The following is a 56170-nucleotide window of genomic DNA, read 5'->3' on the forward strand; positions in this document are numbered from 1 at the left end:
CGTCGAGGAACTGATCGGCGACGCGCTCCTGCACGAGGAAGCGGGTCGGCGACACGCAGACCTGGCCGGCATTGCGGTACTTGCTGGCGGACATGATGGCGACGGCGCGTTCGACATCGGCATCATCGGTGACGATGACAGGCGCATGCCCGCCCAGTTCCATCGTCGCGCGCTTCATGTGCTGGCCGGCGAGGGCCGCCAGCATCTTGCCGACCGGGGTCGAGCCGGTAAACGACATCTTGCGGATCACCGGATGGGCGATCAGGTATTCCGAGATGACCGAGGGCACGCCGTAGACAAGGTTGACGACGCCGGCCGGAAGCCCGGCATCGACGAAGCAGCGGATGAGTTCGGCCGGCGACGCCGGTGTTTCCTCGGGCGCCTTGACGATGATCGAGCATCCGGTGGTCAGCGCCGCCGACAGCTTGCGCACCACCTGGTTGATCGGGAAGTTCCAGGGCGTGAAGGCGGCAACCGGACCGACCGGCAGCTTGACGGTCATCTGGGTGACATCGGGTGCGCGCGGCGGAATGATCTGGCCGTAGGCCCGCTTTCCCTCTTCGGCGAACCACTCGATGATGTCGGCGGCGCCAAGGATCTCGCCCTTCGACTGGGCAAGCGGCTTGCCTTGCTCGCGCGTCATCAGAAAGGCGATGTCGCCGGCCCGTTCGCGCAGCAGGGCGGCTGCCGACCGCATCACCTGGGCGCGGTCGAAGGCGGAGGTTGCCCGCCACGTCTTGAAGCCCTTCTCGGCGGCCGCAAGCGCCTCATTGAGGTCTTCCACTTCGGCCCACGCCACCTGGCCGATCGTTTCCTCGTTGGCCGGGTCGATGACGGGAATGGTCTTGCCGGAACGCGCCGGCCGCCAGGCGCCGTCGATATGAAGCAGGATGTCTGGGTAGTGAGCCATGGGAAACCCTTTACTGAATGAAGTTCGCCGCTTTGAGCGCGATGCCGTAGGATCAGGTCAATGGGGAACAGGTCGCCTGGCCAGGCGACCTTGACTGGAAAGCGATGCGGCCACCGGGTCCCAAGCCGAAGGCGCCAGGCGCGACGACTTAAGTTTTTGTGGCGCGAGCAGCTCCCGTCAAGCGGCGCGCCAGACGAGATCGATGCCTCCGCCGGCCGCCGGGGTCAGCATCGGTACGGCAGACAGGAGCTTGCGCGTATAGGCCGAGGATGGGCGGTCGAAGATCTCGTCGCGGCTGCCCTGTTCTTCGATAACGCCCTTGTGCATGACCACAACTCTATCGGCGATCTGCTCTACGACGCCCAGGTCATGGGAGATGAAGAGGCATGCAAAACCTTGTTCTCGCTGCAGTTTGCTCAAAAGGGTGAGGATCTGGGCCTTTACGGTCAGGTCGAGCGCTGAGACCGCCTCGTCGGCGATGACAAGGTCGGGCCAGCGAGCAAGCGCGCGGGCGATGGCGGCACGTTGCCTTTGCCCACCGGAGAGTTGATGCGGAAATCGCTCGGCGAATTGCGGAGCGAGACCCACTTCGGCGAGCACCTCATCGACCCGCGCACGGCGGTCTGCGGCGCGCATCGATTTTTCGTGCCGGAGCGGCGCTGCCACGATGTCGCGGATCCGCATGCGCGGATCGAGCGAAGAGTAGGGATCCTGAAACACCATCTGGCAATTGGCGCGGTAGTCGGCGAAGCCGCTGCTTTTGCGATTGACCACCTGTCCGCGGAAGGTAAGCGTGCCCTCATCCGGTTGCAGCAGCCCGGCGATGATGCGGCCAAGCGTCGTCTTCCCGGAGCCGGACCCCCCGACCAGCGCGACGATCTCTCCAGGATGGATATCGAGATCGATGCCATGCAAGACAGGCTTTGCGCCCGTGCCGCTGCCGTAGGCAAGCTTCATATTTCTGACGCTGGCGAGCGGAGCATTCGGTGCGACTGCACGCGCCGGCGCGCGGCGCGGCAGGGCCGAAAGAAGTTTCCGGGTGTAGTCGTGCCGCGGCATGCGGAGGAGTTCGGCCGTTGTCCCTTCCTCGACGCAGACACCCTTCTGCATGACCAGCACGCGATCGGTATATTGCGCCACCATCGCCATGTCGTGGCTGATCAGCACCATCGCGGTGCCTTTCTCTTCGACCAGCGCATGCAGCAGTTCCAGCACGTCACGTTGCACGACGGCGTCGAGTGCGGTCGTCGGCTCGTCCGCGATCAAGAGCGCCGGTTCGAGCAGCATGACGGAGGCAATCATGATGCGCTGCCGCATGCCACCGGAAAACTCATGCGGGAAGGCACGGACGGCTGCGTCCGGATCGGCAATGCCGACACGTTTCAGCATCGCCAGGATTGCGCTTTGACGCGCTGACGCGTCCATTGTCGTGTGCAGCGCCAGACCTTCCTCCATCTGGCGGCCGATGGTGAGCGCCGGATTGAGCGAGGTCATCGGCTCCTGGAAGATGAGCCCGATGCTCTTGCCGCGCAGCTTACGCAGGTCGTCCGGCGCAAGCCCGCTCATATCGCGGCCGGCAAACCGGACGCAGCCCCCGCGCCTGACGATCCCGGGCGGCAGAAGGCCGATGACAGCGCGCATCAACATCGACTTGCCCGAACCGGATTCGCCGACGATGCCAATGCGTTCGCCAGCGCGAAGACTGAGGCTGACGCAATCGACGACGGGTGGTGCCATCGCAGCCGAGGTGCCGAGCACGAGTTGCTCGACGGTCAGGAGTGCTAGCTGGGTCATTGCGTGCCTCTCATTTTCGGATCGAGCCTATCCCGCAGCGCATCGCCAAGCAGATTGATCCCGAGCAACGCAACGGAGATGCAAAGGCCCGGAAAGATTGCAAGCCAGGTCGCCTGGGCGAGGTAGGGGCGGGCAGCGGCCAGCATGTTGCCCCAGGTCGGGGCCGGTGGCGGCACGCCGAGGCCGAGGAAGGAAAGCGCGCTTTCAGATAAAAGTGTCCACCCGAACATCGACGTTGTCAGGACCGTCAGCGGCGCGATGCAATTCGGCAGGATATGGCGCAGCAGCGTGTAGATCTCGGAATCGCCTGCAATCCGGGAGGCGTCAATGAATTCCTTCTCCCGCAACGAAAGCACTGTGCCCCGAACGATCCTTGCTACGGACGGCGTGTAGGCAATGCCAAGCGCCAGCACGATGCCGAATTTGTTGGCGCCGAAGATCGCAAGCAGCCCAAGCGCAAGCAGGATGCCGGGAAAGGCGAGCAGGGCATTGGTGACGGCGACGAGCACCCGATCGGTCCAACCGCCGACATAGCCTGAGATGGCGCCAAGCGCGGTGCCGAGCACAGTTGCGATCGCGACCGTGGCAAGGCTGACGATGCCGCTTGCCGACGCGCCGAGCATCAAGCGGGAAAGCACGTCGCGTCCGAATTCGTCGGCGCCGAGCAGATGCCGGGCCGAGGGGCCGGCGAGGCGTGCCTTCATGTCGAGCGCCATCGGATCATAGGGCGTCCAGACGGAGCCCAGGCAGGCGACGATCACGAAGGCGCCGACGAACAGGCCGCCAACCAGCGCATTGGCAGAAAGGGTCTTCATGTGATTTTCACTCGCGGATCAAAGAGCGGGTAGCACAGGTCGACGATCAGGTTGACCAGCACGTAGATGACCGCGATGAAGAGCAGGCATCCCTGAATGACCGGATAGTCGCGGCCGAAGATCGCATCGACGAGGAGCCGCCCGAGACCCGGGATCGTGAACACGGTTTCGACGACGGCGATACCGCCGAGCATGTTGCCAAGCACCAGGCCGATCAGCGTCAGCGTCGGCGCAAAGGCGTTGGGGAACACATGGCGCCACAGCACCGTTCGCTCGGGCAGGCCCTTGGCGCGCGCATGAGTGATGTAGTCGAGCCTGAGAACTTCGAGCGCCGAGGCGCGGGCCATGCGCAGAAGCACGCCGATCTCGTGTAGGAAGAGCGTGAGGATCGGCATCAGCAAATAGAGCAGCCCGCGGCTCGGGTCTTCGGCGACGGAGACGTAGCCGACCACCGGCAACCATCCGAGCTTGAGGCCGAAGATGAGCAGAATGACGAGACCGAGCCAGAAGGTCGGGATCGACAGAAGCAACGCGGCGATCGACACAAGGGTGAAATCAAGTCTGGAGTTCTGGCGGAGGGCGGCGATGAAGCCGGCCGGAACGGCGACCAGCGAGGCAAGGGCGACGGCAACGAGGACGATGGCGGCGCTGACCTTGAAACGCTCGATGATGAGATGGGTCACCGGCTCCTTCGTAGTGATCGACGTCCCGAAATCGCCCTGCAGGACGCTGGTCAGCCAGATCGCAAACTGCGTCAGGATGTTCTTGTCGAGTCCAAGGTCCGAGCGCAAGGCAGCGACACTTTCCGGCGACGCAATGTCGCCGAGCAGCAATGCTGCCGGGTCGCCCGGAACAAGGCGTATCAGGAAGAAGACGACGACGGCGACGAGGAAAACCGTCGGAACGGCCATTCCTATCCGCGAAAGGATGAAGCGCAGCATCTCGAGCGAACTCTCTTACTCGGCGATCGTGACTTCCCACGCCCTCGGCATGGAGAAGATCGAGGCCGCGTAGTTCTGGACGTGTTTCTGGTAGGCCGAAGCCTCGAGCCCGTTATAGAGCATGATGAAGGGCACGGTTTCCAGGAAGCGCGCATGTAGCTTGTCGAAAAGCTCCTGGCGCTTGGCCGGGTCGGAATAACGCACGGCGTCGGCGAGCATGGCCTGCGCGTCCGGATCGTCCCAGACCTTGCGCGGCTCCTTGTCCTTGTTGCCCATGACGGAGTCCATGGTCAGTGCGGGGTCGTAGCGTCCCGAATAGGGAAACACCATCGCCGTATAGTTGCCGCTCTGATATCGGTCGAGTTGTGCCGCCCACTCCAGCACTTCGAGTTCCGCGGATATTCCGACCTGCTGCAGCATTGCCTGTGCCACGATTGCCGCATCGTAGGTGTTGGAGTAGCGCCTATTGGCGATGAGTTTGATCGGCTGGCCGTTGTAACCGGCTTCCTGCAGCAGCGCCTTTGCCGCCGCGGGATCGTAGCTGTAGCCCTGGGTCTGGGCTGGGGAGTGGTATTTTGAGGTCGGCGGTATCAGCGAGTTGTTGGCCTTGCCGAGACCGAGCGTAATTCCCTCGACCATGGTCTTGGTGTCAAGAGCCATGGCGATGGCCTTGCGGATGCGCATGTCCTTGAGCAGCGGATCGCGCGTCTGCAACAGGAGCGCGACGATGCCGGGATTGGTCGCCAGCGAAACGGCGGTATCGGCGTTCTGCTTGAACTCCTCGACATCGGCATAGGGAACGTCCGGTACGATATCGATGTCGCCATTGAGCAACGCAGCCTTGGCGGAGGAGCGGTCGGGAATGACGGCGAAGCGGACGGCCTCGACAAGCGGACGCTTGGCGCCGGTGTAGCCGTCCCGCTTTTCTTCGCTGCGTACCGCGTAGTCGGCAAAGGCTTCGAGGTCGATGAATTCGCCCTTACGCCATTCTTTGTACCGGAAGGGACCGGTGCCGACAGGCACGTTGAACGAGCCGTCGGCGTTAAACGATGATTTGTCGAGTATGCCGGTCATGCCGCAGTCGGTTCTGGCAAGCGTTGCCTGAAAGAGGGCGTTCGGCTTTTCGAGCTTGAAGACGACGGTTTTGTCGTCGGGTGCCGTGACCGATACGACATGGGCGGCGCCGCCCGCGGCAAAGTCGTTGCGGCATCGCCATTTTGTAGCTTCGTCCATGTAGCGGTTCCAGTTCCAGACGACGTCGGCCGAAGTCAGCACGTTGCCATTATGGAACTTGACGCCATCCCTGAGCTTAAACGTGTAGGTCAGGTCGTCGTCCGAGACAGCGACCTCCTTGGCAAGCAGCGGCTTTACCGAGGCGTCCTCGCTATATGCAACGAGACCCTCGACTATGTGCAACACGACGGCGTCGCTGTTGGCGTCTCGGTTGACGCCCGGATCAAGGCTGCGGATGTCGGCATTGAGTGCGATTTTCAGCGTTTCTGCTGCGGCCGGGCCGCAGGCCAAGGTCAGCGCTAGTGCTGCGGCCGACGCGGCCAGTCTCTGTCTACGGTTCACCTCAGTTCTCCTCTTTGTGGTCTGCCCGGTTTTCCGGTTGAGCGAACTGTGCCTTTTGTTTGATCATAATGCAATACGAAAAATCGCAAACCTTCTCGGCCTCCCCAAAAGGGGGGTAAATGCGCTCTCGGCAGGCGTTATCTTTCGCTGCGGATCCGGTCCTCGACTTTCTGCAGCGTCGATTCAAGGTGGCGCCGCAGCGCAAGCTGGGCGAATTCGATCTCGCCGGAGCCAATATACCGGAGGATCTGGATGTGCTCCTTCAGCGACCTCTCCATGCGCTCGGGCCGGAGCCGATCGAATACCGAGGACTCGCGCAGCAGTCTGAGGTCGTTCTGCATGCGCACGGATTGCAGGATGAAGCGGTTGCCGGACCAGGTGGCGAGTGTCTCGTGGAAGGAGGCGTTCAGTTTTAACCAGCTGTCGCGGCTGATGCTGCCGGCGGCATTGATCTGGTCGAACATGCTTTCATGTTCGGCAATGAGGGCCTTGAGCGCATCCGGATCGGCGCGGTAGTTCGGCTCGGCAAGGCCTGCAAGCTCGATCGCGATGCGAAAACGATAGCTTTCGGCCAGGCTTTCTGCGCTGTCGAGCGAATCGACAAACGCCCATCCGTGGCCGCGCTGGCGGTGAATGAGGCCCTGGGAGGATAATTGCGTCAACGCCTTGCGGATCGTCCCGCGCGCAATGCCGTAGCGTTCCGTCAGCTCATTTTCCGACACTTCCTGCGGAATGGTGCCGACAGAGCGGTCGCGCAGGATCTGCTGCTTGAGGCGCTCCGTTTCGCTCTCACTGAATGTCTCGATGTAGGTGCCGTTGCCGAGATCGGTGGCGGCGACAAAGCCTTTGTTGGGGATGAGGCGCACGAGATCCTTGGTCGCAAGGATTTCGAGAGCGGCCCGCATCGGTGTGCGCGATACGCCAAACATTGTTGCCAGGGTCTTCTCGACAATCGGATGACCTGCCCGCCAGCCTTCTTTTTGTGCCTGAAGCAGGATCTGCCGGGCAATGTCGATCTGCAAAGCGCTCGGGCTGCTTACCGTGCTCATCAACTGGCTCCAGGGTCTGGTCGGTCTTTGGGGTGCGCTTCTGACATAGCTGTTCGATTTCCTCTGGACAATTCCTTGTGATAGTGCATTTTAACCACACAAAACGCAACATAGAGTGAAAGAGAAGACAGATGACCGCCGCACCGTTTCCGTTCGTTTCGATCTCAGGAACTCCGCTCGAGCGCGGGCGTCAGTATGGGCAGCAGGCGAAGGACCGTGTGCGTCGCAGCGTCGAACTGTATGCTGGTCGGCTTGCGACGCTCGGGGTCTTGCCCGACGACCTGAAGTCGATCGTTGCCGGCTATGTACCGCTCATCGAGGCATTCGACCCAAACTTCGTGGTGGAGATGAAGGGTATCTCCGAAGGTGCGGACTTGCCGTTCGAGCACGTCGTCCTCATCAATGCCCGTACTGAGATCCTTGCGAGGGCACGAAGGACCCAGGCTGCGAGGGCTGAGCATTCCGGCGACGGCTGCACCGGTGTCGTTGTCCTGCCTGAGCGCAGCGCCACGGGAGAGCTCGTGCACGCGCAGAACTGGGACTGGATGGCAGAATGCGCGGAGACGGCGATCGTCTTGCGCGTCAAGCCGGATGAAGGTCCGTCCTATCAGACGTTCACGGAGGCCGGTGGCCTTGCACGCAGCGGCATGAACGACAAGGGCATCGCCGTCACGGCAAATTATCTCGAGAGCGACCGCGACTTTGCCGGCGACGGCGTGCCGCTAGCACTCATCCGGCGCATGGTCCTGCAACAGGAACATCTGGCGATGGCCATGCGTGCCGTTGCCGGAACGAGGAAGTCGGCGTCGAACAACATCATCGTGAGCCACAAGGATGGCTTTGCCGTCAGCTTCGAATGCGCACCGGACGAAGCGTTCAACATCTATCCGGAAAACGATCTCATCGTGCATGCCAACCATTGGCAGAGCCAAACGGCGCTTCTGAAATTGCGTGAGCAGGCTCATTCAAGCTGGTCGGACAGTTTTTACCGCGACTGGCGCGTTCGCCGCATTCTCGAAAAGTCCGACAAGATCGGCGTCGCCGAGGTCAAAGCCGCGCTTTCTGACAAGTTTGGTTATCCCTACGCCGTCTGCCGTCCGCCGCATCGTTCGTCCCGCGGCCATGTCTCGGCGACAGTCGCGACCATCGTGATGCGGCCGGCGGCAGGTGAAATGGAACTCGCGGTGCTGCCGGCCGACAATCCGAGCTTCAAGAGCTACCCGACCTATCGCGACGAAATTGCCGCTTGAACCTTGGTCGCCGTCGCCTCGCGCGCGCCCTGCCCATTCACAGAAGGTCCACATGCCATGGATACGCTCACCACGCCCGGCCCGAACAACCTTGATGCCTACTGGATGCCATTTACGGCCAACCGGGACTTCAAGGTGAATGCTGAATTCATCTCCCGTGCCGAAGGGCTCTACTACTTCACCAGCGGCGGCCACCGCCTGCTGGACGCTATCGCCGGGCTTTGGTGCGTCAACGTTGGCCATGGCCATCCGCGCATCGTGGAGGCGATCCAGAAACAGGCGGCGCGGCTGGACTTCGCATCCTCGTTCGGCCTCGGGCATCCGCTGGTCTTCGAATATGCCAACCGGCTAACGTCGATTGCGCCAGAAGGCATGAACCGCGTGTTCTTCACCAATTCCGGCTCGGAAGCGGCCGATACCGCGCTCAAGATCGCGCTTGCCTACCATCATGCGAGGGGTGAAGGGCAGCGCCAGCGCATCGTCGGGCGTCAGCGCGGTTATCACGGCGTCGGTTTCGGCGGCCTGTCGGCTGCGGGCATGGGCCCGCACAAGAAGCAGTTCGGCATGCTCTTGCCCGGCACGGTGCATTTGCCGCACACGCATGATCCGGCGAAGAACGCCTTCAGCCGCGGTCAGCCGCCGCACGGGGCAGAGCTGGCCGATGCGCTTGAGCAGATGATCGCGACCTACGATGCATCGACGATTGCTGCCGTCATCGTTGAGCCGGTCGCGGGATCGACCGGTGTTCTCGTTCCGCCGGTCGGCTATCTCGAGCGGCTGCGCGAACTCTGCACGCGCCACGGCATCCTGTTGATCTTCGACGAGGTCGTCACCGGTTTCGGTCGGCTCGGCCATGCTTTCGCGGCCGACCGCTTTTCGGTAAAGCCCGATCTACTGATGGTGGCAAAGGGCATGACCAATGGCGCGGTTCCGATGGGCGGCGTCATTGCTAGCGATCGCATCTACGATGCGATTACCTCAAAGGCGGCACCAGGTACGGTCGAACTCTCCCACGGTTATACCTATTCCGGCCATCCGCTGGCGGCCGCCGCCGGATTGGCGGCGTTGGACGTTTATGTTTCCGAGGGGATTTTCGAGCGGGCAGCGAGGCTCGAACCGCACTGGGAGCAATGTGCGCACAGCCTGAAGGGGCTGCCCGGTGTCGTCGACATCCGCAACCTCGGTCTGCTTGCGGGCATCGAGCTTGGCGAAAACGCCGCCGTCGGCAAGACACTCGCCAAGAAGGTCTATGAATTCTGCTTCGAACGCGGCGTGCTCATTCGTCCGGTCGCAAACACGATCGTCTTGTCGCCGCCTCTGACGATCGGCAAGGACGAGGTCGAAACGATATATGCGACCATCGCCGCAGCCCTTCGAGCAAACTGATATCGCAAAGCTGACACACCAACGGGCTCGAGGAGTGTCCTGCGGCTCGATCGCCGCGTGCTACCTTCGATGGCCTTCTGCGCCCGGCCTCCCGCCGATGCCGCACGACCAGACGGTGGGCCGGTACGCGTCGTGATCGATGCAAACGGCGACGGGAAATCCGGGTAGGTGCGCCCCGTGATCGGCCAAACGCTTGTGTTTGTCATGGTTCGGGAGAACCGCAGGGCCTGCGGTTCGTGTGCGCTCCATGAGGCCAGTTCAGCGATCCTGGTGGCGGTGCCGCCGGCGCCAGGCAAGGACATCTTCGGGTGTCGCCTTGCCTGCGCGCGGGCCATGGATGGTGACGGCGCGCGAAGCGGCCGCGACTGCGAAGTCGAGCGCCTCCTCGAAGCTCTGGTCCTGCGACAGGCACCAGGTGAGCGTTCCACCAAAGGTGTCGCCGGCACCAGTCACGTCGACGACTTTCAAAGTAAAGCCGGGCACGCGCAAGACCGTTTCATGGTTGCGAGCCTCCGCGCCGTCGGCGGCCAGCGTCCGCACCACTCGGTCGATTTGGTGCTCTCGCATCCAGTCGCCGATGAGGTTGATGTCGTCGTGGCCGAAAGCGGTGTGGAAACCGATCTGGTTGAAGATGACGACAGCCGCGCCGGTCAGATAGGGCATGTCTTCGGGCGTGCAGCCGCCGACGTCGAGATCGAAGATCGCCCGGCGCCCGTTGGAATGCAGGTCCCTGAGGAGATCGGCTTGCTTCAGAACGCCGTTTTGCGCCTTGGCGTGCAGACGGCGGACGCGATAGAGCGTGGTGTAGAGGTAACCCGGCTGGCGCAACGCTTTCAGACTGGCGCCTGAAAGCCACATCGGCTGCTCGCCCATCTCGACGGTGAGCACGATGTGCTCGCCCTCGACGAGGAAGATGAAGTTGCGCGATTCCGGAATGGCCGGATCGATCAGCATGTGATCGACGCCGACGCCATTTTGCCTGAGATCGGCGATCAGGCGCTCGGACAATGGGCTGTCGTTGAGCAGCGATATGAACTGCGTATCGCCGCCAAGACCGGCGTGCACGACGGCGGCGTTGGCGATGGAGCCGCCGGCTTCGGCCGGAAGCTCCTTGACCATGCCCTTGTCGGCGCGGCCGGGCCAGCGGTCGGCGGTGTAGTATTCGTCGAGGGCGACATCGCCAATGAAGAATGCAGTCATAAGGTTAGTCCCGTGCCCGCTGCCGCCGACACCTTTATCGGACCGCCCGAAACTGCTACCCATGGGCTTTCGCCGAGGCCGCAGACGGCCATCCAGTAATAGGGTGCGGGGCCGGAAACGCCGCGGCAGGCATCGTGCCAGACATTGCGATCCATGACGACAGCCTGCCCGGGCGCGATGACGAAGGCTTCGATCTCGTCGCGATCAGGTGCTTCGCCATCCGACGCCGGCGCAACCGCAAGGACAACCGGTTCAGCGAGACAGAAGATCGCCTCTTCGGTCAGCGGGTGCCGCTCCATCGCGCGGCAGTCCCAGGGCGCTTGTCCGCCACGGGTGATGCCGAGATGACCGCGGCCGTCGATCAACGGCGTTTTCGTAAAGCCGTCGTTCCAGCCGTCGCCGACAGTCCAGACGACCTTGCCGTCCGTGTCACCGGTCAGGTCGTACACCCGGCCGTAGCGGGAAAAATTGTCCGGGGTCACCGGCCGGGCGTGGACGACGTTCATGCCGCACTCCTGATCGCGCGCACGACACGCATCAAGCCTGCGACATGGGCGGCTTCGACCCGGCCGGTGTCCTTGTGATCGTGCTTGAACCAGCTGCCGACGACGGCGCCGTCGGCCTGAGCCAATTGCTCGGTGGCGTTGGCTTCGGTGAGGCCGGCGCCGATCAGGAGCGGCGTCTCGCCACCGGTCGCAGCGCGGAATCGCGCCACCTTCTCCAAGTCGGTCGGCTGGCCGGTCGCGTCCGAGGTGACGACCAGCCCGTCGCAGCGCGACGCACCGATGCGCACGTCTTCCTCCTCCAGCCGGCCTGATAGGACCGGCTGGTACTTGAACCGGACACCACCGAGGAGCAGGGCCGTCACACCGTCGCGGCGGGTCTGAAGTTCGGTCGCAAAGGGGACGTCTGCTTCGGGCGGCAGGTGGCCAGCGACGGAATCCACCTGGATGAACGAGACCGGATAGGTCCGCGCGAGCGCGAAGGCGCGGGAGTCGTCGCGCAAGACGTTGACACCGATGCGCGTTCCGAGGTCGAGGTGGAAGATCCGCTCTAGCACCCGTTCGACATCCTCGGCATCGCCGAAATAGTTCTCGACCACCAGCCCATCGACGCCTTCGCCGGCCATGATGCGGGCTTCCTCTTCGGCCTGGGCAAGCTTGGCCTGAGCGCCGTCACCGGCAAGGTGCAGCATGCCGAGGATCGGTTTTTGGATGGTAAAGGTGTCGCCGAAGCGGCTCATGTCATGTCTCCTGCACGCCGTGCGGCGCGGTCTCGCGGCCCCAGCGCGTTGCAAATTTCATCTGGACTGCCGGCGAGTAGACGATCGACGTGCGCTCGACCAACCGGTCGTCCGCGTCGAGCACATCCCCGCTGGCGCAAAGGTAGCCCGGCACGTCCTGCGCCGGGGCAAAGACCTCCCGCAGGCGATCGGAAGCCGGCACGACGGTCAACAGCAGTTCCGAACGCAGGGGGTGACGGTCATAGTCGCGGCGCAACACCTCGTAGAGGGATTGCGACGCGAAGTCGTATCGATCAAGCCCGGGATAAAGGGCGAGATCGAGCTCGGACGTGTCGACGTTCAGCCATGTCACGCTGTCGCCGTTGGCAAGCCCGCGGGCGCGCACCAGCACGAGTTGGCCGTTGTCTGCCCGGTGCTCCAGCACCTGCGTCACCGGGCGCTGGCCCTGTTTTCGGGCAAGCTCCGTGAAGCTGCCGAAGTTCCAGATGTTGTGGCTGATCGGTCGGTGCGAGACGATTGTGCCGCGGCCGCGAACCTGCTGGACGAGGCCCTCCGAAACCAGAAGCGCCATCGCATTGCGCACAGTCGTGCGGGCAATGCCGAACTGGTCGCGCAACTGGTTCTCCGAGGGAATGGCTTCACCTTCGGAAAAGTCGCCGCTCAGGATCGCGGCGCGCAGCGCCCGATAGAGCTGCCGGTAAAGCTGCTCGCTCGAATAGAGATCGAGGCGCAGCCGCGACAGTCGATCGTCAGGGCGTTCGCCCGTTGCGGTTGAGGCGTCTGGCATAGGGGGATGGGTCAAGGCAGGCTCCGGCGCGGTTCTGTTACTTCGTGGCTCCGTTTATCTTGAACTCCTCGACACCCGCCTGTTTCAAGCCGTAGCGGTCGAGGATCTGTGCATAAGTGCCGTCGGCTTTCATGGCGTCGAGCGCGCCCTTGATTGCATCGCGCAGTTGCGTGTTGGCCTTTGCAAGGGCAATGCCGTAGTGGTTGATCTCGCCAACCTCACCGATCTGGTAGAATTTGTCCGGCTCCTGCTTCATCAGGTCGAGCAGTCCTTCAAGGCCGATGACGGAAGCCTGGGCACGCCCCTGGCGGATCTGCATGATGTGCTCGGCCTGGGTCGGGATCTGAATGACGGTGATCAGCTTGTCGGCCGGGCAGATGGATTTGCCAAGGTTTTCCGCCCAGGTGACCCAGCTGGTTCCGGTCGCGACCGCAACCGTCTTGCCGCAGAGGTCGGCCTCGGCCTTGATCTCACCCTGGTGGTCGGCGGTCGAATAGAAGACGTTGCCGGTCTTGAAGTAGTCGATGAAGTCCAGTTGTGTCTGGCGTTCCACCTTGTCGGAGAAGGCGGTCATAATCAGGTCGGAGCGGCCGGTGACCACTTGCGGGATCAATTGCGGGAACTCGACGTTCTGGAATTCCGCCGTCAGGCCGAGGCGCTCGGCGATCGCCTTGGCAAGATCGATGTCGAAGCCTTTCAGTTCGGTCGAGCCGGCGTCGCTGTATTCCATCGGCGGATAGGCAAGGCTGATCGTGACGTTCAGCTTGCCGGTGTCGCGCACGGCATCCGGCAGGGCGGCGGCCAGCTTCTCGTCGGCGGCATGGGCAGCAGCCCCTGCGGCAAGGCTGATGAAGGTGGCGGAGGCAAGCGCCAGAGCCATCGGCAGCAATCGTTTCATTTCCTGTTCTCCCTTTTTTGAACTCTTGTCGTCAGGCAAGCACGCGGCTCAGAAAACTGCGCACACGCGCATCACCGGGGTTGCTAAGGACCTGTTGAGGTGCGCCGTTCTCGCGGATTTCGCCGTCGATCATCACCACGACGCGGTCGGCGACTTCTCTTGCGAAGCCGATTTCGTGGGTGACGACGATCATCGTCGTGCCGCCGCGCGCCAGATTGCGCATCACCTCCAGCACCTCACCGACGAGCTCCGGATCGAGCGCGCTGGTCGGCTCGTCGAAGAGCATGACGCGCGGTTCCATGGCGAGCGCCCGCGCGATTGCCACGCGCTGTTTCTGGCCACCGGAAAGCTGCGACGGGTAGCTCGATGCCTTGGCCGCCATGCCGACCTGCTCGAGCAGCGCCATGGCGCGGGCTTCGGCCTCGGCGCGGCTGAGACCGCGCACCACCATCGGTCCCTCGGTGACGTTGCCGAGCACGGTGCGGTGCGCAAACAGATTGAAGTGCTGGAACACCATGCCGAGCTGGCTCTGCTGGGCGCGCAGTCGCTTGACCGGCAATTCCTGCAGCGCGCCGCGGTTGAGCTCGTAGCCCATGATCGCGCCGTCCACCCACACGTAGCCGCCATTCGGTGTTTCCAGGTGGTTGATGCAGCGCAGGAACGTGCTCTTGCCGCTGCCCGAGGGTCCGAGGATGCAGAGAACCTCGCCATAGGCGACGTCCAGGTCGAGACCCTTCAGCACCTCGTGATTGCCAAAACTCTTGCGGATACCGACCGCTTTAACTGCAAGTGTCATGCTTCACCCGTGACGGCCGGACGACGCGCCCAGGCTTTGAACCAGCGGCGTTCGGTGGTTGTCGTTGCGGCATCGCGGCCGAAGTGGCGTTCGAGATAATACTGGCCGATGGACAGAACCGTGGTTCCGGCCAGATACCAGACGGCGCAGACAAACAGCAGTTCGATGACGGCGCCGTTGATGAAGTAGATGCGCTGGGCCGCGTTCAGCATCTCGCCCATGGCGATGGTGGCGGCGAGCGAAGAGAACTTCAGCATGCCGATCGCGCTGTTGCCGAGCACGGGCAGGATCAGCCGAAGGGTCTGCGGCAGGATGATGCGCCGCATCGTCTGCCCGGGCGTCATGCCGAGAGTGTGGGCCGCCTCCTTCTGACCCTTGTCGACCGAACCGATACCGCCGCGCACGACTTCCGTGAGGTACGATCCTTCGTTGACGCCGAGACCGAGAACCGCGGCGACGAAGGGTGTCACCACATCGACCATGCGGGCGTCAATAAGACCTGGGATGTAGAGCTTCGGAAAGATCAGCGCGATGTTGAACCAGATGAGAAGCTGGAGCAGCACCGGTGTACCGCGGAAGATCCAGACATAGAGCCAGGCGGCAAAACGCAGGATCGGGTTTTCCGAGAGCCGCATGATGCCGAAGGCAAAGCCGAGCAGCACGCCGAGCACCAGCGCGCAGGCCGAAATGAGCAGCGTCCAGCCGAAACCGGTGATGATGACACCGGCCGTTAGAAACTCGCCGACCACCGTCCACTGGATCTGCCCGACGGCGAAGGCGCGTCCGATCACCGCCAGAAGCAGGATGACGAGACCGCCGCTGATCCAGCGTCCGGGGTGTTTCAGCCGGCGAATGACGACATCGGGAGCGGGAAGATCCGACAACGACAGTGCGGGACTTGGTTTTGACTGAGACTGGTGCATGGCATCCAATTGTAGGGTTAGGCCTACAACTTGATACTGGCGCGGCCTGAGGGAGTCAAGCGGCCCCCTCGGGTATATTTGAGGGTTTGCATGTTTAGCTGCTTGGGGAATTGCGCAGGCGGTTCGGTTTTCCCGACGGCACTTCAAGAAACGTCGGCTGCTGGTAGCGGCGCTTTTGCGGCGACTGTTCAAAAGTCAGATTGAGCAACGGCGTTGTCAGCTGCCGGCAATCGAAATTGCTCCAGTGGTCGGTCTTGCGGAACAACGGTCGGGGTTTGGTTTCCGATCAACCGGGCTTGAAGCCGATCACCATCGAGTCCGGCCCCAGCAACGGCTCGACGCGCGTGGACACAAAACCGGCGTCGCGCATCCAGGCTTGGCAGTCGGCGCCGGTATAATTGAAACCGCCGCGGGTCTCGATCAGCATGTTCAGGCTCATCAACAGGCCGAAGGCGTTCAAGCGGCGCTCGTCGTCAATGACGGCGTCGTAGACGATCACGGCTCCGCCTTTCGGCAGCGCAGCGAACGCTTTTTCCAAGAGCTTCCTTTTTTCGGCAAGATCCCAGTCGTGCAGGATGTGCCCCATCACGATCACGTCCGCATTGGGCATTGGGCCGTCGAAGAAGTTGCCGCTTTGGAAGGTGATGCGGTCGGTAAGGCCCTGCCGGGCGACGAAGTCGTCGAATATCGGCTGCACGGCGGGCAGATCGAAGCCGATGGCCTTGAGATGCGGATGCGCTCGCGCGATCACCACCGGCACCATCCCCTGCGCCGCGCCCACATCGGCGAAGGTCGTGTATTTCGACCAGTCGAACCTGGCGGCGATCGCCTGCGCCGCGCCGGCGCTGATCCCGCTCATCGCCTCGAGGAACCCGCGCAGCCGTGCCGGTTCCGCATAGATCGCGGCGAAGAAATCTTCGCTGTGCTTGGCTTCGTTCTGTGGTTCTCCGGTGTGCAGGGCTTCGGTCAGCGAACCCCAGAAACCGTAGAGCCGGGCATTGGCCATTTCGAGGATGCCGCCGATATAGGATGGCTTCGCCTTATCGAGGAAGAGGTCCGTGTCAGGGGCATTACGATAGCGGCCGTCCTCGCGTTCGAGCAGCTTCAGCGCGACCAGGGTGTCGAGAAAGTCGCGGGCCGAGCGGGGGTGCAGTTTCAGCCTGGCCCGCAGATCCGGCAGTTCGGCCGGGCCAGTCGCAAGCTCGGTGAAGACGCCGAGTTCAACCGCACTGAGCAGGGCCTTGGACGCCCAGAACCCCATGCCGACCTGCATGATGTTGTTCGGTGTCGTTGTGCCCATCGCTCGTCTCCTCGTGGATCGTGTCGTCGAACGGCATCTGGGATTGGTGCGGAACCCGAAACTGTTCGGCAGCGCTGGCCGTGGACGTCCCGTCTCATCGACGCAATAAAATATTGCGTTCTGCGATGGGGTGCAATTAATCAAGAATCACTAGCAAGGACCGCAATCAAAGATCCCGTTGCGTGACTTCAGGTGGAATTGTTCGCGTCGTGTGATGAGCCTGGGTCTTGCTGGTACGAAGTCAACTTCAGCAGCTACCTTGATCGTCGCACGAGCTATGAGGTTGCGAGACTCGCGCTTTATTTGCCGAAACCTCGGATCGATGTTTCGGTTACGGTCACGGCAGCGAGGACCGCCTCGATATCGCGCCCGCGAATGACGGACGCGGGCGACCTCGAGCGGTTGAACTCCGGGGTGGCGTATTCGCATTAGCTGCTGTCAGGTGGGGCAAAGAAACAGTTCACGTCGTCTTCCGTCGGATGAAGGCAAATATGATACTGCCCATCGCCCGAGGGGATCTCATCGCCATAGGGGATAAAGAACACGTGCGGTCGTCTTGCCATGTGGTGGTCGCCAGCATGCAAGAAAACTGAAAAACCACGAGCCCCTCGCAAAATGTCGGGCGCGGGGATGGCAGCACAATCGCCACCTGCCTCATGGGCCTTGCAGCACGCCAGAGGATAGGTCCAGCCGGTCTTTGCCTGGTGAGCGTCCGTTCGGACGACTCCGACTGAGATTGTCGCAAGAATAATCAGATAAATGGATGATGGCGCGGCTCTCATTGTGCACCTCCTTGGAGGCAGCCCTTCGAAAACGCCGAGAGGTTGCTTGCTGATTGGCAAGTACGAATTGTTTGTTGTCAGCATACTCCCGGGTGCTTGGCGTGAAACCTGAAATATGCTCCTCGGACCAACGGCCAAGGAAACACCAAGGGACAAGGTGGGTACTGTCGCGAGGGCGGTTTCCTTGGAAATGCACAACGGGCCATGCGCTCCATCGTAAAAGTGCACAGCCGACCTGTCGCGCGGGGCTTCGCTTAGTCGTTATTGACGCTGGCCTTTCCGCGTCGATTGTTGTGCCGCAGCACCCGCTCGCTGATAGACGAAGCAGCGTTTCTGTAGAGGGCAATCGCGGGTGGTTCGGTGGATGATACGAGCCGTCGTGCATCAATCGGCCGTATGAGCGTAGCGGCTGCGAAAGACTGCTGACGCCTGACGATGCATCCTGCGTCGGCCAGCCGGTTTAGGATATTGAGGCTTCAAGCCTCATGGGTAAAATTCACCCAACCTTGCTCGGCTCACTTGCGACCCCTTTGATGATGATCGCCGCCAGAACGGCCGTGGCGACCCGCTCAGATATCGCGCCGGTTTGCGTTTCGGAAGCAAGCGCCTCCGCTGCACCTAACAGACCGACGCACACAGGATGGATATGGCCAACTTCCAGCTCTGAGAATGGCCGAAGGGCATTACACATCAAATCTATGTATGCGCGAATCATGAGCCGTTGCTGCGCGGCCATCTCTTCTGTCCCTTTGAGCGCCGCGGATATTGCGAGACCTTCTGGGCCAAAATCGGCAAGGCAATTGAAGTATGCTTTGCTGATAATGTCAGCTACGGCGGTGAGCTCCTTTGGCGCTTCGCAAAGCGCGGAGCGGAGTCGGTGGACATAGTTTTCCTCCAGCCGCTTGAACAGTGCCAGCAAAAGTCCGGACCGGGTAGAAAAGTGTCCGTAAGCGATCGGACGACTGACCCCTGCTTTTGCAGCCAAGGTCCCGAGCGTCAGTTCATCCGCGCCCTGATCCCGGACAATTTGCATCGCGACATCAAGCATTTGTTCGCGACGCATATCTTTCTTGAGCTTCACGGTTTCCCCTTGCACCTAAAGTTACAATATGTAAGTTACACAGTGTAACTATCCGGTCAAGGGTGAAGTGATGAGTGAAGTAGCTGTCATCGGGCTGGGGCGCATGGGCAGCGCGCTCGCCAAAGCGCTTATAACTTCGAGAAGGAGCGTTACAGTCTGGAACCGAACTCCAGGCAAGGCAGAGGCCTTGGAGCACCTCGGCGCGTCGAGGGCGGAAACGCCGTCCGCTGCTATTGCCGCCAGCAGCACACTTATCGTCTGCCTGTCAGACTACGCGGCAACCTCGATGGTCCTCGACGCATGCGCGACAGACTTGCTCCAAGGAAAGACCGTCGTGCAACTCACGTCGGGCACGCCGAAGCAAGCGCGTCAGCTTGAAGAATGGGTGGCGAACCGCGGAGGAAGCTATCTTGACGGCGCGATTTCTGCCTGGCCAAGTCAGATCGGTGGACCTGAGGCCTCGATCGTTATCGCCGGACGAGAAAGTGTCTTCACCTCGCTCGAAGCGAGTTTAAGGCTGCTCGCTCCAAATCTTACTCACGTCGGAAACGATATAAGCCGCGCAAAGGTTCTCTTTAATGCGGCTCTTGCCTATTTTGCCGGGCACTGGATTGGCTTCAGCCACGGGGCGGCGATGTGTGCTGCGGAAGGAATGGATGTCGCGGAATTTGGCGAAACAATAGCTAGCCTGTCACCGATGTTTGCGGACGACCTGCGCCACATGGGTCGAGCCATCGAAGGAAACCGATTTGCTGATCCCCAAAGCACCATCAGGTCGGTCGGCGTGGATATCACGCGGCTCGTCGAGATAGCGGATGATTTGAACATCAACACCGCGTTTCCCGCCTTTGCCTCTGATCTCTTTCGCAACGCTACAGACGCGGGGTACGGCGCCGAGGAGCATTGTGCGATTGTTAAAGTGATCCGCGCTTGGTGAAAACGGTTCTCTAAACTGCAGGCGTGCTGCCGCAATACGCTGTGCAGCTAGACGGAGCTGTCCAAATTAACATTTCGAGCGGTCTTGCTTTGTCGATCAGCAAAAAAACCGTGAGGTCGACCCGTTGCAAGCAGGCGATGGAGCCTGGGCGCGACGATGGTGCGATGAAAGCGACCGGAGCGGCTAGTTGGATAACGTTCCTGGACGCTGGCGGGCGCTACGCTGAACCTCTTGGCGAGCGGCTCTTTTGACGGGTCAAGCCGGGGGAGAACGGGGGCTGGCCGCGTGCCGCGGCCGGCGCCTGGTGCGCTCAAGCAGGTGTCGGCAAAGCCGATCGTGCCACAGTTTCGCGCGCGTCTGCTTCTCGAAATGATATCAGTCGGTGGGAGGCCTCGTCCCAAAGGACGAGCTTCACCAAGCCCAGGCTTTGCCTGATGGTGATGCGGCCCATATCTCCCAGTTCAGGATGATCACGTATGACCTCAGGAAGCCTGTAGAAGGGAACGCGGCTCGACAGGTGATGGAGATGGTGCATGCCGATATTGCCGGTGATCCAGCGCAAGGGCTGCGGCAGATCGTAGTGCGAGGCGCCATGCATGGCCGCGTATTGGAACGTCCACTCGGGTGGCCTTGACCAGTGCGTGTCTTCGAACTGGTGCTGGACATAAAACAACCAGACACCTGCAGCCCCAGCAAGAAGGACGATCGGCAGATGGATCAGGAGGAACGGTGCGACACCCACTGCCCAGATAAGAATGCCCGAGAGTGCGGCAATCGCCACATTCGTTGCCATGGTGGAAACCCACGGAAGAGCGCCAGAGCGCATCATTCCGAACGGCAACCTTTGCTTGAACAGGAAGAGCCAGGCGGGACCGATGCCGAACATCACGAGCGGATGCCGGTAGAGGCGGTAACGAACCCGTCCTCCTGGCGTGAGGGCGTCGTATTCGGCAACGGTAAGCGTGGTGATGTCACCGACACCTCGCTCGTCGAGGTTGCCTGCCGAAGCATGGTGTACGGCATGGGCGCGGCGCCAGTAGTCATAAGGCGTTAGTGTCAAAACGCTGATCATTCGCCCCGTCCAGTCATCCAGGCTGCGCCGCCCGAAAAACGAACCATGTCCGCAGTCATGTTGCAGCATGAACAAGCGCAGGAGAAATCCCGCCGCAACAGGGACGATAAGGACCACGCTGAGCCAGTACTCGAAGTGCAAACAGACCCAAGCTCCTGCCCACAGCAGAACAAATGGCACAAGGGTCGCCGTCAGCTCGAAGGTGCTGCGGCCGATATGCGGCTGTCGATAGGTGGACAGGATCTTTAGCCAGGCTTTTTCACGGTCGACGGTTGCTGCCGCGCCGTGGCCGGAAAGCGGGCTGACTCTGGAATTCTTCAAGGCGTCTTCCTAGTTGATTGTGTGACATAGTCGCCTTGAGACATTGCTATGGACGCAACAGGCAAACTGGGATTTTGGGCCGAGATCTCGCTCGCCTTCGAAATCATGTTTCGGCCTTCGACGTGATCGCTCATAGCAGCGCGTTCGCCGGCGGAATAGCGGCAGACCGGCCGACGCCGCCGTTGCATGTTGGATGACGCCAAGGCCTTATCTGGAGCATTTGACTGTGCCGGCAATCATGACGAGCCCTTCCGTAGGATACTGGGAGCCTCCGCGCGAAACTTGAGGCCTGATAGCGATTTTGAAAGGAAGGTTCGTTCAGAGCGCGAAGCCAATTGCGCTATAACCAAAGCTAGCGAGCAAATTCGATGGGGCGTTTTATCGATATCTTCACCTAGGCGTCAATCGGTTGTTCGCGTTGTCTGCAGCGCGATGCGAGGTCTCCGCACTCGACGACGATTTCGGGTCTGCCTTTCGCAAAATCCGCGGAACGGCGGACCCTGACCTGAAACTCGGCTTTTAAGTTGTCGGATTTTGGTTTCGACGCCGCTATTCGTTGGGGAAGGGGCTTAAGCAGGGGCTAGCATCAAGAGAACCAGAACCGCCGCTATTATCACGCTGAACCCCAATATGATCTTGATGATTAAACTTGCATCTTCCAAAGAATGCTCCTATTAGTAGAGAAAACGAAGAATACAACCTTCAAAGATATAATCATCTGCACCTGGGGTTGTCTATATCTGAATTAGAAACATCCTTGGATTGCGGACGATCTAGGAAACGTGCGGGATTTTGGTTGGGAGCGATGACGTGGCGGAAGGGCTTCGCGTGCGACCGAAGCGGTCGTTTCAGGCCTTAAATACCGGTCACAGTGTCCATCGGGATTGGTTGAGTGAGGTCGGCGTCTGTTTCTGATCCCAAGGGACTAACTTGACGACCGCCCAAGGACGGCGCACGTCGGTTGGGGCTAACTGCGCGTCGTTCGCTTTGTCAGTCACCTTCCACCTCTCGGGCCAAGCTTTCCCTCAGCTTTGTGGCCGCTTCGGCTACTGCGGCCAAGTGGTGTTCAGAACTCATTTGCTCACGCGCGTGGAGCAAGGCGGGTCGCACCGCCTCGATCGATTTTCCAAAACGTGCCATCCATGGGTAGCGCGGCACCATCCAAAGATGGAAGTGGTGTTTCGTGTCTTCATTGTAGAAGTAATACACGTGCTCGATACCCAGTTGGCGCTCCTGCTCACGTCTAATGCGTTGGACCAGTGGCAGAAATTCCGATGTTTCGGCTTGGCTCATTTCCGTCAAAAAGCAAAAATGCCTCTTTGCGGTGACGATGATTTGCGACGTCCTGGTGAGCGTGGAAAAAGCGTGTTTCTTGGACCGCGCCCCCAGGGACTGTTCGTCTTCCCGACGTAATCTCGCAACTCAAGCAACTCTCGCCCATCCCGATAACTCACATCCGATCGCTAATGTCTTTGCTCATAACCGCACAGCTCGCTTGCTTGAAAAGGGATAAACTCTGACGGCAAGGGATGATGAGGCGGTCTGAACGATCGCCGGCAATGGACCGTGCTTTTGTCTGTCGTACGAAACCGCGCCCGCATGCGTCGGCGGCCTTGAGAGGTTCTCAAGGCCCTACTCCCGCTTCCCAACGCTCTTTCCTCTCGATCTCGCAGCAGACAGAGGCACAGCCGGCGATCCGGCAGATGCTTGTCCTCGCCGTTCACGACTTGCTGGCTGACCTTCAGGACGACTTCCGACGGCTTGCCGCAACGCTGGCAAGGGCCGGGGTCGTAAGGGCTAAGGTTTGCGTTCATCTGTCGATCACCTTTTCAGCAGGCTTTCCACCACCTCGGGACCGAGAACCTTTTCGAGGGCTTTCACTCCGTTCTTGGGCAGTCTCGATAGGCCGCTGACAATGCCCTCTTTCCACGCATCTCCACGTTCCCATGCTTCCTCCCACGCATCGGCCAGTTCGTCCCCGTGGCGCGTCTCCACAAGGGCTTCGAAGAGCAAGGCGGCCTGCGACAGGTCTTTGTCCGCCTTCACGCGTCCTAGCGTGTCCGTCAGCCTACGCGAAGACACGATCAGCTTGTGGACGGCATACCTCTCGGGAGCGGGGACAAGGACGTTCACGCCCTCGCGGAAGAGAAGCACCGTCCGGACGGGCTCGTAGATGAGATAGTCCAAGAACGGGAGGTTTTCCGCCGACGCGCCGCCGAGGGCGGGCATGGGCGACGGCTTGCCAGTATATTCGTCCGATCCTCGGTTTCCAGTCGGGAACTCCACCCGATAACCCTTGGAGTTCTGGAAGGCCACCACCTTGGCTTTGTCAGCCTGGTGCGGAACCGCTCGGAAGTCGGGATCGACCGACTTGAGGATTTCGAGGATAGGCGGCCGGCTGTCTTGGACCCCGGCCGAGATCGCGAAGTCCTGCGCGAAGTCCGCGTCGCCTGTCTGCATAACCGCCGAGGGAAGGCGGACGCCTAGCATCCCCGCATAGGTGCTGAATGCGACTGACCCGATAAGCACGGCCCGCAACCGAAACAATCCGGCGTCGGCTAGGGCTTTCGTGACGTCGCCCGCGAACTGATCGGGACCGGGGAGGCCAGCGCGGCGCAGCGTGCTCACCATGCGCCTCCGCTCCCGGATATTGTCCTTGATTTCCTTGTGGGCCTTCACCCGCTCCGTGATCGCTTCGTCGCTCGCGGGACCGACGTAGCTTCGCTTGTCTTTGCCCTCGGGGGTAGGGAGATCAAAATATCAGTAATTGCGATCTTTGACGGTCACGCTCACGAACCATCCCTCCAAGGGGAAGTCCGCCACGAATTGAGCATCGAGCGTCCGTTGCGCCAGCTCCGCGAACATCGTCCGATAGCTGACGTCGATCTCTTTCATCATTGGTGTTTCCTTCTCGAGTGCGGCGGCCCTCTCGGCGACAAGTTCGGCCATCACTTGGTCGAAGCTCCGTTTCCTTCTGCTGATGAAGTCATCTTCGCTCATCTCGCACCGCTGTTATAAGTCTCTGCCAAAGCCTTATAACGATGCCCGGCCTTGTCAGCGTTATAAGTCTTTGCCAAAACCTTATAACGGGTTGGCTGCTACGAAAAAAACCCCGGAAGACCGGGGTTAGAGTGATGCACGTTGTGTTCTGTTTCGAGCACTGACGATGCTGACTGTGGTGCCGACTTTCGCTTTGCACTGCGCAAAGCTGGATGCAGCGCTCATCAGGATGGCGGCCGTGGTGATCGCTAACGTTTTCATCTGATTGCTCAATTCAGGTAGTAGATTTTCGCTCGTTCCGGTTCGGTGGCCTTGAGGCCGTCTAGCTCGCAGCTGAACACGGCTGCATATTGCCGGACTGAGAAGCCGTCCTCTGCCCCTTCGACAACGAATGAGATAGTCGTGATCGGATATTCCTTAGAGTTCATTTCAGACGATGATGGCGGCTTCGGGATAATGATCAACAAGCCGAATTTACTGCCCTCCGCACGATAGCTATCGCGTTCGCAATGGTCGCTTGGATGAACATCTACGACCGCCATGGATCATGGAGAACAACTCGCGCCTGTCGGCGTCCGACACTGGGCCACATTTATCAACGACCCGAGGTGCTTGCTTGAGACGGATTCTCGATATCCTCTCGATCGAAGGCCGGCTTCGACCGATTTTCTCTTGCGTTTCGTTCGGCATGGGCGCTCTGAAGCATTGCATGCGAGCGCTGGGCAGCCTTCTCGCATCGAGCATGCAGCTCCTGTAGCTCCTTGTCCGTCAGTTTCTCGATACCGACGAATTCGTTTTCGGCATCCGTAAACAATATGATTTCGTCGAGTTTGGCCTGCAGCGCCGCCCCATCTCGATTTTGGGTATTTTGAATGAGAAACACCATGAGGAACGTGACGATCGTTGTTCCCGTGTTTATCACTAGTTGCCACGTCTCGGAGAAGCCAAAGAAGGGGCCCGACAGTGCCCAAGCAAGAACCGTGATCACACAGACGATGAAGGCAAGCGGGCTGCCTGTTGCGTGTGCGGTTGCGGTGGCGAACCTTGCAAAGAAACGATCCATGGTCAGGCCTGCGTGCGATGTCGTTGGCCTACAGCGGGTTTACGACAAAACGGGGCACAGCCATGCTTGTTCCCGATGCTGCGAAGATTTGAGATGTTCTTAATTGCTTCCAGTGTTCTGGTCTTTGCGGGTGCGAACAACTGAACTCTTCACGCCGAGTTCGTAGTGTTCTCCAAGGCATGAATTTATCCTACCGACCAGGTGAGCGAATTGCGCTACCCCATCGTCTCATGAACGATCCCGGCGGTTTGCGCTCTGAAAGGGTCGTGCGTGAGCCCTCATCATCAGTGCTTCTTTTCAAGTTTGTAGGTGTCGAGGCGTCTGATCGCCCGCCGCGATTAAATGTGCCGATCGTACGGATGGTATGGTTTGGCGACGAGAAGTGGAACGATTCCTCCGCAAAATGCTTTCTCTCCTGCATTCACCTGCCAAGGAGAGAACCATTGAAATCGCTGGCTGAAATTTTCGAGCATACACTGCAGGATATCTATTTCGCTGAGAACGCCATCACCAAGGCACTTCCAAAGGTTGCTAAGGCAGCCAACAGCGCTGAACTGAAAAAAGCGGCCGAAGAACACCTCTCGGAAACCAAAGACCAAATCAAGAAATTGGAGCAGGTTTTCAAGTCGATCGGCAAGACGGCGTCTGGTGAAAAATGCGATGCCATCGAAGGGCTGATCAAGGAGGCCGACGGTTTGATGAAAGAGGCCGAAGGAACAGCTCTCGATGCCGGACTACTGGCCGCTTGCCAAGCTGTCGAGCACTACGAGATCGCGCGCTATGGCTCTCTTCGTGAGTGGGCCAAGGATCTTGGTCATGATGAGGCGCACAAACTTCTGAGCGAGATTCTCGACCAGGAGAAGGCTACGAACAACAAGCTCACCAACCTCGCCGTGACGTCGATCAACAAAACATCGAAGCGATCCAAGGCGGCCTAATCGCCAAGGGGCGGCCGCGCCCTTTAAAATGGCGCGGCTGGCCGCGGCGCAACCTCTGCAGTTGTCGCTCCGGCAAGGTGAGCCGGTTTCGTGGATTGTCATTCCAGAGCCGTCGTTTTCTTTGGCTCAAAGGAGAAAAGCGTATGACTTACATCGAGGACGACAACGGCGAGGTCTGGGACCTTGCCGAAAAGATCGGGTTCTGCATGCTCACCACTCAATCCGGCGCGGACCTTAAGGCCAGGCCAATGTCGGCCTACATCGAGCGGGTTGAGAACGCCCTGTATTTCTTGACCGACGTCAAGAGCCACAAAGATGACGAGGTCGCGCGCCATCCAAATGTCTGCCTGGCTTTCGCCGACACGAAGAAGCAAAAGTATGTGTCGATTTCGGGCGTAGCCGAGGTACAGAATGACCGCGAGAAGATCCGGGATCTCTGGTCAACTCCTGCCAAGGCATGGTGGGACAGCCCCGACGATCCCTCCATTCGCATTCTCAAAGTTACGCCAAGCTCGGCAGAATACTGGGACAGTCCCGGCACTGTGATCAGCTACATCAAGATGGTAGCGGCAGCCGTCACCAGCGCCAAACCGGACATGGGCGAAAACGCCAAAGTGCGGATGTAGGTATTGGCGGGCCGACGTGGCCTGTCATCTTTGTCGCCTGAGATTACCTCATGAAATCGGTGATGCGGCGGCTTGGCGCGATCGCTCATCTTTTCAACGGGCAGGAAAACGTCTTTCCGCTGATCGCCTCATAATTCCAGACGCGCTGCTGGCGTTATCCGCCGCCACGGCAATTGAACCTCAGGTCGAGACCTGGCGAAAACAGCCGTTGCGCAGGCCATTCTCGTCGGCGCTTCAATTGATCGGCTGCGACATTTAAGGGGAAGTACGTGTGACGGATTGGCTTTTATCTGTTGGTGTGAAACTCGACATTTTTCCGCATCTGGCAGCTTTGATGGTGGCCTACATCCTTGCTCTGCCGATCGGCTGGGATCGCGAACAAAACGAACGAAGCGCTGGTCTTCGCACATTTCCGTTGGTCGCCATCGCCGCATGTGGGTTTATACAGGCTGCAGAGACGGTCATACTTGGCAACGCCGAGGCCACCGCGCGCGTGGTTGAAGGTCTGATCAACGGTGTCGGTTTCATCGGTGGCGGCGCAATCCTTGTCGGCAAGCTCGGCACTCGCGGGACCGCCACGGCGGCGAGCATCTGGGCGACCGGCGCAATCGGCGTCGCCGTGGGGCTCGGATCCTACGATACCGCCATCGTTCTATCGATCGTCACGTTCGCAACGTTGAAAGTTATGACAAATTTCAAGTCACCGAGAAACGAAGCCCTGGCACCGCGGGAAAAGGATTGAGTTAGCGCCATTGTCATATGGCACGAGAGATCCAGCCCTAATCATCGCATGTCCGGATTCCCAGCTTACCACCGGCGCGAGGCTGAATTTCCTGCGGCTACGAGCAAGCGTTTAGGACGGTCGATCCAACGGTAATCCCCCCGCCGAATAACGGACTTCAAAAGTAGAATTTTCTCGGGCTTTATGATCGAGGAGATTTTGATGAAGACGAGCAGATTCAGCGAACCGCAAATCCTTGCAATCCTGCGCCAGGCGGAGGGCGGCGTTGCCGTTCCTGATCTATGCCGGGAGCACGGGATGAGCACGGCGTCGTTTTACAAATGGCGAGCCAAATACGGCGGCATGGACGCGTCGATGATCAGCCAGTTGAAGGCTCTTGAAGACGAGAACCGTCGGCTGAAGAAGATGTATGCGGAGATGAGCATGCAGGCGGAACTGCTCAAAGAGGCTCTTGGAAAAAAGTGACGCGGCCATCTCAACGCCGGGAGATGGCCGGGAAAGCGGTGGCGTTGCACGGGGTAAGCATTGCACTCGCCTGCCGCACCTTTGGTGTCAGCGAGACCTGCTATCGTTACAGCGCCAAGCTGAACGACGAGAACGAGCAGATCGCCGATCTCCTGATCGGGTTGACGCGGGCGAAGAAGAGCTGGGGCTTCGGCCTTTGCTTTCTCTACCTGCGCAATGTCCGGGGGCATCGCTGGAACCACAAGCGCGTCTACCGCATCTACCGTGAGCTGGAACTGAACCTCAGGATCAAGCCGCGCAAGCGGTTGAGGCGCGAGAAGCCGGATGCTCTGGCCGTACCGGAGAAACCGAACCTGGTCTGGTCTATGGACTTCATGGCGGATCGTCTTGAGGATGGCAGGCAATTCCGCCTGTTGAACGTTCTGGACGACTTCAACCGCGAGGGGCTGGGCATCGAGGTGGATTTCTCGCTACCTGCCGAGCGTGTCATCCGCAGCCTGAACCAGATCATCGAGTGGCGCGGTAAGCCGATGGCAATACGGGTCGACAACGGGCCTGAATACGTCAGCGGCAAGCTGATGGAATGGGCCGAGAAACGGGGCATCGCCTTGAGCCACATCCAGCCGGGCAAGCCGCAACAGAATGCGTATGTCGAACGCTATAACCGGACCGTCCGACATGAATGGCTCGACCAGCACATCATCGAAAGCATTGAGGAGGCACAGGAATTTGCCACGCAGTGGCTATGGACCTACAACAACGAACGTCCCAATATGGGCATCGGCGGCATCACGCCCGCACAGAAACTGAAAATGGCCGCGTGAATTCTACCGCGGAGCCCCGTTGAAAACGGGGGGATTACCCAACCGTCCCGCGTCCCAACCTCTCGTGCAAGCAATGCTGGACCACCTCAGCGCGGCCGGAGCAAGCCAAGCTATTGGCACCGGCCAAGATAGTCTGACTAACGTTACCTGCTGCGGACGCGATCTCATGGCTCGAGAGCGTTGTGCCTAGGCGGCGCACGTTCGATCAGGCGACCGCAAATCTCGCGCGCACCGGTCTTCCTCCTGGTAATGCTCGACGTTCGGTGTTTGCCGCTCGATCCGCCGCGAAACCTCGGCTTTCTTCACTCTGGCAATCCGGCCATGCGATAGCCTTCGATAAAGCGCTGGACTGTTTGTGGATCGCGAGCAGGTTGGGCCGCGGCCCAGTGGGAGATGGTGAATTTCGGAGCCATTGCCATGAAAAGTGCTGCTTCCCGCATTGCCTCGTCTGTGCGACCGAGTTGGGCAAGGCTGGCCGCCAGTATGCGGCGTGAGGGGCTGCGGTAAATCGCCTCCATGCGCAAGATCTTGACGGCTTCTTCATATTGGCAAGCAGCGTAATGGGCGAATCCAAGTTGCCAATAGTACCAGCCTGGCGGGTGCGGGTTGAGCCGAAGCGCCCTTTGGGCCAGTTCGACCGCTTCCGATCCGCGCCCAGCGAAGGCCACAAGTTCTGAACGGATGGCTAGGGCATCTGCATTGTTTGGTTCCAGCGTAAAGGTGGTTGCGAAGGCTTGATCAGATTCGGACCAGCGTTTTTCGTAAGCCCATAGATATCCGACGAACCAGTGACTGGCAGCATCGCCTTCGTCCAACGCAACTGCTTTGTGAGCTAGCTCAAAGGCCCTTGAGCGGTTCTCTTGGGTGGGTTCGATGCCTTGCGCCCATAATTGCCAATAAACAAAAGCCAGACAACGAAATGCCTCTCCATACTCGGCATCGATGGAGACTGCGTGGTTCAAGAGTATCTTGGCCTCGCGCAGCGCTTCTGGGGAACTGTTGAACGCTGAGATCAGAATTCGCCCCCTGACACAAAGATCATATGCTTCCAAGCTCTTCGGACGTTTGCGTGACGGTGGTCGCGCCAAGCGTCCAACGAGGGCCTCGACAATCTTGTCTGTGACTTCGTCCTGGAGACCGAAAATGTCTTCGAGATTTCGGTCGAAACGTTCGGCCCAGATGTGATCGCCGCAAGCGGCATCGATGAGTTGGACGTTGATGCGCACGCGACCGCCGGCGCGACGAGCGCTGCCTTCCAAGATGTAGCGAACACCCAGTTCGCGTGCGACTGCTCGAACGTCAGGTGATTTTCCCTTGTAAGCAAACGTCGAATGCCGGGCAATGACGAACAAGCCGGGATTTCTGGAAAGGTCGGTGATCAGGTCTTCTGTCAAACCATCCGTGAACACGTCCTGTTCGGGCTGACCGCTGAAGTTGGTGAACGGTAGCACGGCGAGGGACGGCCGCGCAGGCAGAGACAACTCTGTATCTTGTCCGTAGACCTTCAAGGCTGCGGGGTCGTAGAGCACACGATATACATGAACTTCCTCGGCGATATTTTTCAGGGATTTCGGGCCGAGATCATCGAAGCTGAGCGCGAGCTTCCGCTTGACTTGGTCGTGGATCGCCGCCGACAGGTAGATGGCGCCTGGGTCGACAAGGCTTTGTAGCCGGGCGGCGATGTTGACGCCATCGCCATAAAGGTCGCTGCCATCTATCAGGACATCGCCGAGATTGATTCCGGTGCGCAAGACGACATGGCGCGTCTCGGGCAAGGCAGCATTGGCGGCCTGCATCTTCCGCTGCAACTCAATCGCTCCGGCCAAGGCATTGACCGCGCTTGGAAACTCAATGAGAACACCGTCACCCATCAATTTGACGATGCGGCCGCCATGCGCACCTACGATAGGCTGGAGGATTGTCGTCCGACGCTCCTTCAGCGCTGCGAGCGTGGCGATTTCATCCTCCTCCATCAATCGGGAGTAGCCAACAACGTCCGCGACGACGATAGCGGCGAGGCGGCGATGAATGTGTTTTTCGGCCATTGAGCAGAAGGTTCCTCACTAGTTGCAAAGTGCAACGCGGTTATCTTTGCGGCCTGAGATTTTCGGCCACGATGGCCCCGTTTGGAAGCATACGCCTGTTGCAATCGGCACGACAGGCGCATGCTGACGTGCCCGGCTTCTTCAAGCCGCAACACGTGACAAAGACGCAGAGGAGGGATGTGCTGCACCTATTGATCGCGTGTTCTTGCGACAAGCCGGCGAACAAATGGCCGCGTCGGCCCGTTCAGCGACAGTTGCGCGGAGAAGAAAAACGAGCGACAAGTTCGGGAGGGCGATTGCAAGGGGTAGAGGCGAAGACCCACAATGAAGCAAGCGGAGAGCGCACGTTCGTGGTCGATCTCGCCGGTACGGATGCCGTGGACTCCGGGATTTTCACCTGGGATATCGTCCGGGACCTCGCTTACGGAGATTCGCGGAACTAGTTCCGAAGCGGTACTCCTGGTCAGGCCAGTGGCTTGCCGTGAGGTCCCGAACGCGCATGATAGTGGGCAGCGACGCCTGACGTTTGCATATTAGCCTCCATGCACGCACCAATGAAGGCCTCGCGCGCGACTGCAGAGGGAACCGAACGGTTCAGCGCGCCCCGGCATGTCGTCACGGCTCGTTCATAGCCCTGTCCGTGCCTTATCGGCCATTCATGCTCTAGAAAATCCAGCGCGTCGTAAACTGATGCGAATAGGCGGTTCGTTCCTGACTGTAAGCGAACAGATAATGGAACCGCCCAAAGTACCTCAGGAAGGCGCATGATGTCCCCCTTCCGTATCCTAACAGTTTGATAAAATAGAAATAAACTATAGATGACACTATACAGGTAGGGGCTTCGTTCTTCAACGTCCATGCACTAGTCATCTCGGGCGGCAACCTAGTACGTTCGCCGTACGGGGTGGCGAGAACTCCGTTCTGGAGGTATCAGCTACCGGCCAAGGGCCCTTCAAAGCGCCACCTTCGTCGTCTCAAAATCGATGGACAAAGAGTTATGGCGTCTGGGGCCTCCACGGAGACATCACTGTCAGTTGGCCGCCCGCTTGAGCCCCCAGATACGCATGAGTTCATTCGGCCCTGAAATGCCGGCGTTGCGGACGGATGGGTCGGCCGAGTTCCTTTTGGTCTGTCCCACCGCACGGGCAAACCATGTCCGAAGCCGTCCAAAAGGTAGTACGACAGCTGGATTTGCTTGGGCCCTTCCAGCGGCTCAGCGTACCCCACTCTTTTTCCTGTACTCGTCCGGACTGGGGCGCAATCTTCAGCACGTTCAGCGCTGTAAAAAAAACGCCCGCGTCGGCATTATGAGGGTCGACGACCCTTGTACAGTTATCAAGCGTCATCGTGAACTGGTCCTTAGGCGACACGCAAATCTGGTCCGCCAAGGGTGTTTAGTTACTCTCCATACCGGCTGCCGTCGTGGACTTCTGTAGAAGCCCGCTACGGCGCTTTTCTCGTAGCCTGTAGCTGTCGCCACGGATTGTGATGACGTGGCTGTGATGCAGCAACCGATCAAGGATAGCAGTTGCCACGACGGGGTCGCCGAACACTGTTCCCCATTCTCCGACACTGCGGTTGGAGGTGACGAGCATTGCACCCCGCTCGTAGCGCCTCGATACGAGCTGGAAAAATAAGTGGGCTGCATTGGGCTCGAGTGGAAGATAGCCAAGCTCGTCGATGATGAGCAGCTTGGGCTTGGCGAGAAACCCAAGTCGTTCTTCCAGGCGTCCTTCGCCATGTGCTCTCACGAGCGTTGCGACCAATGCCTGCGCCGTTGTGAACAACACCGTGTAGTTTTGACGGATGACCTCTCTTCCAAGCGCAATCGCGAGATGGGACTTCCCAACGCCAGGTGGACCGAGCAGCAGCAAGGCATCACCATTTGCCACCCAACGGGCGGTGGCGAGTTCTCGTATCTGTTGCGGATCGACACTGGGCTGCGCCTCGAAATCAAATCCCTCGAGATCTCGTGCATGCGGGAAATGCGCGATCTTCATCGCCATGATGATGCGTCTCTCGTCCTTCCTTGCAATCTCGCGTTCGCACAGGAATGCGAGCGTCTCGCGAATGGTGAGATCCGCGCGCGAGGCTTCGTCAAGAAGGTTGTCGAGCTGGTCGCGGATGGCGGTGAGCTTCAGCCGGCTCAGCCAGCCGATCAGCGTGTCGTGATCAACTGCCATCACCATTGCCCTCCGATCAACCGCTCATATTCCGACAGTGGGCGAAGAAGTTCGGGCAGCTTGGGAGCGGGCGGATCGGCCTGCGCGGCTTGCTTGACAGGCATGCCGAAGCCGCTGACGCCGACAAAATGGGCGGGATCCGTCAGGCGACGATGACGCCCGTGTGACTCGGCGTGGCTCGCGACAAGCTGACCAGCATGGAATACGCGGACCTGGCCACCGCTGATCCTCACCTCGACAATCTCGCCGATGAGCCGCCACGGGACTGAGTAGGCGTTGGTGTCGACCTCAACGGCGCAATCGGCGTGGACCTTGCGCAGCAGTTCTCGGATCTGACGAAATGGCGGCCTGCCATTTAGTGGGTGTAGCGTCATAGCTTCGTCGCGGACAAAGCGCTCAAGTGGTGGTTCGCCTGTCGTGCCATGGCATCGAAGATCGGCAACCGTGCGCATCCACCACGCAAGGTGCAGGTGAAGGCCTTCCATGCTGTCAAAGCTGTGTCCGGCAAGTGCGTTGTGCTTCACATACCCGACGCCTCGCTCGTCCTTGCCTTTGGTACGAGCCCGGTATGGTGCACATGCGCGAGGACGGAAGTCCCAATAGCGGGAGAAGGCATGCAGCCGATCGTTGAACACGACCTCGCGGGTCACCGCGTCGTGCCGTGTTACCAATGCCGCAGCATTATCGAGAAGGACCTCGCTTGTGACACCGCCAAAATGCCTGAAGGCTGCCTCCATCCCATCGAACCAGGCAGACTGACGGTCGTGGAGAAACGCCGTCGCGTATGTGCGACGCGAATAGCCAAGCGTTGCCACGAAGATGTAGACGCGGACTTTCTCGCCTCCGATCTCCATTCGCTTCTCGCCAAAATCGATCTGTATCTGATGGCCTGGCGGTGTCTCGAAGCGCATCGTCGCTAAAGCCGATGCCGCCAACTGCTGCCGATACCCCGCGACCGCTCGCTCAACCGTGCGCAGACTGACCTCAATGCCGAGTTCTCGAGCCAGATCCTGCCGCACGACATCAGCATTGCCGCCATGGCGAAAGAACCGCTCACGGACCCACGCTTCATGCTTCGAGAGCTGCGTTTCCCGGCGGGCTCGCCGATACCCGCGCCAGCCACCCGTCTCGATGTATCGCTGTACCGTCGTGCGCGAGCATCCCAGCTCCGCCGCGATCCGCCGCGTGCCCCACCCCAGCTTCTTGAGCCGCAGCATCGCAGTCACCTCGTCCGGTTCGAGCATCGCTTCTCTCCGCGCCAATCTCGCGGAGATCTTCGTACCTGTCTCAACGTCCATTAGTCCCTCCTAAGGTCTGAAAGGGGGACCAGTTTTAGGTGTCGCTACCGGACCAGTTTTACATGTCGCCTGACAACAGTGCCAGATGGACATGAGCGGCCAGTCTTTCTGCGTCGGCGAGCCCGTACCAGATCACCCCTTTCGTCAGGCGATCGGTTGGTGGCCGTTTCCATCTCACGCATTGCCCCACCCGTGGAAATACGACCAAATAAACACGGGATCGATAGACGCCGTGACTGCGGCAGGTGTGTTCAAAAATCTGTCGGATCAACGTTGCCATTTTCTCGGAACAAGTGCTGCCTGTTCGACGTTGAGCGACATTCGTCGGCTTCCACGGCCTTATAGGACGCGTGAGGCGACCAGCACATGCAGGACGGTAGTTAACGATGACACACGGCAATCAAGAGGCAATCGCTGGGAAAACATGCGTCACTCCAAAACCCACTCGCGCGCGCTCAGTCGAACCTTTCGAGACAGTCTACAACGGCCACTACGATCTCACGGAATTTATTGCCATCTACAAGTTACAACCTTTGGAAGCCCGCGAGATCCTGGAACGCATAGGCCCCTCACGGACGAAGCTCGACGCATACATGAATGAGCTTCGCGTTCAGGCCCAGAAGTAGTCAAAAGTCGCCCACGTCCTCGATCGTTCGGTGTGACGACCGCGATCAGCAAGTGCTCTGTCTGAACGACTCAACCGCGCCGGCGCTCGTTAAGCGGAGGGGGGTGGGGTCGGAGGCAAGTGTGGATGAGCCTCCGGCGGCACTATGGGCGACCAAGAGACGGATACCAGGCCACACTGCGTACCATCCTAAAACTTGATCTGGCCGTTCGAAAGAAAGGCCCGCAGCTTGGCGTGCACCGGCACGGACTGATAGAGGGCAATTAGTTCTGGCGACCCCCTCTTGCCATGGTGTCTTGCCATCTCTGTCATCGAGACGCGCTCTCCGGCGTAAGGCACGTACCGCACGAGCGCTCCTGCGGTGACGTAGCCGGGGTGAATAACACGGCAGTAAAAGCCGGGGCGAGCGACCTTTTTGTATAGTTTGGGAAAGCCATGATCTCCCATTCTATCCGCAAGTACTCGGCACGGCATCCGGGGCGCTGTTACTTCCATCACGAGATCGCCTATTAGGAGACGGTCGCCGACCGACACGATCTGGTTGTCCAAACCTGCAATACACAGATTTTCGCCAAATAGCCCGTGATTGATAGGCTTGTTGAGCGCCCTTTGCCACCAAAGGCGGGTTAGGTTTCCTTCAACGTAAACCGCCTGCTCGGGACCGCCGTGGTATTTTCCATTACAAACGGCGTCGTCTGCAAGACCCTCGAACCCAACGAAGACCGTTTCGCCTGTTGGGTGCTTGTTGATCCCGGTTTTCATCTTCTTGCCGGGTCTTTCTTCGGGTTTGCCAATGCACACCGCCAACACCTTCAGATCTCGCGTTGCGGCCTTCATGTACAGCCAACCTCCTCAATGATGCGCTTGCTCTCCCAGCGGTGCCTCATCCGCGAGCGCGCTTTGTGCCTGCCACCTTTCACGGTTGTTATGGAACCTCCTTTCTTCAACGGGCGCAACATCGACCATCGATCCTCATAGCGAGGTAGGCGAGTGTTTGGCGCGACGCCCACTTTGAATAGCACCGAGATTTGTAGACGCCTTCTTTCCTAATTTTGAGGCAAGAAGAGCATCATGAGCAAATCGAATTTCAGCGAAGAGTTTAAGCGTGACGCGGTGCGCCAGATCACGGAGCGAGGCTATCCGGTTGCCGAGGTTTCGCAGCGTCTCGGCGTCAGCCAGCATTCGCTCTACGAATGGAAGAAGAAGTTTGCTGCGTCGAACGCCAAGGGCAACGACGAGACCGAGGAGATCAGGCGGCTAAAGAAGGAACTGGCTCGCGTTAGCGAGGAGCGAGATATCCTAAAAAAAGCGGCCGCGTATTTCGCCAGGGATGCAAAGTGAAGTACGCGTTCATTGCTCTGCATCGCTTGCAGTTTTCGGTGCGGACGATGTGCCGCCTTCTGCGGGTTCATCCCAGTGGATTTTACACCTGGCTGAAGAACCCGCTGAGCAGGCGAGCCAACGAGGACAAACGACAGACCGATCTGCTCCTGAAGGCATGGGAAGAGAGCGGGAAGGTCTACGGTTATCGCAAGCTGCACGACGACCTTCTCGATCAGGGCGAGATATGCTGCCCGAACCGGGTTGCGCGTCTGACCCGTCTCGCCGGGATCAAGGCGCAGATTGGCTACAAACGCCGTCCCGGCATCTATGGCGGCAGGCCTGCCGTCGCTATCGACAACACGCTCGACCGGCAGTTTGACGTAGCGGCTCCGGACAAGGCCTGGGTCACGGACATCACCTATATCCGGACCTGCGAAGGTTTTGCTTATTTGGCCGTCGTCATCGACCTCTATTCCCGCCGGGTCATCGGCTGGGCGATGCAGAGCCGCCAAACCACGGACGTCGTATTGCAGGCTCTGCTCATGGCGGTGTGGCGACGCAAACCGAAGGACAAAGTGCTGATCCACTCCGATCAGGGCTCGCAATTCACCAGCATGGACTGGGCCTCGTTCCTCAGGCACCACAATCTGGTTCACTCGATGAGCCGACGCGGCAACTGCCATGACAATGCGGTGGCCGAGAGCTTCTTCAATCTTCTGAAGCGAGAGAGGATACGTCGCAGGGTCTACCGTTCACGCGATGAAGCTCGCCAGGACGTGTTCGACTACATCGAAATGTTCTACAACCCGAAACGCAAACACGTCAGGAACGGGATGCTGTCACCCGTCGAGTTCGAGAAGCAGCAGAAAATCTAACCCGAGGGTGTCTACGAAACTCGGGGCTATTCACTTCATCTCTACACGAAGGCGGCAGGGTCGGTATCAAATCTAGGGGAGGGGGAGAACGACGCAGTCTTCGAAAGGCGAACGTTTCTCGCTCGCTCCACTAAACAGTTGGAACCGCCGCCAGTTCCTATCCTCGCAATGAGCGTGCCGCCGGTTGCGTAAGCGTTCGGCTTCGCTTGCGCTCGAATTGAGCGATTTGAAGATGGGCGCCACGACCTGCGGGCGCCCCAGGGGAGCGGTGCTGCGCAAGTTTATATTTGCGGGGGGCATAAGAACAAGGTCTCGCCCGAAAATTGTATTTTCCATCGGTGAAACCAAAATCTGCGTTCCTCGCCGTTTGTGGGTGGAAATTGTCCCGGTTAACACAATCGAATAAACTACAAATTCACTTGATAATTATTGCAACTCAAAGGTGAGGTTGCTGACTATGCTGATGCCGTCTCGTATCAGTGACCCCATTATCCGTTCAATAACCAATTTATTCTATAGGATACTTGCTTCGGGCAATGCAGCCCGGTCCACCTGCTTTCATGTGAGGTATGGCCACTGGCGATAGAAATGAGTTCGGCACGCCAGCAGCGATATCCACATCAGGAATCGTCTTCATGAGAATTAAGAGCCAATTTATCGTTCTGGCATCGGTCACCGGTATGACCATGGCTGGCCTCATCACCAGTCTTTGGGGCTACGCGGGTGCAGCAGCTGATGTTACGCGGGCTTACGACCAGAAATATCACTCGTACATGCTGGCTGACAACTTCCGGCAATCGTCGGATGATTTGACTCGCCTCGTGCGTACCTACGCCGAGACGGGGGACCCTTCCTTCAAGGACCAATACAATGCGGTCGTTGAAATCCGCAATGGAACGCGACCGCGGCCCGAAGACTATCACCGCATCTATTGGGATTTCGTCGCAGGCGGGGACGCAAAGCCGCGTCCTGACGCAACGGCTGTTTCTATGCAAGAGCTGATGCAGCAGGCTGGTTTCACCAAAGAGGAATTCGCCCTCCTCGGCGAGGCGGGAAAGCGCTCTGATGCGCTGATCAAGCTTGAAACCGAGGCGATGGCGCTCGTTGACAACGCCGCCAAACTTGGCCCCGAAGCCAAGAGCAAGGCGACGAAAATGCTGAACTCGCCGGACTATCACCGATTCAAGGCCGAGATCATGAAGCCGGTGGATGCCTTCTATGTGAAACTGGAGCATCGCACGCAAGCGGCCGTCGACGAGGCCAGTGTCAAGGCATCGTTCTATTGGATGCTCATCACCATCGCCATGTCCGCTTTGGCGCTCATGCTTTTCATCGTCGGATTCGTCACCTTCAAACGAATTATCGGGGGCATGTACAAGCTTGGGACTTCCATGGGCCTCGTTGCTGAGGGTCAACTGGACGCGCAGATCGAACTTGCTCGCAATGCCGACGAAATCGGCGACATGGGCAAGGCCCTCGAAGTCTTCCGCCAGGGCGCGATCACCAACCGGCGGCTTGAGCAGGAAGCTCAGGAAAGCCGCAAACGCGCCGAAGTCGAGCGCATTGCGATGCAGGAAAAGGCCGAAAATGATGCCGCTGAACGCTTGCGCGTCGCAACGTCGGGCCTTGCAGCCGGCCTCAAGAGACTGGCATCAGGCGATCTGGCCTTCCAGATTAACGATGCCTTCGCGCAGGATTTTGAGACACTTCGCCACGATTTCAATCAGTCCGTTGCTCAACTCGGCACGACCCTTGTGCAGATTTCCGGGTCAATTTCGACCCTCGATACCGGCACGCGCGAGATCGCGGTCGGAACCGACGACCTTTCGAAACGGACCGAGCAACAGGCTGCGTCGCTCGAAGAGACCGCGGCGGCGCTTGACCAGATTACAGTCAACGTCGCCAATTCCTCCAAGCGAACTGAGGAGGCAAAGGGGGTTGCAAGCCGCGCCAACCGTTCGGCAGCCGAATCCGCCCAGGTCGTATCCCACGCCGAAGAGGCCATGCGAAAGATCGAGGAAAGCTCACAGCAGATTTCCAACATCATCGGCGTTATCGACGAGATCGCTTTTCAGACGAACCTCCTCGCTCTCAACGCCGGCGTTGAGGCGGCCCGGGCGGGAGAAGCCGGCAAGGGCTTTGCGGTCGTTGCCCAGGAAGTTCGAGAACTCGCCCAGCGTTCTGCACAGGCTGCCAAGGAAATCAAAGGCCTGATCGACAACTCTTCCGCAGAGGTGGACAACGGTGTGAAACTCGTCCGTGACGCAGGCTCTGCGTTGAAAACGATCAGTGGCTTCATTGTTGAAATCAACACCCACATGGAATCGATCGCCACATCTGCGAAAGAGCAGTCCGCCGGGCTTGCCGAAGTCAACACCGCAGTTAACGCGATGGATCAGACGACGCAGCAGAATGCGGCAATGGTGGAGCAGTCCAATGCGGCTTCCAACACACTTGCGAATGAGGCGGTGCGCCTCAGAGGACTTGTCAGCCAATTCAAACTCCAAGGCGCAACTCAGAGTCCCTTGGCGAACGGGCGAACGACCACAAGAAACGACAGCTCTCAGCCGCATCGGTCGACGCGTAGGACGGCAGCCTACCACGGCAATGCAGCACTCGATGTCAGCAGCGACTGGCAGGAGTTCTGAGCCGCCTGGCCGTCAAAGCAGGTAGAAATACGGGCCTGGCAAGTTTGCCAGGTTTGCTGGCTGCTTTTAGCTGGCGCCCTTCTGTGGTTCTAAGGTGCGACGTTGACCATTTCAGGATCCATGGTCAACGTCGTTCAATTTGGATCGCAGCTAGGTCTCGGTATGGCGGAACACAACGCATGCGGGCACCTGCAGCACTGCTCAGTCACAGGAAATCGACTTGCGGGAAACCCGCGATCCGATGCCACTGAATTTAGTTTGCTCCTCACCAATCGTTTACTTCCTAACGGCTGCTCCATGAGTATCATCGCCTTGATGCCGGGGGCGGCGTCATTCGGGGCAATTTGTCGTCTTGGGAGAGCAACAAATGAACCTGGAGAATTCGAGCATCGCACCGAACGACGTTGCGCTGCTCCAGAGCGTGCTTGACGCATGGTGCCGTCATCAAAAGATCAGCCGAAAAGACGCCACAGCGGAAGCGAAAATCCTCATCAACGAGTATCGAAGAGGCGTTCGTTCTCAGATCGGGTTGATCGACGCGCTCGCCAAGCAGCAGTAGGAGCCGATGGCTTCCCATCGGCCATTTCGACGGGAACAGTTGCTGAGGGTGCATCGGCGCCATCAGCTTTTGGACCCTTCGCAAGCCGTCATCGTTCCACCGGATTGCTGCAATATCGAAGTTGGAGCAGTCTGCCCGCGGACGTCGCCCTCTGACGGGCCGCGTCCAATAGCGCTGCGAAGTACTTCCTGCCTCCCAGCCACTTGCACAGAGGTCGCCGAGTGGGGTTCAGGATTAACGAGGTGCGAGGCAGTCCTCACAAATGCCGCAACCGTCGACATCCATCAGTGAGGCGAGGTGCTTCTGTTGGCAACAGAGGCACACTACGGTATCGGACGTGTTTCGTGGCTCGCGTTCAGGCGGAAGAATTTCGATCTGTCGGTCAGAACTGGCACGGGTTGTCTGTCGATTCATCTCGGGGCTCCATGTCGAAGACGCCACAGAGATAGGAAGCCGTTAAACCGACGCAAGATGTCGATCGCGACGCTCCTTAAAGCGGGACCAAGATGGGGGCGATCCAGCTCGCATTTAATGCGCCTCAAACCGATCCAGCATACTCTGAAGTACCGCATTTTCCTGTCGAAGCTTCCGAACCAGACGCTTTTTCAGCCGGAGGTTTGCATCCTGGAGTGACGCCAGCTCGTCAACAGTGACTGCAATTGCAATGTGCACTGACTTTGTTGGCACGCGCCGCGCCAAACCCGTCGAACGAGGACGCTTCGAACGCTCGGGCGGCTTTACCGGGAAGGTGGCGTTGGCTGACGCATCTGCCGAGCTTGTCTTGGGGACGACACTCTCTTCTGGCACTTCTGGTTGACTAGCGGTTGTTGGGGCATCATCGACCGCCGCAGCCACTGAATTGAGCGGTTCCGTAACCTCCGGTGGCTGGTCACCAATTCGAGCTTCAGCAAGAAACAGATGTGGGACTTCGGCCTCCGCCTCACGCACAAATGCCTTCAGATCGGTGTCGCCCCAAATAGAGGCTGGTCGACCTGTCGAACGTCGGCGCGCCGATTTCACTTCGACAATGAACTTTCGCTGTTGTGGCTTCATCGATATCCAGGGACCAAAGCTGGTTCAGCGCGTAAAGCGTCAAAATCGCTCTAGCATCTTCTTGAGTTGGGCGTTCTGTAGCACCAGCTTCTCCGAAAGCTGACGCCTTAGCATTCTTATTTCCTCATCCAGGGCGGCCACGTCATCGGCTAAAGAGATCGGCTGCTTGGGAGCACGGAGGCTCGGTGAGCCATACTCGACCCGAGGATCCACCGCAACGGAGGCGCTTGATCTCTTGTCTCTTGTTTGCCGTCGGTGTGGTTTGCGTGCGGGTCGATCCGCCTGCTCGGGCGCCTGACCGCCCAAAAGGTTTGTGCTGTGGCTGGCGGTCTCGAAATCAACCGCATTTGCTCCGCCGGTCCGGACATTGTTTTTGACTTCGCTCGGCTCCGGGTCGGCAGCGTTTGTGACCGCATCCGTCGTTTGAGTACTTGCAGGAGGATCCATTCCTGCCAAGGGCGCATCCGAGCTTTCGCTCACGGGCTCCGATATAGATTCCCGGGGCTCGACAGCTCTGCCTCTTGAGGTCAGATCAAGTAAGAACTTCCATGGTGATTTCATGATATCTCGTCATCCAGGATTGCGCCATGCCATCTCCGAAGGATGCTTTGACGAAGACCGATCGCGTAGACGATCGGTCTTTCATTAACACTCAGCTGAGCCCGAGCCGCTTGCGCAACTCAGCATTCTCGGCCCGCAACTTATCGCCGAGCTCCCGGCGAAGCCGCGAATTCTCTTTCTCCAGCTGAAGAAGATCCGCGATCTCGTCATGTACTTGCGATTGCGCGGCCGTCCTCTTGTCGTCGTTCTTCCTTGCGGCGTTTGCCCTTGCGGCGCGCTTCGGTTGACTTGCAGTTTTCGCCTCGGCCGAAGTTTCCTTGCGCTTCCGGCCTTTCCCGGCGCTCGGTGCGGGGCTTGACTCTGCCGTGGCAGCGTCCACTTTTTTTGCTCGTGGTCCGCGCTTCTTAGGCGCTGCCACTTCCGCCGGAGCGGTCGCAGTAACCTGGTTGTCGTCCAATTTGACCTCATCTGCCATAAGTCTATTTCCTCTCTGCGGATCGAAAGCATTTGTCCGACGCGCGAAATATGACAGCCACACCACCCGCGGTCGAGACATCAACGATATCAGTGCTACATTGCGCGAGGCCGACCGAGGCAAGTTTGCCAGCGACGAAGATGTGGCGACGTTGTCGGAAGGAAGTCAAGTCTGCCCGTCAATCATGAGTGGGGAGCCTATCCGCTGGTCAGGGCTCTGCAGTGCTTGATGAGATCGGCGCGCTTATCGAGAAGGGCGATCCGGATGTGACGCCTCGCGTGGTGGAAAAGACATCGTCGACATTGCCCGATCGCTGGCGCGTGCGCAAACGCCTCGATAGCGCCTGGTAAGGAGCATGCATCCAGCGAGTTGGACCTGCTCGGGACTAGGCTCGATTGCTTGACTTGGGCCGGCGGGAGGCGAACCTGCGTCAGGGTGCTATTTGATAAAACCTGGAAACTGGACTTCTTCTCGATTCACACCTTCGGAATCTAACCGAATGGGGGCGGGATCCGGGGGGGCGCCCATGTAACTATGTGCGACAAGCCAGTCGCGCAAAATAGTCTCAATTGCGGCGGCTCGACCGGCAGGGGACGGTGAAAGCTCCGGGTCGGTCATGTAGGCCGCGAGCCCGGCTTCGATGTCATCAGCAAGGGGAGGCAGGTCTGCGAAACCGGACATGAAAGACTCCTCTGTATCTCACCGATATAACGAGCTTTCATGGCGCCTGTTCCCAGCGAGTTGAACAATTGCTCCAACGGCTCATTTACCCGACAGCGGAACTCTTGTCGGTGCGAAGCAATTGACGGCATCCGTCGGCGGTAACCATTCGAAGAGAAGCTTCTCGCGCAAGAACCGGCTGTCGGCACGTGGTTCTAAGAGATTGCCTGACGGATACGGCTTGGACGCCGCCCTCTCGGCTATCCCCGGGCTGTGGTCGGACCAGCCGACCGCGGCGATACATGTTTTCATTGGGACATGCCGGCAGCGTGGTTGGCTCTACGTGCAATCAATGCCGTGTGGGCTCCGACGTAAGCTCCACGAAGCGGCCGATTGACCAAAGATAGGCAACAATTTGCCATCTCAGAGGGTCGCGGTTTCCGTATTTCTCTAGTATCCGGTCAAGGGTTCTGCTCGCTTGGGTCTGCTCGTCGATTTCGCCAATTACGTAGCTGTCGTGGCCGACAGCGCAAATGTCGCAGCCTACTTCGAGGACGTCGAACACGAATGCCGGTATTTCGCTGGCGTCCATCTGGCGTCGTTCGGTCATGGCTCGTCCCTCCGCTGTACTCGTTTGTCAGGGTTCGATCCCTTTGTGCGACAGGGAGAACCCTGTCCCTTCGTAAAGGCATGGGCTTGGGCCGCGGTCGATCATGGAAACAGTCGCTCATCCGTGAGAGTGAGCAGGACCACGACCTCTGTCTGCAAGTCGGCGCAGATCTGTTGATATTCGGTGATCAGCTGGATGCGAGCCGGGTACTCCTGCAAAAGATCGTCGAGAGCCGAGGCGGCCAGCGCGTAAGCCTCGAAGAGATCGAGCAGATCAGGGTCTTTCGCAAGGCGCAGCTGGGGGCGATGGCGGGGTAAAGCCATCTCCAGGCGGGCTCGTCCCAGGTGCATGAGTCTCATGGCTGGTCCCCCGTTTCCGCCAGAGCCTAATTCGAGGGTGCGACCGACGTTGGAAGGACAGTGGCGACTTGCTGGCGAGGGGTGTTCGAGAGCGCGCTGCCCACGAACAGGTAGCCGCCGATGACGACCATCGCCAGGAGCATCACTCCGATCGGAAGCCCTGTCGAGAATTTTCGCTCTGGTTGGTTATAGCGGTATTGCTCGTACATCCTGAGTTCCTTCGATCATCAGCGACACCAGGGCGAACCGAAGGGACGATAGGCCGCCCTGGTGTCGTTGTTCGCCCGCAGCGCGCAGGGGAGCTGGCCATGGGCTAAAAGAAAATCTAGGGCGGCTGGCGCTGGCAGCTACGGTATTAGGACCATTGCGGAGGGATTATCAGACTGAAGTCCCATGGCGGAACATTTTCCCGCACCCTACGTTTCCATGCGCGTTTTCTGCAATTTTCGTGGCAAAGCCTGGAAGCCGCACTCGCCCTATCAAAGCGCTTTCCGATAAAGAGCTGTCTTAAAAAGTATGGCCCCGTCGGGGGCACGACGAGGCCAGAGGCTCTTATCGAAGAGACTTCACTGGGGGACATTGGTGAAGCCTTGTGCCTGACCCTGATTGGGGAAACAGAATCAAGACAACGTGGAAACGCCCGCATCGCGAAATCGTTCCGGGATCTCAGCAAGAAAAGATGGCCTCGAGCGAGGTGCAGGAAACGTCTTGTTCCGAAAAGGTGAACGCGCCGGCGCAAAGGCGAAGTCAATTCGCAAAAGGGTCAAGTCGCCACGAGAAGCGACACTGGCACAACTGGGTCTTCCTTGACGGTCCTCGTGACGACGTAGGTGAAGTAGCGGGCGATTCCGAGTTCCCAGTCGAGAAGCGTGTCGATCAGGCGCTGGTAGGCGTCGATGTCGACAGCGACGATCTTCAGGACATAGTCAACGCCACCGCCGACTGACCAGCAGCAGACGATTTCGGGAATGTCGCGAACAACCCGCTCGAATCTGTCGAAGTCGACTTGGCGGTGGCTGGCAAGTGTCAATTCGACCATGGCGCTTGCGACGGGGCTACCCGTCGAAGAGATAGGCGCGCGTGATATCCGCTGATGATGCCGGCCTTTTCCAATCTGCGTAGCCGCATCCAGCAGGGCGTGGCAGAAAGGCCCGCCTTTTCTGCGAGTGCAAGCTTGGTGATGCGGCCATCCCGTTGGATGGCGTCGAGGATGCGTAGGTCGATCGCGTCAAGTCTCATGGCAAACTCCTGAGGCGGTATCGCGCTCTGGTCTGCGTCAAGCGCTTCCGAGCAATGCCGCCTTTTCTGCTTCCATCTCCGCGATGTCTTGAAAACGGTCGGCGATGCGCGCGTGCGCGCGACCGCTATCGGCAGCGCCGATAGCAACGATGATCTCGTCGGGGCCGGGGGCGTCGGCGATCTGGAAGTTGGCGGTAAGGAAATGCGATCGTTTGCCGTTCTCACTCTTGTGCATCATCGGCAGCGACAACAGAGCGCCCGGCGCATTACGAGTGTTGGCAAATTCGAGGTAGTTCGTGCCGCCGATCGCTTCGCGGAAGGGGTTGCCGAAGCGCAGCGTGTGGATCATCGCCGAGGCATGTTCGATCTCACCGGCGATGCCGACGGCCGCGGCCTTGCCGCAAGCCTCGACCTTATCCGCAGGCATCTGGCGGAGCAGCCGGCCCGTCATCTCCTGGCTAAGTTCACCGGCGATGCGAGTGATTTCCGGCCGCAGATCTTCGACAAAGCCTCGCCCTGCCCAGGGGTTCTGGATCACTGCAGCCACCAAGACGACGTTGACCGGGCGCGGCGCTATCTTGCCGCCTTCGATAAGGGTTTCTTCCAGGAAGGTGCAAATTTTTCGGATGCCGAGTGTCATTGGGAGGCCGCTGATAGTGGAAACTTGCGACAACTTACCGGCTCGCCTGGGTATTTCTTCCTCTGTTTCGAGGAAGTGGGCACCGGTCGTTGCTGCAAAGACAAGGAGATCCCCGCGTTGTCATGAGACACGGACGGCAAAGCGTCTGGCGGCAGAATTGGAGAAGCTTGGCTTCGAGGTGACCGTCGGCTTGGGTGCGGGTACCGCTCTCGTCGGTGTCTTTAGGAATGGCGACGGCCCGACGATCATGCTGCGAACCGAACTCGATGCGCTGCCGATGGAGGAAAAGACCGGGCTCGATTACGCCAGCCGCGTACAGGTGCCGGCAACCCAATGGCCTGGAAACTCAGATGAGACGGCAAAGGTCTTTGTCGCCCATAGCTGCGGCCATGATATCCATATGGCGTCATGGCTTGGGGCGGCCCAATTGCTGGTCGAGATGAAGGATGATTGGCATGGAACGCTGCTCCTCGTCGGTGAGCCGGCCGAAGAAATCGGCGGCGGCGCAACGGCCATGCTCAAGGCCGGCCTGTTCGAGAAGTTTCCGAAGCCAGATTTCGGCTTCGCCATGCACGTGAACGGTGATCCCGCCGGCAAAATAACCGTGAAGGACGGTGCCTTCAGCGGAAACTCCGATACGTTCGACTTGACCTTCAAGGGTCGCGGGGCGCATGGCAGCGCTCCGCATCTCTCGATCGATCCGATCGTCCAGGGGGCCCGTTTCGTCACCGATATCCAGGCTGTTGTGAGCCGTGAGAAGGATCCGCGCGAACCGGGCGTGATTACGGTCGGAAGTTTTCAGGCGGGGACTGCGGGCAACATCATCCCCGATCAGGCCAAGCTGAAGTTGACCATGCGTTCGACCACGCCGGAGACGCGCAAGCTGCTGCTGGAGGCGATGCAGCGCGTCGCCAGGACGACGGCGCAATCGGCCATGGCGCCGGAACCGGAACTGCTGCGCATCGGCGGCGGCGCTGTGGCCGGCACGAACTCGTCAGAGCTGATCGGCGACGTCAGGCCGGCATTGGATGCGTCCTTTGACGGCGTCGTCTACGTCCCGACCGCGGTCCAGCCGACGTTGGGCGTCGAGACCTATCCCGAGTTCATAGAAGCAGGCGTGCCTTCCATTTTCTATTGGGTTGGCGGGACCTCACCCGAACAGGTTGAAAAAGCCAGCCAAGAGAACAGGCCCGTTCCCTCCAATCATTCGCCATTTTTCGCTCCGGCCCCGGAGACTTCCATCAAGACGGGGGCGAAGGTTCTGGCGATCTCAGTGCTCGAAAAAGCCGGCGTTGACTGAAGCCTGAATGGGATAGCGGCTTCGAGGTCATCGCCAGTTCGATGACCTCGAACTCGGCGTTGAAGATACTACCTTTCATAGAAAGTTTGGCCGAAGATATCCATCGAAACGAAGTAGACTTGTCCACTACCGGCGCGCATGTTGATTGATAGAAATCAAGAGGCGAGGCAGTTGGATCAGAATTCCCGGATATTGTCGCTCCGCGACATCGCGAGCCAGATTAACAGCGGTAGCGATCTTCAGACGGCATTGCAGCAGCTCATCGCCGCTGCATGCCGCCATGCGAACTGGGCCCTAGGCTCAATCATGGGGATCGACGCTGCGCATGGGTACGCCTATGTCATCGTGCGCCATGATCCAACGCTGATCGAGCGGCAGCTGCCCGACAAGTGGGAGCTGGCGACCAGCCCCTCCCTGATCGCCTTGCAGCGCAATGAGCCCGTCTATATCAGGGACGCGCGTGCGTCGGGCGAGTTTCCGGGCTACAGAAAAGAGGCCTTCGAGCGCGACTATCGAACGGTGCTCGTCATGCCGATGAACTGCAGGGATGCTGAGGGCCGCCCGATGGTGCTCAGCGTCATCGCCCGCGAGGTGACTGAAGTGTCGGAGGACGACCTTGCTTTTCTCGGCACGATCATCCACCTCGGCGCCATCGCCGTCCAACGGGAACACCGTCTCGAAGCTGAGAAGCGATCCGCCCAGCGGCTGGAACGCGCGCTGGAGGCGCATACGTCGCTGCTCGAACATGTGTTGAGCGACGGGTCGGTCGCATCGCTTTCCAGCATGGTTGGGAAGATGTTGCCGAACCCGGCCGTCGTCGTTGATTTCACGGCCAATCAGGTCGTTGCTGGCCGGTCGCCGAATGCGCTTTACGACGAGGCTGGTTGGCAGCAGGCGGCCGCTACCGTTCTTAGCCGGCCGCTGATGAAGGCGGCCCGTGATGCCGTCGAGCGCGGGACGGCCGACGCCGTGAGCCTCTACCTCGACGACGGCACGCAACGGTTCAAAATAACGGCCCGCATCGAAGCGCTGATGGTCGACAATCAACTGGTTGGGGCGCTCATCATTTTCCCGACGACCCGCGAATTCAGCGATCTCGATCTCCTGATGCTCGACAGCGCCAAGTTTGCATTGAGCGTGCAGATGATGCGAAGCTTCATCCGGTTTCGCTTCGAGACGCGGACGCAGACCGAACTCTTTTTCGAGATCGTGGAGGCGCGGTGGCGTAATGCCGGTGATGTCGCCCAGCGGGCTCAACGGCTGGGGCTCAGCTTCTCAACGCCTCAGCAGATGATCGTCGTCGATTTTCCGGATAAGACGAAGGCATTTGGCGGCGCTTCTGTCGATGTGGAGCACACGCTCTCGCGTGTCATGCAGCAGGCATCCGTCCAGGCAAACCTGATCGCGGTCGAGGGCGGCGTCGTCTGCCTCGTCCCTCATGATACGGGTAAGCGGCAAGAGCGCACGACAAAGCTCGCGCGGCGTATCGCCGAGGAACTCGGCCGCTATTTCGACGAGGCACCTATCGTCGTCGCCAGCAATCGGTGTGCGGCCCTTTCGGACTATCCGCCAGCCTGGGAGCGCTGCGCCCGGATGATCCGCATCGGGCGTTCATTCGGCCTGACCGGGGCGGTCTCCGCCCAGGATTTCGGCCCGCTGCCGATGCTGGTCGCCGCCTGCGAGGCGGGCGACGTGCGCGGCTTCGTGCAGGAGAGCGTGGGCGCCATTGCCGATCACGACCGGGACAACGGTACTCCTTACCTCGAAACCCTGTCGGTGTATCTGCAGGAAGGTTGCCGAAATCAGGCCTGTGCCGATGCTATGGGCCTGCATGTGACGACGCTGCGCTATCGGCTGGCGCGCATCCAGGAACTGTTCGGCGTCGATGTCGAGACGCCGGAAAAGCGCTTTGCCGTCGAGCTCGCGATCCGCCTGCACGGCGTCATCGACAACCGCTCTACCGCCAGCAGCTAGCTTATCTTCATCGGCCAAGTATCGCCTTTTGACCTCGTCGCCACCGATCTTCTGCGCCTTTGATCGTCTCCTCGGGATCGATGGAGAAGTTCCTTCGCTCCTCCTTTGAAGCCATGGAAGCATTGTCGCCATCACGGCGTTAGCCTCCAACCAACTTGATGGTGAGGAGGCGAGAAGCGCATGGTTGAGACAGCAGCATCGACGGACGTGCCGATTGATCCGATTGCGCTTCGTCGCGCCTTCGGCACGTTTGTAACCGGTGTCACCGTCATCACCACCCGCGACGAAGATGGCACGCCGCGTGGAATGACGGCGAATTCCTTCACGTCGGTTTCGCTCGATCCGCCGCTGCTATTGGTCTGCGTCGCGAAATCCGCGTCGAGCTTTCCTGCCTTCACGAATTCGGGATGTTTTGCGGTCAATATCCTCCATGAAGGACAGGTCGACGTCTCGGGAAACTTTGCCTCGAAATCCCCCGACAAATTCCAGTCGGTGACCCACGATCATATCCACACGGGCGCGCCGGTCCTGACTGACAGCCTGACCTGGTTCGATTGCACGACTTACAACACCGTGGACGCCGGCGACCATGCAATCCTGATCGGCCAGGTTCGCGCATTCGGCACCAGTCCCACCGCACCGCTCGGCTTTTGCCGCGGCCGCTATGCCAGTGTGAAGGACCCGCTGCCAAACGGCTGGCTTGCGTCGCATGGGATGATCATCGGCTATCTGATCGAGGCCGGTGAAGGCTTGCTGCTGCGTTCGGATGGCAAGGGCGGCTGGGTTCTGCCGTCAGCACGGCGCCGCAAAGCCGACAGCCAGCTCGTCATCGACGGTGGCGACGCGCTCAGCCTCGTCCCGGACGAGACCTTCCTTTACTCGGTCTTCGATGTCGCCGACAGCGATCCGGGCTACCTGGTCTATCGCGCACGGCTGGCGGGTGAGGGCGGCGCCGGCACGAGCCTGCCATCCGATCTGCGCTTCTTCCCGCTCGACGATCTTCCTGACGATACGATCGCGACGCACGAACTGCAGTCCATGTTGCGCCGCTACGTGCGCGAGCGGCAAGCCGGCCGGTTCGGCATCTACATGGATTCCGACGATGGCGGCCGTGTGGCGATGATCGACGGCGAAGCTCGCACCTGGCTTCAGACCTCCCAAGACCAAGGACAATGAAATGAAGACGACGGTCAATTCCATCGAGGGTTCGCGCCAGTTGCTGTTCATCGGCGGCCAGTTCGTGGCACCGAAGAACGGCAACTACATCGCCAGTTTCGACCCGACGACGGGCGAGCCCTGGTATCATTTTGCTGAAGCAGGTGCGGACGATGTCGGGGCAGCCGTCGTTGCTGCCGCCGCCGCCTTCCGCGACCCGGCCTGGCGCCGCATGACGCAGACCGATCGCGGCGCGCTGATGCGCCGTCTCGCCGAACTTGTTCGCGCCAATGCCGATAGGCTGGCGGAAATCGAGACGCGCGACAACGGCAAGCTTCTCAAGGAAACCCGGGCGCAGATGCGCTCGATGCCAGACAGCTATCACTATTTCGCGGGCATGGCCGACAAGCTGCAGGGCGAGACCATTCCAATCAATCGTCTCGATACGCTGAACTTCAACCTGCGCGAACCCTTGGGCGTCGTCGGCATGATCACGCCGTGGAATTCGCCGTTGATGCTTCTGACCGGCACGCTGGCACCGTGCCTTGCAATCGGCAATACGGTCGTCATCAAGCCCTCGGAACACGCGACCGCCTCGACCTTGGCGCTTGCGGAACTGATCCACGAGGCGGGCTTTCCCGCCGGCGTCGTCAATGTCGTGACGGGTACGGGCCAGAGCGCCGGTGAGGCGCTGACGCGTCATCCTGGCGTTGCGAAATACGTCTTCACAGGCAGCACGGCCACCGGCCGGCGCATCGCCGGCAACGCCGCGCAGAACCTTGTTCCGTGCTCGATGGAGCTTGGCGGCAAGTCGCCTCATGTCGTCTTTGGTGATGTCGACATCGAACATGCGGTCAACGGCGTCGTCTCCGGGGTCTTCGCAGCCGCTGGCCAGACTTGCGTTGCCGGCTCCCGCTGCTTCGTCGAGGAGCGCATCTATGATCGCTTCGTTGAGGCGCTCGTCGCCCGAACGCAACGCATACGGGTCGGTCTCCCGGCGGTCGAGGACACCGACATCGGTCCGCTCGCGCTCGCCGATCAGCTCTCCAAGGTTGAATCCTACGTGGCCTCCGGCGTCAAGGAAGGGGCGCGCGTTGCCGCCGGCGGGCGGCGTCCGCAGCGGCAAGGGCTTTCGTCAGGGGGCTGGTATTTCGAGCCGACAGTGATGGTCGATGCGCAAAACGACATGACCTTCATGCGCGACGAACTCTTCGGTCCGGTGGTCGGCGTCATGCCGTTCCGCGACGAGGAAGAGATGATCCGGCTCGCCAACGATACGCGATACGGCTTGGCTTCCGGCATCTGGACAAAGGACATCGACCGGGCGCTGCGGTTCGCCAACCGGATCGATGCCGGGACCGTCTGGATTAACACCTACCGCTCCGCGTCTTTCATGTCTGCCAACGGCGGCTTCAAGGAAAGCGGCTACGGCCGGCGCGGCGGGTTCGAGGTCATGCACGAGTTCTCGCGGTTGAAGAACGTCATCGTCGACTACTCCGGCGCGATGCAGGACCCCTTCGTCATCCGTCTGAAGTGACAGCAAAAGCACGGGCACAGGAAAGGCAGAAAACATGAAGTTCGCAGTCTCCCTCACGATGGAACGCTTCTCCCCCGATACTCCGATGGAGCAGGTCAAGAGCAACTTGCTGCAACTCGCGCGGCTTGCCGACGAAGGCGGCTTCGAAACGCTGTGGACTGCAGAACACCATACGCTGGAATGCACGATCTCCCCCAATCCGTTCCAGACGCTGGTCTGGCTCGCGCAGCACACGGATCGCATCCGGCTCGGCACCTCCACTCTGGTCGCGCCCTATTGGAATCCCATCCGGCTCGCCGGCGAGTCGGCGCTCTGCGATCACCTGACCAATGGCCGCCTTGAGTTCGGGATCGCGCGCGGTTCCTACCAGTACGAGTTCGACCGTATGGCGGGTGGTATTCCGCAGCAGGAGGGGGTGGCCTACATGAAGGAGATCGTGCCGGCCGTGAAGAAGCTCTGGTCCGGCGACTATGCCCATGAGGGACAATACTGGAAGTTTCCGGTCACGGCGGCAGTGCCGAAGCCGCTGCAGCAACCCCACCCGCCTATCTGGGTGGCGGCGCGCGATCCCGGAACCTTCGACTGGGCGATCGCAAACGGCGCCAGTATCCTATCGACGCCGCTCTCCGCGCCGGAAGCCGAAATCCACGTGCTCTCCGAGAAATTTCGCAAGGCGGTCGCCGATCATCCGGAGGTGCCGCGCCCGCGCTTTATGATGCAGCGCCGCACCTGCGTCTACGACCGGCCGGATGGGTGGGAACGTGCCGTCAAGCACAGCATGGACTACGGCCGCGCCTTCGAAAACCTCATGCAGAACATCGGCACGGTGCACAACGGCTTCCCCGAGGCAGTGCCCTACGAAGCGGTCAAGGGCAAGGACAACTACAATCCGGACAACATCCGCAAGAACCTGATGTTCGGCACGCCGGACGAAGCGATCGAGAAGCTGTTGGTCTATGAGGCCGCCGGTGTGGACCAGTATTGCCTGGGCCTGACCTTCAATCTGCCGTTCGAGCTGCAGAAGCGGACGCTGGAGCTATTTGTCAGCGAAATCATGCCCTTCTTCGCGGCCCGTGAGAAGGAACAGAAGCGTATCGCGGTGGGTGCCTGAACATGGCAGGAGCTCAGCGCCATACCGTCGGAGAGGTGACGCTCAACTACCGCATCGAGGGAGAAGGCGAACCGCTCGTCTGCATCCACGGCGTCGGCTCCTATCTCGAAGCGTGGTCGGGCGTGGTCGAACGCTTGAAGGACCGGTTCACGATCCTGACATTCGACCTTCGTGGTCATGGCCGCTCCAGCCGGGTCAAGGGCCGCTACGAGATCGACGACTTCGTCAACGAGACGCTGGGGCTTGCCGACGCAGCGGGCTTCCCGACCTTCAATCTTGCAGGCTTTTCGCTGGGCGGCCTGATCGCCCAGCGTCTCGCTCTGACCCACCTTGGACGTCTGCGCAGGCTGGCGCTCTTGGCGACCGTCGCCGGCCGCACGCCGGCCGAGCGTGAGCGGGTTCTCGACCGCCTCGCCGCCCTCAGAGACGGAACGCCTGCCGACCATCACAATGCCTCGCTGTCGCGCTGGCTGACGGAAGAGTTCCAGGAGAACAACCCGCAGGTGATCCAACGGCTAAGGGCGCGGGATGCCGAAAACGATCCCGACTGCTACGCGGCAGCCTATCGTGTGTTGGCGGAAACGGATTTCGGCGGCTTTCTCGACCAGATCCGATGCCCAACGCTGATTGCTACCGGCGAAGACGATGCCGGCTCCAACCCGCGCATGGCGCGCTACATGCACGAGCGCATTCCCGGGTCCGAGCTTCGTATCCTGCCGGGCCTTCGCCATTCCATCTTGATCGAGGCGCCCGACGTCGTGGCAACGCTGATGGGCGAGTTCATGAGCCAGGGGGAGACGGTCGATGGATGAGGCACTGCGAGCAAGGGGAGAGGCCATCCGGCGCCAGGTGCTCGGCGATGGCTATGTCGATGGGGCAATCGGCAGCAGCGATGCCTTCTCGCGGCCCTTTCAGGATCTGTTGAACGAACATTGCTGGGGCACCGTCTGGACGGACGAAAGCCTCGATCTGAGGAGCCGCAGCCTACTGAACCTCGGAATGCTTGCAGCGCTCAACCGCATGCACGAATTCGGCGTCCACTTTCGCGGGGCGATCCGCAACGGTTTGACCGACGAAGAGCTTCACGCAGCACTCGTCCAGATCGCGATCTATTGCGGCATTCCCGCAGGCGTCGAAGCGTTCCGTGTGGCCCGGCGCGTCCGCGACGAGATGGCTGAAAAAGGAGAGCGCTGACTTCCACGTTTTTTAGGAAGGGGCAGCGCCGCGCTACCTCGTATCGCCGGAAGACGGATGGCGGGCTCAGAACTCAAGATCAACCCGATGGCAGGAAGAGGACCCTGTCAAAAACCAGAACGAAAAAGGGAACGACAACATGAACACATTCGCAAAACTCACCGCGGCGGCATCGTTTGCCTTGTCGCTCGCGATCGTTCCGGCCCACGCCGGTGCCGTACTCGACCACGTGCTCGATGCAAAGACACTGAAGGTAGCGACCGACGCCAACTGGGCGCCGCAGTCCTTCATGAACGAAAAGAACGAGATGGACGGCTTCGATGTCGATGTCGCCAAGGAACTCGCCAAGCGGTTGGGTGTCGGTGTCGAGTTTGTTACCCCCGGCTGGGACATCATCACGGCCGGCAATTGGCAGGGGCGCTGGGACATGCATGTCGGCTCGATGACGCCGACAAAGGAGCGTGCCAAGGTCTTCGATTTCCCGGCCGTCTACTACTACACCCCGGCCGCCGTGGCCGTGCACAAGGACAGCCCTGTGGTCGGCCTGATCGATCTGGACGACAAGGTCGTCGGCGCGACGGCGACGTCCACCTTCGAAGCCTATGCCAAACAGGATCTGACCCTCGACGCTGCTGGCGCACCTGCCTTCGAATACACCTTCAAGCCGAAAGAGGTGAAGTCCTACGCCAACTCGACGACCGCATTCGATGATTTGCGCCTCGGTGACGGCGTGCGGCTCGACGCAGTCGTATCCTCGCTGCCCAGCATTCGCGACGCAATCAAGGCCGGCTATCCGATCAAGCAGGTTGGCGACCCGGTCTTTTACGAACCGCTCGCAGTCGCCGTCGAACACGGCGACAAGGAGCTGAGCGACAAGATCGCCGAAGCGATCAAGGCGATGCAGGACGATGGCACGCTGAGCAAGCTGTCGGAGAAATGGTACGGCGTCGACTACACCGTCGTGAAGTAAGGCAGCCATGTCTGGCGGTCCGGGCAGCCGGACCGCACGTTGTCCAAAGGGACCAAAGATGCTTTATCCGGATACTGTCGAGTCCGAAATACTCGTCCACAAACCATGGTTCGTGGCCAGCATGTTCGCTGCCGTCCTCATTGCCTTCACGGCCTTCGGCCTGACCGGCACAACGATGGGCGAATTGATGCGGCCAGTGATCGGCGAGCCGCTCGAAAGCGGATTCTACGGCCGCTTTGCGACCGCCTTCGTCGTGGCGGTGCTCTTCTGCCTCAACATCGTCCTGATCGGCTTTGCGAGCCTCAGGGTCCAGATCGTGGTCGTCTGGCTCGAGTTGCTGGCGCTGTTCCTCGCCTTCTTCCAGACCTTCGATCTCAGCCTGCCCTTTATAGAGGAAAAGTTGCCGTTCCTCATCACGCAAGGGCTGGTGACGACGGTCTATGTTTCGGCGATCTCGATTGTGATTGCCTCGGCGATCGCCATCCTTGGCGCCGTGGCCAAGCTCTCGACCAACGGCTTCGCCTATGCGATTGCGAGCTTCTACACGTCCTTCTTTCGCGGTCTGCCGCTGTTGATGCAGGTTTATCTGATCTATCTCGGCCTGCCGCAGCTCGGCTTCATCATCGACGCGGTGCCGGCCGGTATTCTGGCACTTTCGCTCTGCTACGGCGCATACATGACGGAAATCTTCCGCTCCGGCATCCAGAGCATCGACCGCGGCCAGTGGGAGGCGTCGCGCTCTATCGGCTTCGGCTTCGGGCTGACGATGCGCAAGGTCATCCTGCCTCAGGCGTTGCCGGTCATCATCCCGCCGACCGGTAACCAGTTCATTTCCATGCTGAAGGACAGCTCGCTGGTCTCCGTCATCGGTGTCTGGGAGCTCATGTTTCTCGCACGAACGCTTGGCCAGAAGACCTTCCAGCATATGGAAATGCTCATATCGGCCGCCATGCTCTATTGGACGATGTCTATCGTTCTCGAGCTGATCCAGTCCCGCATCGAACGTCACTATGCCAGGAGCAAGGTCAGATGAGCGCCGAGACCATCATCGACGTCAA

General features: G+C 59.8%; 54 protein-coding genes and 2 pseudogenes (2 of these 56 cut by a window edge). 21 read left to right on the plus strand and 35 right to left on the minus strand.

What is annotated here, in order from left to right:
- The 6 genes from OVA00_RS34930 to OVA00_RS34955 form a co-directional block, all read right to left on the minus strand.
- Nucleotides 1–910: the 5' portion of an NAD-dependent succinate-semialdehyde dehydrogenase gene (locus OVA00_RS34930; RefSeq protein ID WP_034805416.1), read on the minus strand. The gene continues 530 nt to the left of window position 1, outside the view; only the first 910 of its 1440 coding nucleotides appear in the window; the start codon lies at nucleotides 908–910; its stop codon lies beyond the left edge, outside the window.
- 177 nt (nucleotides 911–1087) lie between these two features.
- Nucleotides 1088–2704, minus strand: coding sequence for a dipeptide ABC transporter ATP-binding protein (locus OVA00_RS34935; protein ID WP_442780585.1), 1617 nt, complete (start codon nucleotides 2702–2704; stop codon nucleotides 1088–1090).
- Nucleotides 2701–3519: an ABC transporter permease gene (locus OVA00_RS34940; protein ID WP_060518987.1), complete on the minus strand. Its 819-nt coding sequence runs from the start codon at nucleotides 3517–3519 to the stop codon at nucleotides 2701–2703. The genes OVA00_RS34935 and OVA00_RS34940 overlap by 4 nt, the downstream gene beginning before the upstream one ends.
- Complete coding sequence (locus OVA00_RS34945) at nucleotides 3516–4460, minus strand: ABC transporter permease (RefSeq protein ID WP_268090687.1); 945 nt, start codon at nucleotides 4458–4460, stop codon at nucleotides 3516–3518. The genes OVA00_RS34940 and OVA00_RS34945 overlap by 4 nt, the downstream gene beginning before the upstream one ends.
- A gap of 15 nt (nucleotides 4461–4475) precedes the next feature.
- Nucleotides 4476–6035 carry an ABC transporter substrate-binding protein gene (locus OVA00_RS34950; protein WP_268090688.1) on the minus strand — a complete coding sequence of 520 codons (1560 nt, stop codon included), beginning with the start codon at nucleotides 6033–6035 and terminating at the stop codon, nucleotides 4476–4478.
- A 137-nt stretch (nucleotides 6036–6172) separates the two neighbouring features.
- Nucleotides 6173–7084 (minus strand): GntR family transcriptional regulator, encoded by a 912-nt coding sequence (locus OVA00_RS34955; protein ID WP_034803333.1) that lies wholly within the window; start codon nucleotides 7082–7084, stop codon nucleotides 6173–6175.
- A 131-nt stretch (nucleotides 7085–7215) separates the two neighbouring features.
- Between OVA00_RS34955 and OVA00_RS34960 the strand changes: the two genes are divergently transcribed.
- Together OVA00_RS34960 and OVA00_RS34965 are read left to right on the plus strand one after the other, a co-directional pair.
- A complete protein-coding gene (locus OVA00_RS34960; protein WP_060518993.1) occupies nucleotides 7216–8334 on the plus strand; it encodes a C45 family autoproteolytic acyltransferase/hydolase in 1119 nt (372 codons plus the stop codon).
- A gap of 57 nt (nucleotides 8335–8391) precedes the next feature.
- Nucleotides 8392–9720: an aminotransferase class III-fold pyridoxal phosphate-dependent enzyme gene (locus OVA00_RS34965; RefSeq protein WP_060518995.1), complete on the plus strand. Its 1329-nt coding sequence runs from the start codon at nucleotides 8392–8394 to the stop codon at nucleotides 9718–9720.
- A gap of 258 nt (nucleotides 9721–9978) precedes the next feature.
- Here the strand turns inward: OVA00_RS34965 and OVA00_RS34970 are convergent, their stop codons facing one another.
- From OVA00_RS34970 to OVA00_RS35015, 10 genes are all read right to left on the minus strand, one after another.
- Nucleotides 9979–10920: a carbohydrate kinase family protein gene (locus tag OVA00_RS34970; protein WP_168711269.1), complete on the minus strand. Its 942-nt coding sequence runs from the start codon at nucleotides 10918–10920 to the stop codon at nucleotides 9979–9981.
- Complete coding sequence (locus OVA00_RS34975; RefSeq protein WP_051659646.1) at nucleotides 10917–11426, minus strand: ureidoglycolate lyase; 510 nt, start codon at nucleotides 11424–11426, stop codon at nucleotides 10917–10919. Before OVA00_RS34975 ends, OVA00_RS34970 begins: the two co-directional genes overlap by 4 nt.
- Complete coding sequence (locus OVA00_RS34980; protein ID WP_034803342.1) at nucleotides 11423–12163, minus strand: BtpA/SgcQ family protein; 741 nt, start codon at nucleotides 12161–12163, stop codon at nucleotides 11423–11425. Before OVA00_RS34980 ends, OVA00_RS34975 begins: the two co-directional genes overlap by 4 nt.
- 1 nt (nucleotide 12164) lies before the next feature.
- A complete protein-coding gene (locus OVA00_RS34985; RefSeq protein WP_127890328.1) occupies nucleotides 12165–12965 on the minus strand; it encodes a GntR family transcriptional regulator in 801 nt (266 codons plus the stop codon).
- Between the two features lie 22 nt (nucleotides 12966–12987).
- A complete protein-coding gene (locus tag OVA00_RS34990) occupies nucleotides 12988–13848 on the minus strand; it encodes an ABC transporter substrate-binding protein (RefSeq protein WP_060519001.1) in 861 nt (286 codons plus the stop codon).
- 31 nt (nucleotides 13849–13879) lie between these two features.
- Entirely contained in the window at nucleotides 13880–14644 is a 765-nt protein-coding gene (locus OVA00_RS34995) for an amino acid ABC transporter ATP-binding protein (RefSeq protein WP_060519003.1), read from the minus strand.
- On the minus strand, nucleotides 14641–15567 hold the full coding sequence (locus OVA00_RS35000; RefSeq protein WP_034803346.1) for an amino acid ABC transporter permease: 927 nt from the start codon (nucleotides 15565–15567) through the stop codon (nucleotides 14641–14643). Before OVA00_RS35000 ends, OVA00_RS34995 begins: the two co-directional genes overlap by 4 nt.
- A 94-nt stretch (nucleotides 15568–15661) precedes the next feature.
- Complete coding sequence (locus OVA00_RS35005) at nucleotides 15662–15832, minus strand: hypothetical protein (protein ID WP_162728724.1); 171 nt, start codon at nucleotides 15830–15832, stop codon at nucleotides 15662–15664.
- Between the two features lie 21 nt (nucleotides 15833–15853).
- On the minus strand, nucleotides 15854–16867 hold the full coding sequence (locus OVA00_RS35010) for a methyltransferase (RefSeq protein ID WP_268090690.1): 1014 nt from the start codon (nucleotides 16865–16867) through the stop codon (nucleotides 15854–15856).
- Between the two features lie 1278 nt (nucleotides 16868–18145).
- Nucleotides 18146–18730, minus strand: coding sequence for a TetR/AcrR family transcriptional regulator (locus OVA00_RS35015; protein ID WP_268090691.1), 585 nt, complete (start codon nucleotides 18728–18730; stop codon nucleotides 18146–18148).
- A gap of 70 nt (nucleotides 18731–18800) precedes the next feature.
- On the opposite strand from OVA00_RS35015, the gene OVA00_RS35020 reads away from it, so the two are divergent.
- Complete coding sequence (locus OVA00_RS35020; protein ID WP_268090692.1) at nucleotides 18801–19667, plus strand: NAD(P)-dependent oxidoreductase; 867 nt, start codon at nucleotides 18801–18803, stop codon at nucleotides 19665–19667.
- Between the two features lie 310 nt (nucleotides 19668–19977).
- Here the strand turns inward: OVA00_RS35020 and OVA00_RS35025 are convergent, their stop codons facing one another.
- From OVA00_RS35025 to OVA00_RS35045, 5 genes and pseudogenes are all read right to left on the minus strand, one after another.
- Complete coding sequence (locus OVA00_RS35025) at nucleotides 19978–21060, minus strand: fatty acid desaturase (protein ID WP_268090693.1); 1083 nt, start codon at nucleotides 21058–21060, stop codon at nucleotides 19978–19980.
- A gap of 990 nt (nucleotides 21061–22050) precedes the next feature.
- Nucleotides 22051–22353, minus strand: a complete 303-nt coding sequence (locus OVA00_RS35030; RefSeq protein ID WP_268090694.1) for a hypothetical protein — start codon at nucleotides 22351–22353, stop codon at nucleotides 22051–22053.
- Nucleotides 22354–22881: 528 nt separating this feature from the next.
- Nucleotides 22882–23958, minus strand: a pseudogene (locus tag OVA00_RS35035) (nucleotidyltransferase family protein).
- Nucleotides 23959–24329: 371 nt separating this feature from the next.
- Nucleotides 24330–24602 carry a hypothetical protein gene (locus OVA00_RS35040; RefSeq protein ID WP_268090695.1) on the minus strand — a complete coding sequence of 91 codons (273 nt, stop codon included), beginning with the start codon at nucleotides 24600–24602 and terminating at the stop codon, nucleotides 24330–24332.
- A 53-nt stretch (nucleotides 24603–24655) separates the two neighbouring features.
- Nucleotides 24656–25123 (minus strand): low affinity iron permease family protein, encoded by a 468-nt coding sequence (locus OVA00_RS35045; RefSeq protein WP_268090697.1) that lies wholly within the window; start codon nucleotides 25121–25123, stop codon nucleotides 24656–24658.
- Between the two features lie 443 nt (nucleotides 25124–25566).
- On the opposite strand from OVA00_RS35045, the gene OVA00_RS35050 reads away from it, so the two are divergent.
- From OVA00_RS35050 to OVA00_RS35065, 4 genes are all read left to right on the plus strand, one after another.
- On the plus strand, nucleotides 25567–26061 hold the full coding sequence (locus tag OVA00_RS35050) for a YciE/YciF ferroxidase family protein (protein WP_034799916.1): 495 nt from the start codon (nucleotides 25567–25569) through the stop codon (nucleotides 26059–26061).
- A 143-nt stretch (nucleotides 26062–26204) separates the two neighbouring features.
- Nucleotides 26205–26687, plus strand: a complete 483-nt coding sequence (locus OVA00_RS35055; RefSeq protein WP_060519017.1) for a pyridoxamine 5'-phosphate oxidase family protein — start codon at nucleotides 26205–26207, stop codon at nucleotides 26685–26687.
- Nucleotides 26688–27021: 334 nt separating this feature from the next.
- Complete coding sequence (locus OVA00_RS35060; protein WP_210333294.1) at nucleotides 27022–27429, plus strand: MgtC/SapB family protein; 408 nt, start codon at nucleotides 27022–27024, stop codon at nucleotides 27427–27429.
- A gap of 201 nt (nucleotides 27430–27630) precedes the next feature.
- Nucleotides 27631–28718, plus strand: a protein-coding gene (locus OVA00_RS35065) for an IS3 family transposase (RefSeq protein ID WP_268090698.1) whose coding sequence is annotated in 2 segments (ribosomal slippage) — nucleotides 27631–27892 and nucleotides 27892–28718 — 1089 coding nt in all. Because the reading frame shifts where the segments join, the coding sequence is not laid out codon by codon here.
- A 302-nt stretch (nucleotides 28719–29020) separates the two neighbouring features.
- Here the strand turns inward: OVA00_RS35065 and OVA00_RS35070 are convergent.
- The 5 genes from OVA00_RS35070 to OVA00_RS35090 form a co-directional block, all read right to left on the minus strand.
- On the minus strand, nucleotides 29021–30763 hold the full coding sequence (locus tag OVA00_RS35070) for an adenylate/guanylate cyclase domain-containing protein (protein ID WP_268090699.1): 1743 nt from the start codon (nucleotides 30761–30763) through the stop codon (nucleotides 29021–29023).
- A gap of 463 nt (nucleotides 30764–31226) precedes the next feature.
- A complete protein-coding gene (locus OVA00_RS35075; RefSeq protein WP_082566340.1) occupies nucleotides 31227–31529 on the minus strand; it encodes a DUF982 domain-containing protein in 303 nt (100 codons plus the stop codon).
- Nucleotides 31530–32157: 628 nt separating this feature from the next.
- On the minus strand, nucleotides 32158–32949 hold the full coding sequence (istB, locus tag OVA00_RS35080; protein WP_089046329.1) for an IS21-like element helper ATPase IstB: 792 nt from the start codon (nucleotides 32947–32949) through the stop codon (nucleotides 32158–32160).
- The gene (gene istA, locus OVA00_RS35085) at nucleotides 32946–34190 is read right to left on the minus strand and encodes an IS21 family transposase (RefSeq protein WP_442780587.1); all 1245 of its coding nucleotides are present in this window, start codon (nucleotides 34188–34190) and stop codon (nucleotides 32946–32948) included. The genes istB and istA overlap by 4 nt, the downstream gene beginning before the upstream one ends.
- Nucleotides 34191–35058: 868 nt before the next feature.
- The gene (locus OVA00_RS35090) at nucleotides 35059–35706 is read right to left on the minus strand and encodes an MOSC domain-containing protein (protein ID WP_268090700.1); all 648 of its coding nucleotides are present in this window, start codon (nucleotides 35704–35706) and stop codon (nucleotides 35059–35061) included.
- 234 nt (nucleotides 35707–35940) lie between these two features.
- On the opposite strand from OVA00_RS35090, the gene OVA00_RS35095 reads away from it, so the two are divergent.
- The 3 genes from OVA00_RS35095 to OVA00_RS35105 all read left to right on the plus strand — a co-directional run bounded on the left by OVA00_RS35095 (nucleotide 35941) and on the right by OVA00_RS35105 (nucleotide 40274).
- Nucleotides 35941–37067 (plus strand): IS3 family transposase gene (locus OVA00_RS35095; RefSeq protein WP_268088988.1). Its coding sequence is split into 2 segments (ribosomal slippage): nucleotides 35941–36169 and nucleotides 36169–37067, totalling 1128 coding nucleotides; the frame shifts between segments, so codons are not numbered across the junction.
- 569 nt (nucleotides 37068–37636) lie between these two features.
- Nucleotides 37637–39715: a methyl-accepting chemotaxis protein gene (locus OVA00_RS35100; protein WP_268090701.1), complete on the plus strand. Its 2079-nt coding sequence runs from the start codon at nucleotides 37637–37639 to the stop codon at nucleotides 39713–39715.
- A gap of 367 nt (nucleotides 39716–40082) precedes the next feature.
- Nucleotides 40083–40274 (plus strand): hypothetical protein, encoded by a 192-nt coding sequence (locus OVA00_RS35105; RefSeq protein WP_034799920.1) that lies wholly within the window; start codon nucleotides 40083–40085, stop codon nucleotides 40272–40274.
- 528 nt (nucleotides 40275–40802) lie between these two features.
- Here OVA00_RS35105 and OVA00_RS35110 read toward each other — a convergent pair.
- The 3 genes from OVA00_RS35110 to OVA00_RS35120 all read right to left on the minus strand — a co-directional run bounded on the left by OVA00_RS35110 (nucleotide 40803) and on the right by OVA00_RS35120 (nucleotide 42363).
- A complete protein-coding gene (locus tag OVA00_RS35110; protein ID WP_127890334.1) occupies nucleotides 40803–41327 on the minus strand; it encodes a hypothetical protein in 525 nt (174 codons plus the stop codon).
- A 39-nt stretch (nucleotides 41328–41366) separates the two neighbouring features.
- On the minus strand, nucleotides 41367–41807 hold the full coding sequence (locus OVA00_RS35115) for a hypothetical protein (RefSeq protein WP_268090702.1): 441 nt from the start codon (nucleotides 41805–41807) through the stop codon (nucleotides 41367–41369).
- A gap of 172 nt (nucleotides 41808–41979) precedes the next feature.
- Nucleotides 41980–42363: a hypothetical protein gene (locus OVA00_RS35120; RefSeq protein WP_060519029.1), complete on the minus strand. Its 384-nt coding sequence runs from the start codon at nucleotides 42361–42363 to the stop codon at nucleotides 41980–41982.
- A 221-nt stretch (nucleotides 42364–42584) separates the two neighbouring features.
- Here OVA00_RS35120 and OVA00_RS35125 point away from each other — a divergent pair, with 221 nt between their 5' ends.
- On the plus strand, nucleotides 42585–42713 hold the full coding sequence (locus OVA00_RS35125; protein ID WP_255382115.1) for a hypothetical protein: 129 nt from the start codon (nucleotides 42585–42587) through the stop codon (nucleotides 42711–42713).
- An 88-nt stretch (nucleotides 42714–42801) separates the two neighbouring features.
- Here the strand turns inward: OVA00_RS35125 and OVA00_RS35130 are convergent, their stop codons facing one another.
- The 6 genes and pseudogenes from OVA00_RS35130 to OVA00_RS35155 form a co-directional block, all read right to left on the minus strand.
- The gene (locus OVA00_RS35130) at nucleotides 42802–43044 is read right to left on the minus strand and encodes a hypothetical protein (RefSeq protein WP_268090703.1); all 243 of its coding nucleotides are present in this window, start codon (nucleotides 43042–43044) and stop codon (nucleotides 42802–42804) included.
- Nucleotides 43045–43372: 328 nt separating this feature from the next.
- Nucleotides 43373–43633, minus strand: coding sequence for a hypothetical protein (locus OVA00_RS35135; RefSeq protein WP_234798879.1), 261 nt, complete (start codon nucleotides 43631–43633; stop codon nucleotides 43373–43375).
- A 101-nt stretch (nucleotides 43634–43734) separates the two neighbouring features.
- Nucleotides 43735–43992 (minus strand): hypothetical protein, encoded by a 258-nt coding sequence (locus tag OVA00_RS35140; RefSeq protein ID WP_034799927.1) that lies wholly within the window; start codon nucleotides 43990–43992, stop codon nucleotides 43735–43737.
- A 26-nt stretch (nucleotides 43993–44018) separates the two neighbouring features.
- Nucleotides 44019–44201, minus strand: coding sequence for a hypothetical protein (locus OVA00_RS35145; RefSeq protein ID WP_034799928.1), 183 nt, complete (start codon nucleotides 44199–44201; stop codon nucleotides 44019–44021).
- 554 nt (nucleotides 44202–44755) lie between these two features.
- Nucleotides 44756–45231: pseudogene (locus tag OVA00_RS35150) on the minus strand (Lrp/AsnC family transcriptional regulator).
- A gap of 37 nt (nucleotides 45232–45268) precedes the next feature.
- Nucleotides 45269–45871 carry an amino acid synthesis family protein gene (locus tag OVA00_RS35155; RefSeq protein ID WP_060519031.1) on the minus strand — a complete coding sequence of 201 codons (603 nt, stop codon included), beginning with the start codon at nucleotides 45869–45871 and terminating at the stop codon, nucleotides 45269–45271.
- Between OVA00_RS35155 and OVA00_RS35160 the strand changes: the two genes are divergently transcribed.
- From OVA00_RS35160 to OVA00_RS35205, 10 genes are all read left to right on the plus strand, one after another.
- On the plus strand, nucleotides 45810–47171 hold the full coding sequence (locus OVA00_RS35160; RefSeq protein ID WP_268090706.1) for an amidohydrolase: 1362 nt from the start codon (nucleotides 45810–45812) through the stop codon (nucleotides 47169–47171). The two genes, OVA00_RS35155 and OVA00_RS35160, sit on opposite strands and share 62 nt — an antisense overlap.
- Nucleotides 47172–47342: 171 nt before the next feature.
- On the plus strand, nucleotides 47343–49145 hold the full coding sequence (locus tag OVA00_RS35165; protein WP_268090708.1) for a helix-turn-helix domain-containing protein: 1803 nt from the start codon (nucleotides 47343–47345) through the stop codon (nucleotides 49143–49145).
- A gap of 180 nt (nucleotides 49146–49325) precedes the next feature.
- Nucleotides 49326–50321, plus strand: coding sequence for a flavin reductase (locus OVA00_RS35170; protein WP_268090709.1), 996 nt, complete (start codon nucleotides 49326–49328; stop codon nucleotides 50319–50321).
- 1 nt (nucleotide 50322) lies between these two features.
- The gene (locus OVA00_RS35175; RefSeq protein ID WP_060519039.1) at nucleotides 50323–51837 is read left to right on the plus strand and encodes an aldehyde dehydrogenase; all 1515 of its coding nucleotides are present in this window, start codon (nucleotides 50323–50325) and stop codon (nucleotides 51835–51837) included.
- 34 nt (nucleotides 51838–51871) lie between these two features.
- Nucleotides 51872–52948 (plus strand): LLM class flavin-dependent oxidoreductase, encoded by a 1077-nt coding sequence (locus OVA00_RS35180; RefSeq protein ID WP_090300637.1) that lies wholly within the window; start codon nucleotides 51872–51874, stop codon nucleotides 52946–52948.
- A gap of 2 nt (nucleotides 52949–52950) precedes the next feature.
- Nucleotides 52951–53760, plus strand: a complete 810-nt coding sequence (locus tag OVA00_RS35185) for an alpha/beta fold hydrolase (RefSeq protein WP_090300638.1) — start codon at nucleotides 52951–52953, stop codon at nucleotides 53758–53760.
- Nucleotides 53753–54142, plus strand: coding sequence for a carboxymuconolactone decarboxylase family protein (locus tag OVA00_RS35190; protein WP_268090710.1), 390 nt, complete (start codon nucleotides 53753–53755; stop codon nucleotides 54140–54142). The genes OVA00_RS35185 and OVA00_RS35190 overlap by 8 nt, the downstream gene beginning before the upstream one ends.
- Nucleotides 54143–54281: 139 nt before the next feature.
- A complete protein-coding gene (locus OVA00_RS35195; protein WP_060607905.1) occupies nucleotides 54282–55112 on the plus strand; it encodes a transporter substrate-binding domain-containing protein in 831 nt (276 codons plus the stop codon).
- A gap of 58 nt (nucleotides 55113–55170) precedes the next feature.
- Nucleotides 55171–56145, plus strand: a complete 975-nt coding sequence (locus OVA00_RS35200) for an amino acid ABC transporter permease (protein ID WP_034799945.1) — start codon at nucleotides 55171–55173, stop codon at nucleotides 56143–56145.
- Nucleotides 56142–56170 carry the beginning of an amino acid ABC transporter ATP-binding protein gene (locus OVA00_RS35205; protein ID WP_034799947.1) on the plus strand. 715 nt of this gene lie beyond the right edge of the window, so 29 of the gene's 744 nt are visible here — the first part of the coding sequence; its start codon is at nucleotides 56142–56144; its stop codon lies off the right edge, out of view. Before OVA00_RS35200 ends, OVA00_RS35205 begins: the two co-directional genes overlap by 4 nt.

Source organism: Ensifer sp. SL37 (assembly GCF_026672675.1).
Lineage (GTDB): Bacteria > Pseudomonadota > Alphaproteobacteria > Rhizobiales > Rhizobiaceae > Ensifer > Ensifer adhaerens.

What these genes read in the sequence shown, in the direction of transcription:
- OVA00_RS35155 (WP_060519031.1), bottom strand. Translation starts at nt 45,871, where the DNA reads ATGACACTCGGCATCCGAAAAATTTGCACCTTCCTGGAAGAAACCCTT.
- OVA00_RS35100 (WP_268090701.1), top strand. Translation starts at nt 37,637, where the DNA reads ATGGCCACTGGCGATAGAAATGAGTTCGGCACGCCAGCAGCGATATCC.
- OVA00_RS35135 (WP_234798879.1), bottom strand. Translation starts at nt 43,633, where the DNA reads ATGACCGAACGACGCCAGATGGACGCCAGCGAAATACCGGCATTCGTG.
- OVA00_RS35170 (WP_268090709.1), top strand. Translation starts at nt 49,326, where the DNA reads ATGGTTGAGACAGCAGCATCGACGGACGTGCCGATTGATCCGATTGCG.
- OVA00_RS34980 (WP_034803342.1), bottom strand. Translation starts at nt 12,163, where the DNA reads ATGAGCCGCTTCGGCGACACCTTTACCATCCAAAAACCGATCCTCGGC.
- OVA00_RS35180 (WP_090300637.1), top strand. Translation starts at nt 51,872, where the DNA reads ATGAAGTTCGCAGTCTCCCTCACGATGGAACGCTTCTCCCCCGATACT.
- OVA00_RS35010 (WP_268090690.1), bottom strand. Translation starts at nt 16,867, where the DNA reads ATGGGCACAACGACACCGAACAACATCATGCAGGTCGGCATGGGGTTC.
- OVA00_RS35090 (WP_268090700.1), bottom strand. Translation starts at nt 35,706, where the DNA reads ATGAAGGCCGCAACGCGAGATCTGAAGGTGTTGGCGGTGTGCATTGGC.
- OVA00_RS34945 (WP_268090687.1), bottom strand. Translation starts at nt 4,460, where the DNA reads ATGCTGCGCTTCATCCTTTCGCGGATAGGAATGGCCGTTCCGACGGTT.
- OVA00_RS35020 (WP_268090692.1), top strand. Translation starts at nt 18,801, where the DNA reads ATGAGTGAAGTAGCTGTCATCGGGCTGGGGCGCATGGGCAGCGCGCTC.
- OVA00_RS35185 (WP_090300638.1), top strand. Translation starts at nt 52,951, where the DNA reads ATGGCAGGAGCTCAGCGCCATACCGTCGGAGAGGTGACGCTCAACTAC.
- OVA00_RS35060 (WP_210333294.1), top strand. Translation starts at nt 27,022, where the DNA reads ATGGTGGCCTACATCCTTGCTCTGCCGATCGGCTGGGATCGCGAACAA.
- OVA00_RS35130 (WP_268090703.1), bottom strand. Translation starts at nt 43,044, where the DNA reads ATGTCCGGTTTCGCAGACCTGCCTCCCCTTGCTGATGACATCGAAGCC.
- OVA00_RS34955 (WP_034803333.1), bottom strand. Translation starts at nt 7,084, where the DNA reads ATGAGCACGGTAAGCAGCCCGAGCGCTTTGCAGATCGACATTGCCCGG.
- OVA00_RS35190 (WP_268090710.1), top strand. Translation starts at nt 53,753, where the DNA reads ATGGATGAGGCACTGCGAGCAAGGGGAGAGGCCATCCGGCGCCAGGTG.
- OVA00_RS34940 (WP_060518987.1), bottom strand. Translation starts at nt 3,519, where the DNA reads ATGAAGACCCTTTCTGCCAATGCGCTGGTTGGCGGCCTGTTCGTCGGC.
- OVA00_RS35140 (WP_034799927.1), bottom strand. Translation starts at nt 43,992, where the DNA reads ATGAGACTCATGCACCTGGGACGAGCCCGCCTGGAGATGGCTTTACCC.
- OVA00_RS35105 (WP_034799920.1), top strand. Translation starts at nt 40,083, where the DNA reads ATGAACCTGGAGAATTCGAGCATCGCACCGAACGACGTTGCGCTGCTC.
- OVA00_RS35110 (WP_127890334.1), bottom strand. Translation starts at nt 41,327, where the DNA reads ATGAAGCCACAACAGCGAAAGTTCATTGTCGAAGTGAAATCGGCGCGC.
- istA (WP_442780587.1), bottom strand. Translation starts at nt 34,190, where the DNA reads ATGCTCGAACCGGACGAGGTGACTGCGATGCTGCGGCTCAAGAAGCTG.
- OVA00_RS35070 (WP_268090699.1), bottom strand. Translation starts at nt 30,763, where the DNA reads ATGGCCGAAAAACACATTCATCGCCGCCTCGCCGCTATCGTCGTCGCG.
- OVA00_RS34975 (WP_051659646.1), bottom strand. Translation starts at nt 11,426, where the DNA reads ATGAACGTCGTCCACGCCCGGCCGGTGACCCCGGACAATTTTTCCCGC.
- OVA00_RS34935 (WP_442780585.1), bottom strand. Translation starts at nt 2,704, where the DNA reads ATGACCCAGCTAGCACTCCTGACCGTCGAGCAACTCGTGCTCGGCACC.
- OVA00_RS35000 (WP_034803346.1), bottom strand. Translation starts at nt 15,567, where the DNA reads ATGCACCAGTCTCAGTCAAAACCAAGTCCCGCACTGTCGTTGTCGGAT.
- OVA00_RS35055 (WP_060519017.1), top strand. Translation starts at nt 26,205, where the DNA reads ATGACTTACATCGAGGACGACAACGGCGAGGTCTGGGACCTTGCCGAA.
- OVA00_RS35175 (WP_060519039.1), top strand. Translation starts at nt 50,323, where the DNA reads ATGAAGACGACGGTCAATTCCATCGAGGGTTCGCGCCAGTTGCTGTTC.
- OVA00_RS34965 (WP_060518995.1), top strand. Translation starts at nt 8,392, where the DNA reads ATGGATACGCTCACCACGCCCGGCCCGAACAACCTTGATGCCTACTGG.
- OVA00_RS34990 (WP_060519001.1), bottom strand. Translation starts at nt 13,848, where the DNA reads ATGAAACGATTGCTGCCGATGGCTCTGGCGCTTGCCTCCGCCACCTTC.
- OVA00_RS35120 (WP_060519029.1), bottom strand. Translation starts at nt 42,363, where the DNA reads ATGGCAGATGAGGTCAAATTGGACGACAACCAGGTTACTGCGACCGCT.
- OVA00_RS35030 (WP_268090694.1), bottom strand. Translation starts at nt 22,353, where the DNA reads ATGAGCCAAGCCGAAACATCGGAATTTCTGCCACTGGTCCAACGCATT.
- OVA00_RS34995 (WP_060519003.1), bottom strand. Translation starts at nt 14,644, where the DNA reads ATGACACTTGCAGTTAAAGCGGTCGGTATCCGCAAGAGTTTTGGCAAT.
- OVA00_RS35145 (WP_034799928.1), bottom strand. Translation starts at nt 44,201, where the DNA reads ATGTACGAGCAATACCGCTATAACCAACCAGAGCGAAAATTCTCGACA.
- OVA00_RS35045 (WP_268090697.1), bottom strand. Translation starts at nt 25,123, where the DNA reads ATGGATCGTTTCTTTGCAAGGTTCGCCACCGCAACCGCACACGCAACA.
- OVA00_RS34970 (WP_168711269.1), bottom strand. Translation starts at nt 10,920, where the DNA reads ATGACTGCATTCTTCATTGGCGATGTCGCCCTCGACGAATACTACACC.
- OVA00_RS35040 (WP_268090695.1), bottom strand. Translation starts at nt 24,602, where the DNA reads ATGGCGGTCGTAGATGTTCATCCAAGCGACCATTGCGAACGCGATAGC.
- OVA00_RS34960 (WP_060518993.1), top strand. Translation starts at nt 7,216, where the DNA reads ATGACCGCCGCACCGTTTCCGTTCGTTTCGATCTCAGGAACTCCGCTC.
- OVA00_RS35075 (WP_082566340.1), bottom strand. Translation starts at nt 31,529, where the DNA reads ATGCGCCTTCCTGAGGTACTTTGGGCGGTTCCATTATCTGTTCGCTTA.
- OVA00_RS35200 (WP_034799945.1), top strand. Translation starts at nt 55,171, where the DNA reads ATGCTTTATCCGGATACTGTCGAGTCCGAAATACTCGTCCACAAACCA.
- OVA00_RS35195 (WP_060607905.1), top strand. Translation starts at nt 54,282, where the DNA reads ATGAACACATTCGCAAAACTCACCGCGGCGGCATCGTTTGCCTTGTCG.